Consider the following 57,671-nt stretch of genomic DNA (forward strand, 5'->3'; position numbering starts at 1 on the left):
GCCGGTCACTCTTCTTTGCCTCGGCAAAGAAGACTAACGAGAAGAAAGCCGACCCTGCCGGGGGCAGAGCAATCGCGGGTGCGCAGGGTGCTGGTTTCGTCGTATGGGCAGCGGTTCTGCTGGTATCTGCCGTTACCGGCTTGCAGGGCAGCGCAATGGCCTGACCCATGGGTTTCGTGGTGCGGCCCCTGATCGCTTTGCTCGGTGCCTCTTCCCACATCTGCCGTTCGCGGCGCGAAGGACCGCGATCCTGCCTGCATTGGTGGTTTCGTGGTTTTGTCTCTAGCGGTGGCCGCCCAGCCATTTGATGCCCTGCCTACCGGCGCGAGCGGCACCTTGCTACCAACGCCCTTGGTTTCGTGGTGGGCACCATGGCCCGGTTCGCGAGGGTCACGCTCGAACATCACCGCGCCTGCTCTCCGAGACAAAACCACGAAACCAGCCACACTCGAAACGGCGCAGCCACTCGCGCCGCGAACGGCAGATGTGGGAATGGTCACCGCATACGAGGTCAGGGGCCCCACCACGAAACCCATGGGGCAGGCCAATGCGATGTCCTGCAAGCCGGTTGGACACGCTAGGCAACACTCAGGGCCGTACGACGCAATCACCGAGGCCTACAAGCCCGATTGCTCTGCCCCCGGCAGGGTCGGCTTTCTTCTCGTTAGTCTTCTTTGCCGAGGCAAAGAAGAGTGACCGGCGTCCCCCGCAGGGGGATGTCGTACGCACTTGGGTGCAAGAGCCAACACCGCAAAAAGAAACCGCGAAGGAGCCAGCAAGCCCCCCCCAAAAAAAGCCGCCTTACGCCCCCAACTTCTTCTTCAACAACTCATTAACCTGCGCCGGATTCCCCTTCCCCTTGGTAGCCTTCATAGCCTGCCCCACCAGCGCATTAAACGCCTTCTCCTTGCCAGCCCGGAACTCGTCGACAGACTTCGCATTGGCCGCCAGCACATCATCGATGATCTTTTCCAACTCACCTGAGTCGGACATCTGCTTCAGCCCCTTGGCCGCGATGATGGCGTCGGCGTCACCGCCCTCGTCCCCCGCCCACATGGCCGGGAAGACATCCTTCTTGGCAGTGTTGTTCGACACCGTGCCATCGGCAATGCGCACCAGCAGCCTGGCCAACTGCGCCGGCTTGACCGGGGCCGCTTCCAGCGCAATGCCTTCGCGGTTGAGCAGCGACGACACATCGCCCATCAGCCAGTTGGCAGCGGGCTTGGCATTGGCCGCACCGGCTTCGGCGACCACGGCCTCGAAGTAGCTAGCCAGTGCCTTGGACGCGGTCAGCACGCTGGCGTCATAGGCGGACAAGCCATATTGCGACACCAGGCGCGCCTGCATGGCCACCGGCAGTTCTGGCAGCGCGGCCTTCACCCGCTCGATCCAGGCCGCGTCGATCTCCAGCGGCAGCAGGTCGGGGTCGGGGAAGTAGCGGTAATCGTGCGCATCTTCCTTGGTGCGCATCGCGCGCGTCTCGCCGGTGTCCGGATCGAACAGCACGGTGGCCTGCTGGATGGCGCGGCCGTCCTCGATCTCGGCGATCTGCCACTGGACTTCGTAGTCGATGGCCTGCTGCAGGAAGCGGAACGAATTCAGGTTCTTGATCTCGCGGCGCGTGCCCAGCGTGGGGCTGCCGTAGGGGCGCACCGACACGTTGGCGTCGCAGCGGAAGCTGCCTTCCTGCATATTGCCGTCGCAGATGCCCAGCCACATCACCAGCGCGTGCAGGGCCTTGGCGTAGGCCACGGCCTCGGCCGAGCTGCGCATGTCGGGCTCGGTAACGATCTCCAGCAGCGGCGTGCCGGCGCGGTTCAGGTCGATGCCGGTCATGCCGGCGAAATCCTCGTGCAGCGACTTGCCGGCGTCTTCCTCGAGGTGGGCGCGCGTGAGCTGCACGGTCTTCTCGTAGGTCTCGCCCTTCTTGCCTTCGACCTGGATGCTGATGCTGCCGCCCTGCACCACCGGGATCTCGTACTGGCTGATCTGGTAGCCCTTGGGCAGGTCGGGGTAGAAGTAGTTCTTGCGCGCGAAGATGCTGCGCGGCGCGATGGTGGCGCCGATCGCCAGCCCGAACTCGATGGCGCGCTCGACCGCGCCGCGGTTGAGCACCGGCAACACGCCGGGCAGCGCCAGGTCGACCGGCGAGGCCTGCGTGTTCGGCGCCGCGCCGAAGGCGGTGGAGGTACCGGAAAAAATCTTGGAGGCCGTCGACAACTGCGTGTGCGTCTCGAGGCCGATCACCACTTCCCATTGCATGGCGGTATTCCTGTTCGTGTGCTGTATGTGTTGCTACGTGTTTGCTACGTCTGCTACGTGTTCATCGGCATCGCGCGCGCATTTCGCATCCGACCGCGGCGCCATGCCGGTATTCATCTCACGGATTCGGGCTGGCCAGCCACGAATCCAGTTGCGCCAGCGCCGCGCCGCGCGCGACCGGGTCGCCGCCCTCGGTCACGCCCAGGCCGGGACGCGCGCCGTTGGGCACATCGCGCCGCACCCGCAGTTCGCTGGTGCCGTCAAAGCCGTGATACGCGCCAGGGTAGATCTCCAGCCGGAAGCGCGCATCGGGCTGGCGCGCCGTGACCGCCTCGCGCAACATGGCGCAGCGGGTGGCGGGGGTCCAGTCGTCGGCGCCGCCGGTCATCAGCAGCAAGGGCGTGCGCAGGCGGTATTCATGCCGTTGCACGGCGCGCTTGCAGCCAGGATAAAAGGCCACGGCGCGCTCGATTGCCGGCGCGCCCGCCGGCCAGTCGCGGCTGGCGTCGATGGTGCTGAGCACCGCCTGCGCGCCGTTGGACCAGCCCAGCAGCACAATGCGCGCCGTGTCGATGCCGGGCTGCCGCGCGAGCCAGCGCAGCGCCGCCAGGACATCGCCGCGCCGCGTTTCGTCGTCGATGTCGCGCCCGGCCAGCGCTTCGGTGCAGATGCCCTGCGGCTTGCCGCGCGGACCGAAGCTGTCGGGCAGCAACACGGCGTAGCCGCGCGCGGAGAGCCATTGCACGTATTCCCGGTAGCGCTCCTGCAGCGCCGCGGCATCCGCGCCGCCGTTCTGGTAGAGCCCGGCGCAGCCATGCAACGCAATGACCACCGGCAATGCCTGCGCCGACGCCAGCGCGCCGCGCTGCGGCAAGAACCAGTGGGCGCTGAGCGCATTGCCCTTGTCGGCATCGGGAAAATGCACCGTCCGCGCCGGCGGCATGGCGTGCATGCCGGCCTCCGGCACGAAGGCATGCGCGAGCGCGCCGTGGCTTGCCAGCACCAGGGCGCACGCGCCAAGGCAAAAATCCCGCAGGCGGGCGGCGAGTCCGGACAGGGCGCTGAGCGGGTGCATCGGATTCATCGGGTCTGTGCACAGCCGCCAGTGCCGGGTTCGAACATCACCGGCCAGGCTTCCTCGTAGATGCCCGGCGAGCACCGTGCCTCGCAATTGGCGTGGGCCAGCGTGACCCGGCGCGGATCCTGCCAGACCATCAGCTTGCAGGCGCTGCCGTCGTTGGCGCGCAACTCGATATGCGGCTTCTTCTGCGTCTGGCGGAATTCGGCCAGGTTGAAGCTGCACGAACCGCGCTTGCCCACCCACAGCTTCCACGACAACTGCTGCACGCTGTTGTCCGCCACGCGCAGCTGGGCATCCTCGCGGAAGCCGTCTTCCTCGGTGCGGCGGCAATCGCCGGCAAGGTCGATGTCGCGGCTGGCGATCGGGGTGGGCCCGCCGCCGAAGCGCGGCAGCGGGATGCAGGCCGCCAGTGCGGCGGCCAGCCCGATGCCGAGTGCGAGCCGGACCAGCCAGCGCCGCGCGATCATGCCTTGGCAGGCCGGCGCAGGTGCCAGTCCGTTGCCTGCTGGAAAGCGTGCGCCGTCTGCAGCAGTTCGGCTTCGCCGAAGTAGTTGCCGATCAGTTGCAGGCCAACCGGCATGCCGCCCTCGCCCAGCCCGCAGGGCACGCTCATGCCGGGCAGGCCGGCCAGGCTGGTCGACAGCGTGAAGATGTCGGCCAGGTACATCTGCACCGGGTCGGCGCTCTTCTCGCCCAGCTTCCAGGCTACCGTGGGCGCCACCGGACCCATGATCACGTCGCACTGGGTAAAGGCGCGCTGGAAATCGTCGGCGATGATGCGGCGGATCTTCTGCGCCTGCAGGTAGTAGGCGTCGTAGTAGCCATGCGACAGCACATAGGCGCCCACCATGATGCGGCGCTTGACCTCGGGGCCGAAGCCTTCGGCGCGGGTCTTCTTGTACATGTCCATCAGGTCGCGGTACTCGGCGGCGCGATGGCCGTAGCGCACGCCGTCGAAACGCGACAGGTTGGACGAGGCCTCGGCCGGCGCGATCACGTAGTACACGGGGATCGACAGCTCGGTCTTGGGCAGCGACACCTCGACCAGCGTGGCGCCCAGCTTCTCGTACTCGGCGAGCGCGGCGCGCACGGCCTGTTCCACGTCTGCCGACAGCCCCTTGCCGAAATACTCGGTGGGCAGGCCGATGCGCAGCCCGGACAGTGGCCTCTCAACGCTGGCGCCGGTGCGCGGCTTGCCCAGCAGGCGCGTGTAGTCCTCGTCGACACCACCCTGGGCGGGCGCGAGGCTGGTCGAGTCGCGCTCGTCGAAGCCGGCCATGGCGCCCAGCAGCATGGCGCAGTCCTCGGCGGTATGTGCCATCGGGCCGCCCTGGTCGAGCGAGGAGGCGAAAGCGATCATGCCGTAGCGCGACACGCGGCCATAGGTGGGCTTGATGCCGGTAATACCCGAGAACGAGGCCGGCTGGCGGATCGAGCCGCCGGTGTCGGTGCCGGTGGCGGCGGGCGCGAGCCCGGCTGCCACGGCGGCGGCCGAGCCGCCCGAGGAGCCGCCCGGCACGCGGCTGGCATCCCAGGGGTTCTTCACCGGGCCGAAGTGCGAGTTCTCGTTGGACGAGCCCATCGCGAACTCGTCCATATTGGTCTTGCCCAGCGTGACCATGCCGGCGGCGGCCAGGCGCTCGACCACGGAGGCGTCGAACGGGCTTTCATAGTCGGCGAGCATGCGCGAGCCCGCTGTTGCGCGCCAGCCACGCGTGACGAACACGTCCTTGTGGGCGATCGGCACGCCGGTCAGCAGGCCGGCTTCGCCGCGCGCGCGGCGCTCGTCGGCGGCGCGGGCCTGCGCCAGCGTGAGTTCGGGGTTGACGTCGACAAAGGCGTTGAGCGCGCTGGCCTGCTCGATGCGGGCCAGGTAATCGCGCGCCAGTTCTTCGGCGGAGACGGTGCGTGCCGCCAGCGCGTCGGAGAGCTCGCGCAGGGAGGTCACGGTAGATGCGGAAAAGGACATGTCGGTCGGTTTGGCTTGGCAGGTGATGGCTGCCGGCGCCGCCTGGCGGCGGCGCGGCGCAGCCGCTGGTTCGAGGGCCGGTGTTCGATGACCTTTATTCGATGACCTTGGGCACCAGGTAGAGGCCGCCTTCGGTGGCCGGCGCGGGACGCTGGTAGTCCTCGCGGCGGTTGGGCTCGGTCACGGCGTCGTCGCGCAACCGCTGCGACATCTCGCGCACCGCGGACAGCGGGTGGGCCAGCGGCACGATGCCGGTGGTATCGACCGCCTGCATCTGTTCGACCAGGGAGAAGAATTGATTGAGCTGCACAAGCGTCTGCCCGGCCTCGGCATCGTTGATTTCGATGCGGGCAAGGTGGGCGATGCGCTTGACGTCGGATAGGTCGAGAGCCATGGCTTGGGGTCGGTGCGAAAGGCGATGCGGGCGCGGCCGGGGCGGGCCGGCGAGTGCTGCCGGGAGCGCCCGGGAATCGTCAAAGTTACAGGTTTTTTCGGGGTAGAAGCCCCCGAAACAGGGGGAATTATAAGGTATCATTGCGCGTTGCCATCCTTTGGCAGCGCCTTCGTCACATTGGTGCACATTGGTGCAAAACCGCGTGCCGCGGAGCTTTGTGGGTCACCCTACGGTCCCCCGGACCCACGGATCGCAGCATTGGCCACATCGCCAGGCCACCAGCCGGCGGTGCGATGCCGAAGGCAGGCAAGGGATACAGACAGGTTCCTCCGATTAGACCGCCCCCGCCAGCAATTAAATTGTAATTGCGGTGCCGTTCCACCGAACTTTCGCGCGTGGTCTAATCAAAGGTACCCGTACAGGTCGTTTCCGCCACCCGGCGAGACGGCCTTGGTTGGCGGCCCCGGCCCTGACAGCACGCCCCCTGTGGCAGGCTGGCAACGGCGCCGGCCCCACCGAACGACCGGGGGCCTTAATACTACCCGTCGCTATGAATATCGTGGCTGGCCCCGCAGCGGCGCCGGCCACTTCGCATACTCGCGAACCACCAGAAAACAGGATTCCTGATGTTCGGATTTCTCCGCAGCTACTTTTCGAACGATCTCGCGATCGACCTCGGCACCGCCAACACCCTGATCTATATGCGCGACAAGGGCATCGTCCTTGACGAGCCGTCCGTCGTCGCGATTCGCCAGGAAGGCGGGCCCAACGCCAAGAAAACCATCCAGGCGGTCGGCAAGGAAGCCAAGCAGATGCTGGGCAAGGTGCCGGGCAACATCGAGGCCATCCGCCCGATGAAAGACGGCGTGATCGCCGACTTCACCGTCACCGAGCAGATGCTCAAGCAGTTCATCAAGATGGTGCACGACACCAAGCTGCTGCGTCCCTCGCCGCGCATCATCATCTGCGTGCCGTGCGGCTCGACCCAGGTCGAGCGCCGCGCCATCCGCGAATCGGCGCTGGGCGCCGGCGCCAGCCAGGTGTACCTGATCGAGGAGCCGATGTCGGCCGCGATCGGCGCCGGCCTGCCCGTGTCGGAGCCGTCCGGCTCGATGGTGGTGGATATCGGCGGCGGCACCACCGAGGTGGGCATCATCTCGCTGGGCGGCATGGTCTACAAGGGTTCGGTGCGCGTGGGCGGCGACAAGTTCGACGAAGCCATCGTCAACTACATCCGCCGCAACTACGGCATGCTGATCGGCGAGCAGACCGCCGAAGCCATCAAGAAGGCCATCGGTTCGGCCTTCCCCGGCTCCGAAGTCCGCGAAATGGAAGTCAAGGGCCGCAACCTGTCCGAAGGCATCCCGCGCGCCTTCACGGTGTCCTCCAACGAGATCCTGGAAGCCCTGACCGATCCGCTCAACCAGATCGTGTCGGCAGTCAAGATCGCGCTCGAACAGACCCCGCCGGAACTCGGCGCCGACATCGCCGAGCGCGGCATGATGCTGACCGGCGGCGGCGCGCTGCTGCGCGACCTGGATCGCCTGCTGGCCGAGGAAACCGGCCTGCCGGTGCTGGTTGCCGAAGACCCGCTGACCTGCGTGGTGCGCGGCTCCGGCATGGCGCTCGAACGCATGGACAAGCTGGGCAGCATCTTCTCTTACGAATAAAGAATCAGCAGAGGAATCGCTCGTGGCGCGACGCGGCCTGCCGGACTACCTGGTCGGGGCCGCGCCGTGCCGCGCCACCCTCCCGACCCGGCCCGAGCCCGTGCAACACACCGCGCCGCGACGCCCCAGCCACGCTGGCTGGCGCGCCGCGGCGCTGTCGTGCCTACGGGACCGGGAGACCTTTCTGCCAGCGCACGGGTAAATGGATTACACTCCGCCGCCGCTCTTCAAGCAGGGCACTTCCGCCGTCGCGCGCCTCGTCTTCTATGTGACGATCGCGCTGGCGCTGCTCATCGTCGATGCGCGCTTTGACGCCCTGCGCGTGGTGCGCCAGGTTGCCGCCACCGTGCTGATGCCGGTCGAGCGCACCGTGCTGGTGCCGCGCGATGCACTGCGCGCCACCTTCGACTACGCCCAGTCAGCGGCCGCCCTGGCCAGCGAGAACCGCGAACTCAGGCGCCGCATGGTGGCCGAGGCCGAGGGCTCGGTGCGCCAGTCCCAGCTCGAAGCCGAGAACAATCAGTTGCGCAAGCTGCTCGGCCTGGTGCAGCAGTCGGCCACGCCGGTGACGTCGGCCGAGATCCTGTACGACGCCCGCGACCCCTACAGCCAGCGCATCGTGATCGACCGCGGCAGCCAGCACGGCCTGCGCGCGGGCTATCCGGTGATCGACGAACGCGGCGTGATCGGCCAGGTGACGCGCGTGTCGCCGTTCCAGTCCGAAGTCACGCTCCTGACCGACAAGGAACAGGCCATTCCGGTGCAGGTCGTGCGCAACGGCCTGCGCAGCGTAGCCTTCGGCGGCGCCCGCGCCGGCCTGCTGGACCTGCGCTTCATGGCCGCCTCGGCCGACCTGCAGCAGGGCGACCTGCTGGTCACCTCGGGCCTGGACGGCACCTACCCGCCCGGCCTGCCGGTTGCCCGGATCGTGCAGATCGAGCGCAAGGCGGATACCGCCTTCTCGCGTGTGTACTGCGAGCCGGTGGCCGGGGTGCGCTCGCACCGCCAGCTGCTGGTGATCCGCTACGAAGCCCAGCTGCCGCCGCGCGAATCCATCGACGGCCCGCGCGACGCCAAGGAAGCCAGGATCGTCAGGGCCGACCGGCCGGGCGTGAAGGACGCCGAACGCGCCGACGCCAAGCCGGCGGCGAAGCCCGCCGCAAAGCCAGCCGACAAACCTGCCGACAAGGCGGCGGAAAAACCCGCGGACAAGCCCGCCGCCGCCAAGGAGGTCAAGCGTTGACCAATCCCCAATACCTGCTGCGCCCGGTCAACCCCGCGTTTATCGCGCTGAGTTTCGTACTGGCCTTCCTGTTCAACCTGATGCCCTGGGGCACCACGCTGTGGGTGCCCGACATGGTGGCGCTGGTGCTGGTGTTCTGGAACATCCACCAGCCGCGCAAGGTCGGCATGGGCGTGGCGTTCGCGCTCGGCCTGCTGATGGATGTGCACGATGCGCGCCTGCTGGGCGAGCACGCCATGGCCTACTCGCTGCTGGCGTACTTCGCCATCACCATCCATCGGCGCGTGCTGTGGTTCACCGTCTATACCCAGGCGCTGCACGTGCTGCCGCTGCTGTTCGTCGCCCACGCGGTGCCGGTGGTGATCCGCCTGGCCATGGGCGCGCCGCTGCCCGGCTGGCAGCTGCTGCTGGCGCCGGGCATCGAGGCGCTGCTGTGGCCGCTGGCCACCGGCATGCTGCTGGCGCCGCAGCGCCGCAGCGCGGACGTGGACGAAACCCGGCCGATCTGACGCTTTACCCCAACCGATGTCCCGCCGCGGCCCCCTGGGGTGCGCGGCAAACCGCAAGGCTGACGCAGTACCATGACCGAAATACGCAATGTCGAACAGGAGCTCGGCCGCTTCCGCATCCGCGTAGCGGCGGCGGGCCTGTTTGCCGTGATCTGCTTCGGCCTGCTGTTCACGCGCTTTCTCTGGCTGCAGTGGTACAAGCATGACCAGTACTCGGCCAAGGCCGAGGACAACCGCATCTCGGTGGCGCCGATCGAGCCCAACCGCGGCATCATCATGGACCGCAACGGCGTGGTGCTGGCGCGCAACTATTCCGCCTACACGCTGGAAATCACGCCGTCCAAGCTGTCCGACACGCTCGACAACACCATCGAGGAACTAGCCCAGCTGATCGACATCCAGCCGCGCGACCGCCGCCGCTTCAAGCGGCTGATGGAAGAATCCCGCAGCTTCGAGAGCCTGCCGATCCGCAGCCAGCTCACCGACGAGGAAGTGGCGCGTTTCTCCGCGCAGCGCTTCCGCTTTCCCGGCGTGGACGTGCGCGCGCGGCTGTTCCGCCAGTACCCGATGGGCGAGTCCGCCTCGCACGTGATCGGCTACCTCGGCCGCATCTCGCAGCGCGACCAGGAACGCATCGAGGCCATGGACGAGGCCAACAGCGCCGAAGGCGCCAAGTACGATCCGCGCAAGGACGCCGACAACTACAAGGGCTCCAACTACATCGGCAAGATCGGCATCGAGCAGAGCTACGAGACCGAACTGCACGGCCTGACCGGCTTCGAGGAAGTGGAAGTGAGCGCGGGCGGACGCCCCATCCGCACGCTGTCCACCTCCCCCGCCACGCCCGGCAACAACCTGATCCTGTCGCTCGACATCCGCCTGCAGCAGCTGGCCGAGGCGCTCTTTGGCGACAAGCGCGGCGCGCTGGTGGCGATCGAGCCGGCCACCGGCGACATCCTGGCCTTTGTTTCCAAGCCGACCTACGACCCCAACCTGTTCGTCGAAGGGATCGACACCAATACCTGGAACGAACTCAACGGCTCGCCCGACAAGCCGCTGCTGAACCGTCCGCTGCGCGGCACCTACCCGCCCGGCTCGACCTACAAGCCGTTCATGGCGCTGGCGGCGCTCACCACCGGCAAGCGCACCGCAGCCTGGGGCATGCACGATCCGGGCTCATTCACGCTGGGCAACCATACCTTCCGCGACGACAAGCCGGGCGGCCACGGCTGGGTGGACATGAACGCCTCCATCGTGCAGTCGTGCGATACCTATTACTACATGCTGGCGCGCGACATGGGCGTCAACGCCATTCATGACTTCATGAAGCCGCTGGGCTTCGGCCAGATCACCGGCATCGACATCGAAGGCGAGAGCCGCGGCATCCTGCCGTCGACCGAATGGAAGCAGCGCGCCTACCGCAAGCCCGAGCAGCGGAAGTGGTATGACGGCGAAACCATCTCCCTTGGCATCGGACAGGGCTACAACAGCTTCACCATCCTGCAGCTGGCCAACGCCACCGCCATCCTGGTCAACAACGGCTCCGCGATGAAGCCCCACCTGGTCAAGGCGGTGGAGGATTCCGTAACCCGCGACCGCGAGCTCACGGTGCCCAAGGAAAGCTACCGGCTGCCGTTCAAGCAGGCCGATATCGACGTGATCAAGCGCGCCATGGTCGGCGTGACGCACTCGGGCACGGCTGCGCGCGCCTTTGCCGGCGCAGCCTACGAGTCGGCCGGCAAGACCGGTACCGCCCAGACCTTCACCATGGGCAAGAACGAGAAGTACAACCACCACGCGCTGGACGAGCGCAAGCGCGACCATGCGCTCTATACGGCATTCGCCCCGGCGGACAACCCGAAGATCGCGCTGGCGATGATCGTGGAAAACGCCGGCTTCGGCGGCGCCGTGGCCGCGCCGATCGCGCGCAAGGTGATGGATTACTACCTGCTCGGCAAGTGGCCGGCAGAGCTGGAGAACATCGCCCCGCCCGCATCGGAGCGCGCCGGCGGCAAGCCGCCGGTGGATACGCCCAGCGTGTTCACCACCGGCCACACCGCCAGCATCGCCAGCGCCACGGTCATGGGCGCCAGCGAGGCCGCCGCCACCAGCGAAGGCGCCAGCGCGCCGGCCGCGCGCGTCGCAGCCCGTGCCGGTGCTGCCGCCACGGCCGCTTCCGCCGTGCAGGCGCCGGTGATCGACCCCGCCGCCATCGCGCCGGCCTCGGCGGTACAGACGCTGGACGAGCGCATGGCGCAGGCCCTTGGCCACAGCCGCCCGGCTCCGGCCCCCGCCCCTGCCGCGCAGGCCGTGGTGGGGCCGGCCAGTTCCAAACCCCGCGCCAAGCCGGCAACCGCGCCCGCCGCGGCCGGCGGCAACGCCAACGCTACACGCTGAAGGAGACGCGCCATGGATCGCCGCCGCGTCCTATCGTTCATCAAGACGGCCATCACCGGCTTCGACAAGCCGCTGGCGCTGATCGTCTTCCTGCTGTTCGCCACCGGCATCGTGGCGCTCTACTCCGCCGCCATCGACATGCCCGGGCGGGTCGAGGACCAGTTGCGCAACATCCTGCTGTCCTATGTGGTGATGTGGGCCATCGCTTACCTGCCGACCCAGACGCTGATGCGGGTGGCGGTGCCGCTCTACACGGTAGGCGTGGCCCTGCTGGTCGCGGTGGCCATGTTCGGCCTGATCCGCAAGGGTGCGCGCCGCTGGCTCTACGTCGGCATGGTGATCCAGCCCTCCGAGATCATGAAGATCGCCATGCCGCTGATGCTGGCGTGGTACTTCCAGAAACGGGAGGGCTCGGTCAGGTGGTTCGATTTCGTGCTGGCGCTGGTGCTGCTGCTCGTGCCCGTTGGCCTGATCGCCAAGCAGCCCGACCTCGGCACCGGCCTGCTGGTCATGGCCGCCGGCCTCTATGTGATCTATTTCGCCGGCCTGTCGTGGAAGATCATCCTGCCGCTGCTTGCCATCGTGGTGGTGGCCATCACCGCGCTGGTCACCTTCGAGCACGATATGTGCGCCCCCGGCGTGAACTGGCCGATCCTGCACGACTACCAGCAGCACCGCATCTGCACGCTGCTGGATCCCACCACCGACCCGCTCGGCAAGGGTTTCCACACCATCCAATCGATCATCGCCATCGGCTCCGGCGGCGTCTTCGGCAAGGGCTGGCTGAAGGGCACGCAGACGCACCTGGAGTTCATCCCGGAAAAGCACACCGACTTTATCTTCGCGGTCTTCTCGGAGGAATTCGGCCTGGTGGGCAATGCGGTGCTGCTGGTGCTGTACCTGCTGCTGATCTTCCGCGGGCTGTATATCGCGGCCAACGCGCCGACGCTGTTCTCGCGGCTGCTGGCGGGGGCGATCACGCTGATCTTCTTCACCTACGCGTTCGTCAACATGGGGATGGTGAGCGGCATCCTGCCCGTGGTGGGGGTGCCGTTGCCGTTGATGAGCTATGGCGGGACGGCGCTGGTGACGCTGGGCATGGGGATCGGGATACTGATGAGTATCTCGCGTCAGAAGCGGCTGATACAGACGTAGCCTGTCGCGCGATTTGGCCGCTGAAATGACACCGCGCTAGGGTATCCTCTTCCCTTTGGCACGTTCACATCCAAGGGCTCAAATGCGGCGCGTCGTATTCAATCAGAAGGGCGGTGTCGGTAAGTCGACCATCGTTTGCAACCTGGCCGCCATCAGTGCCAGCGAAGGCCTGCGCACCCTGGTCATCGACCTGGATGCGCAAGGCAACTCCAGCCAGTACCTGCTCGGCACGCAGGCCGCGGAAGCCACCCCGACCGTGGCAGACTTCTTCAACACCGCGCTGACGTACAGCTTCAAGCCGGTGGAAGTCACCTCGTTCATCCATGCCACGCCGTTCGAGAACCTCGATGTGATGCCCGCCCATCCCGAGCTCGACGCGCTGCACGGCAAGCTCGAATCCCGCTACAAGATCTACAAGCTGCGCGATGCGCTGATCGAGCTGGAAGCGGTGTACGACGCGATCTACATCGACACGCCGCCGGCTTTGAATTTCTACACCCGCTCCGCGTTGATCGCTGTCGAGCGCTGCCTGATTCCGTTCGACTGCGACGACTTCTCGCGCCGTGCGCTTTATACGCTGCTCGACAATGTGAAGGAGATCCAGCATGACCACAATGCGGATCTCGAAGTCGAGGGTATTGTGATCAACCAGTTCCAGCCGAGGGCCAGCCTGCCGTTGCAACTGGTTGAGGAGCTGGTTGGCGAGGGGTTGCCGGTGCTGAATTCACGGTTGTCGTCGTCCGTGAAGATCCGGGAGTCGCATCAGCATGCGATGCCGATGATTCATCTGGATCCGCGGCATAAGCTGGCGTTGGAGTATTTGGCTTTGCATCGGGAGTTGGTGGGATAGGGGTTTTTTGAGCGGTGTTGGCTCTTGCACCCAAGTGCGTACGACATCCCCCTGCGGGGGACGCCGGTCACTCTTCTTTGCCTCGGCAAAGAAGACTAACGAGAAGAAAGCCGACCCTGCCGGGGGCAGAGCAATAAGGCTCTCGAATATCGGGGGTTTCGTCGTACGGCCCAAAGTGCCGGCGGGCTTCTGCCGGTACCGGCTTGACTGACCACGAACCTGCCAGCATCCGGGATTGACGGTGAGGCCCCCGGTAGCGCACATCACTTGCTTCAAGCCGTCTGTCGCTCGCGGAGTGGCCGGCCACGAAGTTGCAGGCGCACCGGTTCCGTCGTGGGCGCGGTGGCACCGGGTTGATTTGCCCAAGACCTTGACCACCGCGCCCGCCCCACCACGAAACCATTGACGGGCGATGTGTCGTGATGGCCCGCGCCGGTAACGGCAGATTGGCGAATGGCCAAGGATTCTCCTACCGGGGGCCGCACCACGAATCCCGGAAACTTGCAGATTCGTGGCCCTTTAAACCGGTACCGGCAGATGCCCGCAGAACCGCTGGCCATACGACGAAACCAGCACCCTGCGCACTCGCGATTGCTCTGCCCCCGGCAGGGTCGGCTTTCTTCTCGTTAGTCTTCTTTGCCGAAGCAAAGAAGAGTGACCGGCGTCCCCCGCAGGGGGATGTCGTACGCTGTTGGGTGCAAGAGCCAACACCGCTCAAATCAAAGACCAAGCACCGACAAAAAAGCCAATGGTTTGCCCCTACCCCTACCCCTACACCCCCTTCATCAAAAAATCCCGACTAACCCCACCCCCCAACTCATGGATCCTGCGAAGAAAATCACTAAGCCACCCATGAATCCCAACAGAAAAAATATCCTCGATCCGAGTGAATTTAAGCTCGGCATGCAGCTTCCCCGCCCGCCTCTCCGTCTCCACTGACTGCGCATTCCTGACCTGCGCCAGCAACGAAACCACCTCCCGCAAACTCGCCGCCAGCGACCGCGGCATATCCGGATGCACGATCAGCAACTCCGCCACGCGTTCCGGCGTAACCACCGATCGATAAACCTTGCGATACATCTCCAGCCCCGACACCGAACGCAATACGGCAGCCCACTGATAGAAGTCGTCCTGCTGCTGCCCCAGGTCGGTAGCCTGGAACTTGACATCGAGAATGCGGGCCGTGTTATCCGCCCGTTCCAGGAACGTCCCCAGGCGCATGAAGCAATAGGCTTCGTCCTTGAGCATGGTCCCGGCTTCCACGCCGCGCGTAAGGTGAGAGCGGAACTTCACCCACTCGAAGAACTGCGCCGGGTCGTGCCGCAGGATCCCGTCGGCAACCATCTGCTGCACATCGAGCCAGGTGGTGTTGATGGTCTCCCAAAGCGGCGTGGTAAGCGCGCCGCGCACCGCACGGGCGTTTTCGCGGGCGGCGCGCAGGCACGACATGATCGACGCGGGATGGCTCAGGTCCCGCACCATGAAGTCGATCACCTCCCCGTGCGCCACCGCGCCGTGATGCGCGGCAAATACCGGCGTGAGTTCGGTCACATCGAGCATCGCCAGCCAGCCTTGCCGGGCCACGTCGGGCGACTGCGGCAGCATTGAGGCCTGGTAGTTGACGTCGAGCATGCGTGCGGTGTTCTCCGCACGCTCGGTGTAGCGGGCCATCCAGAACAGGTGGTCGGCGGTGCGGCTTAGCATGATGATTCCCCCTTTTCTCGGCAAACCCAGGCTACCGACAAGCAATTGGCTTGCCAGCCGCTGACCGCTGCGGCGTCGCTACACGAGCGGCAACACGCTGACCTCCACTTCGACATCGTGCGCGCCGCCGCCGAAGATGACACCGCGCAGCAGCGAGACATCGCTGTAGTCGCGCCCGAATGCCAGCGTGACGTGGCCGGTGTCGGCCAGCACATCGTTGGTGGGATCGAGGTCGACCCAGCCGGCCAGCGGGCAGTAGACCGACAGCCACGCGTGCGAGGCGTCGGCGCCGATCAGCCTGGGCTGGCCGGGCGGCGGTTCGGTGCGCAAGTAGCCGCTGACATAGCGCGCGGCGAGGCCAAGCGAGCGCAGGCAGCCGATCATCACCTGGGCGAAATCCTGGCACACGCCGCTGCGCAGGCCGAAGGCCTGCAGCGCCGGCGTATCGACCTCGGTGGCGGTGGCGTGGTATTCGAAGTCGGCATGGATGCGGTGCATCAGGTCGATGGCGCCCGCCACCACTGTCGTGCCGGGCGCGAAGCTGGCCAGCGCGTAGGCCTTGAGGTCCGGATGCAGCGCTATGTTGGGCGAGGCGAAGCAGAACTCGCTCTGCGGCATGAAGGGCTGGCCGGCGCGAAAGCGCAGCGCTGCCACGGCGGCTTCCCACGGCATGCTGGCGGCGGGATCGAGCGCCTCCCAGCGCGGCGTCAGGCTGACCGTGCTCTCGCAGGCGAGCTGCATGAAGTCGTGCGGCACGTCGATGGTGAAGTACAGCACGTTGTTGCCGAAGGCATCGGTGTCGGCACGCTGATGCGACGGCGCCGGCTCGATCAGCGTGCTGTGCGAGAGCACCGCCTGCCACGGGCAAGTGACCGGGAACACCACGGCGCGCTGCTGGGCGTTTTCCACCGGCGCGGTGTAGTCGTAGATGGTCTTGTGGTGGACGGTTAGCACGGATGCGGCGCGCGGCGCGGGTGTCGCGGGCGCGACGGCGGCGGCGGCGGTCGTCTCGTTCATCGCCGCGGTCATGGCTGCACCCCGGCCCAGGCACCCGTCCCGGCCATGCCGGCATGGCTGAAGTAGCGCGCACTGATTTCGTCGGACAATTGCACCATCATGCTCGTCAGTTGCCCGCACAATTGCACCAGATTGGTGTATTGCCCGTCGGCATCACGCTCGCATAGCGCCTCCCAGCCAGGCAGCGTCTCCACCGTGGGCAGGAACTGCGGCAGCGGCAAACGCCCGGTGCCTGCCGGACTGGCCGGGGGCGTGACCTGGCCGAGCTTGACGCGCAGCCGCGCCAGCACGCCATAGAGCCCGCGCGGATTGGTGGGCTCGATCACGATCTGGTCGACCAGCGCCGGCACATCGGAGCGGCCGGGATAGAGCGCGCGGAAGGTCAGCGTGCTGTCGAACAGGTGCAGCACCAGGTCGAAGCAGGTCCGGTGCAGCAGCGCGCCGTTGTGCGCGAACACCTGCAGGAAGGTCGACAGCGTGGCCACGCGTTCGATATGGCGGCCGATGAACAGCAGGCGCCAGGCTTCATCCCGGGTCATGCGGTCGCCCTGGGCGCCGCTGATGGCGGCGAGCTGCATGCCCAGGTGATCCAGCGCCGCCAGCACGCGCGGCCGGTCGTAGTAGCCGGCGTCGCTGCCCGCCGCGCCCGGGCTGCCGCCACAAGCGGCCGCCATCGCGTCGCCGAAATCGTTGCGCGCGGCCAGGATGGTGCGCCAGTGATCGTTGGACAGCCGGTTGCGGATCTCGGTGGCGGCATGCACATGACTGGCCAGGTTCTGGCCCACGCTGGTCCAGCCGGCGTCTTCCGCCAGCGCGGATACCAGGCTGCGCTCGAACACGCGCAGCGAGGCCCGCGGCTGCGGGGCGCCGGTCGGCAGCAGGCCGCAGGCCTGCACCAGTTCGCCGATCACGTCGAGCGCGCTGTCGTCGCGGTCGTCGCTGCTCTCGATCGAGCCCAGCACTAGCCGGCACAGGCGCACATTGTTCTCCGCACGCTCGGCATAGCGGCCGGCCCAGAACAGGTTCTCGGCGGCGCGGCTCGATACCGCCAGCGGCTTGGGGGCTGGCCCCAGGCCCGTGCTGCCCATCGGGAACGGCGGCGGCATCGGCACCGGCTGTGCCGGCTGGCTCGACAGCACCCAGGTATCGACGCTGGACCCGCCGAGCTGCATCGAAACCGCCGGCTGCCCTTCTCCCGCGAGCCGGGTAAAGCCGCCCGGCATCACCTGCCAGCCGCCGCGCCCGTCGGCGATGGCGTAGACCCGCAGCATGGCCATGCGCGAGCCGATATGCGGGCCTTCCCAGCGCGGCGCGTGCGACAGCGGCAGATCGGCCTGGATGGTGAACAGATCGGGCACCTGCTCGATGCGCTCGCGCCAGTCGGCCAGCCGCTGCAGGCCGCGCTCCATGCCCAGCCGTGGCCCTTCCCACGGCTGCGCCATGCCGCGCGGATAGGTCGGCATCAGGAAGGCTTCGCTGAATTGCGCGAGCGCTTCCGCGCGCGCGGTGGCCTCGCCGCACCACCAGCTCGGCACGCCGGGCAGCAGCAACGGCTCGCCCAGCAGTTCGCGGGCGATGGCGGGCAGGAAACCGTGGATGGCCGGCGTTTCCAGGAAGCCCGAGCCGGGCGCGTTGGAGACCAGCACATTGCCCGCGCGCATCGCCTGCAGCAAGCCGGGCACGCCAAGCGTGGAGTCCTGCCGCAGCTCGACCGGATCGCAATAGGCATCGTCCAGGCGGCGCAGCACCACGTCGACGCGTTCCAGCCCGGCCAGGGTCTTCAGGTAGACCACGTCGTTGCGCACGGTCAGGTCCTTGCCCTCGACCAGCGTGATGCCGAGGTAGCGGGCCAGGAAGGTGTGCTCGAAATAGGTTTCGTTATAGGGGCCCGGGGTGAGCAGCACGATGTGCTTGCTGACCGCCGCCGCCATGCCGGCAGCGGATTCGGGCGCGGGTGGCTGCGCCGCGGGCTGCTGCGCCAGCGTGGCCACCAGTTGCGTGAACGCGGCGGGCAGGCGCCGCACGCGCAGCTCGCGGAACGCATCGGTGAACAGGCTGGAGATGATCAGCCGGTTTTCCAGCGCGTAGCCCATGCCCGAAGGCGTTTCCGTGCGGTGGGCCATGACGGTCCAGCCGCCCGCCACGGTATGCGCCAGGTCCACCGCGACGATATGCAGGAAATTGCCGCCCGGCGGCTGGTAGCCCTTGAGCGGGCGCAGGTAGCCGGGATGGCCGAAGACCAGGCCGGCCGGCAGCAAGCCCTTGGACAGCAGGGTCTGCGGCCCGTAGATGTCGGCCACCACGGCGTTGGCCAGCTCGGCCCGCTGGATCACGCCGCGCTCGATCCGCTCCCAGTCGTCCTCGGGGACCAGGAAGGGCAGCAGGTCCAGCGCCCAGGCGCGTGCGCCAGCCTTGTCGGCGTTGTCCGCGTACACGTTGTAGGTCACGCCGTTGTCGCGGATCTGGCGCGCCATGGCGGCGGCCTGCTGGTCGAGGCCGTCGATGCCTTCCTCGCCCAGCACCTGGAAGAAGCTCGCCCACGGCGCGCGCAGCCCGTCGCCGCACGCGCCCAGTTCGTCAAGGTGGCCGGGCGGCACCGGCCGCGCGCGGTGCATCACCGCGTCTGCCGCGGGGGTGGATTCATCGAAAGGCAGTGATGGCTGTTGAGGCACGGGGGCGCGGCTTGGGGGCGAGCCGGATCAGCGTTGCCGCAAATCCAGCGTGAACGGAAACTCGAGGCCGCGGCGGGGTTCCTCCACGCGCATCACGCCCGGTGTGTGTCCGAGTGTGAAGAAGCGTGTCAGGCGCCGGCTTTCGGCCTCGTAGGCATTGACCGGGAAGGTCTCGTAGCTGCGCCCGCCCGGATGCGAAACATGATACTGGCATCCGCCGATGCTGCGTCCCATCCAGGTGTCCACCACGTCGAAAGTCAGCGGCGCGTGCGACGCGATGGTGGGATGGAGCGCGGACGGCGGCGCCCAGGCCCGGTACCGCACCCCCGCCACGAACTCGCCCACGCGCCCGGTGGGCTGCAGCGGCACCGCGCGGCCGTTGACCGTAACCACGTGGCGGCTGTCGTTCAGGCCCAGCACGCGCACTTCGATGCGTTCCAGCGAGGAATCCACATAGCGCACGGTGCCGCCGGCGCTGCCCTCCTCGCCCATCACGTGCCACGGCTCCAGCGCGGCGCGCAGCGTCAGCGCCAGCCCGCCCGCCGCCAGTTCGCCCACGCGCGGGAAGCGGAACTCGAAATGCGGGGCGAACCAGGCGTTGTCGAAGGCGAAGCCCGCCTCGCGCATCTCGGCGAGCACGTCGTCGAAATCCATCTGCACGAAGGTGCCCAGCAGGAAGCGGTCGTGCAACTCGGTGCCCCAGCGCGTGAGCCGCGCGCGATACGGCTCGCGCCAGAAGCGTGCCACCAGCGCGCGCAGCAGCAGTTGCTGCACCAGGCTCATGCGCCCGTGCGGCGGCATCTCGAACGCGCGCAGCTCCAGCAGGCCGAGCCGGCCGGTAGGGCCGTCGGGCGAGTAGAGCTTGTCGATGCAGAACTCGCTGCGGTGGGTGTTGCCGGTGACATCGATCAGGATATTGCGCAACGCGCGGTCGACCAGCCACGGCGGCACGTGCGCGCCATTGGCGCCCGCCGCCCCTTGCGTGCCGCTCAGGCGGTCGAGCTGGTGCTGCAGTTCGGCAAAGGCGATCTCGAGTTCGTACAGCTGGTCGTTGCGTGCCTCGTCCACACGCGGCGCCTGGCTGGTGGGGCCGATGAACATGCCCGAGAACAGGTAGGACAGCGAGGGATGGTTGTGCCAGTACGCGATCAGGCTGGACAGCACATCGGGGCGGCGCAGGAAGGGACTGTCGGCCGGCGTGGCGCCGCCCAGCACGAAGTGGTTGCCGCCGCCGGTCCCGGTGTGGCGGCCGTCGAGCATGAACTTCTCGGTGCTGAGGTAGGTTTCGTGGGCGGCCTGGTAGAGAAACTCGGTATGGTCGACCAGTTCGTCCCAGTTGGCCGCGGGATGGATATTGACCTCGATCACGCCGGGATCGGGCGTGACCTGCAGCACCTTCAGGCGCACGTCGCGCGGGGGCGGGTAGCCTTCGAGCACGATCTTCACGCCCAGCCCGGCGGCGGTGGCTTCCACCGCCGCCAGCAGTTCCAGGTAATCCTCCAGCACGGTCAGCGGCGGCATGAAAACATAGAGCATGCCGCGCTTGTCGCCAGCAGCCTTGCTCTCGGCCTTGGGGCCCGCGGCGCGGCTGGGGTGGCGCACCTCCACGCAGAGCGCGGTGCGGGTGATCCAGCCCGCGGATTCGCCGCGTCCGGGCACGCGCGCCAGGTCGGCCGCCTGGCCGCCGGGCGTGCCGGCACCGACGGCAATGCCCGCGGCCCTGCCGGCACCGGCAACTGCGCTCCTTGCCATCGCGGAGCCGGGTGCCGGGAAAGCCGCGGTGCTGGCGCGAATCCCGTGACCCTGGCCAGTCTCGGCGCCCGAGCCGGCAAGGCCCGGCAACTGCGTGCGCAGCTGTGCGCCGGTGGGTAGCGGCGAGCGTACCGCGAACGGGTCCTGGTCGAACTGCCAGGGGTAGTCCGCCTCGCTGACCCAGGGCAGGGCATCGAGCGGCAGGCGATAGCCCATCGGCGAATCGCCGGGCAGCAGGTACATGCGGTCGTCGCGGAAGAACCACGGTCCGCTGATCCAGCGCTGGCCGGACAAGGCAGGGCCATCCTCCTCGCCGGTGCGGCGCAGCGGCAGCACGTAGCCGGTCGGCCGCGACAGCCCGCCATCGAACACGCGGCGCAGGCGCATGCGCTCCATCTCGTCGTCCAGCCGCGCGTCCATGGGGTCGACGTTGACCGGCAGCCGGCGCTCGCGCCAGAGGTAATACCAGGTGTCTTCATAGCCGGGCTGCACAAAGTCCGGATTGAGGCCGAGCCGGCCGGCCAGGCTGTCGAGGAAACGCTGCGCGTCGGCCTCCGTGTAGTCGCCCGGCTCGCGCTCGTCGGCGAACAGCGACGGATCCTGCCAGCAAGGCTGGCCATCGGCGCGCCAGCAGATCGACAAGGCCCAGCGCGGCAGTTGCTCGCCGGGGTACCACTTGCCCTGGCCGAAGTGCAGGAAACCACCCTCGCCGTATCGGCCGCGCAGTTTATGCACCAGTTCGGTGGCATAGGCGCGCTTGGTGGGACCGAGCGCGTCCGTGTTCCACTCCGCGCCGTCGCGGTCCCTGACCGCGACAAAGGTAGGCTCGCCACCCATGGTCAGGCGCACGTCCTGCGCGTTGAGCAAGCGATCGACCTCGGCGCCGGTGGCGGCCACGGCCTGCCACTGCTCCTCGGTATAGGGCTTGGTCACCCGCGGCGATTCATAGATGCGGGTGATCGACATCTCGTGGTGAAAGCTCACCTCGCTCTCGTCCACCGCGCCGCTGACCGGCGCCGCGCTGCTGGGCTCGGGCGTGCACGCCACCGGGATATGGCCCTCGCCGGCCAGCAGGCCGGAGGTGGGATCCAGGCCGACCCAGCCCGCGCCGGGCAGGTACACCTCGCACCAGGCGTGCAGGTCGGTGAAGTCCACCTCGGTGCCGCTGGGGCCGTCGATGGATTTCACGTCGGGCGCCAGTTGCAGCAGGTAGCCGGATACGAAGCGCGCCGCCAGACCCAGGTGGCGCAGCGTCTGCACCAGCAGCCAGCCCGAATCGCGGCAGGAGCCCGCGCCGGATTCCAGCGTCTGCTCCGGCGTCTGCACGCCGGGCTCCATGCGGATCAGGTAGCGGATGTCCTCCTGCAGGCGCTGGTTCAGGCCCACCAGGAAATCGATGGTGACCTGCGGCGTGCGCGGGATGCTCTCCACGAAGGCGGCAAAGCGCGGCGTCGGCTCGCCCTTGACCATATAGGGCGCCAGTTCGTGCGCCAGGCCCGCCTCGTAACTGAAGGGGAAACGCTCGGCGTAGGGTTCCAGGAAGAAGTCGAACGGGTTGTAGACTGCCATCTCGACCACCAGGTCGACGGTGATCTTGAACCCGGTCGTGGGCTCGGGAATCACCAGCCGGGCCAGATAGTTGGCGAACGGGTCCTGCTGCCAGTTGATGAAATGCTGCTCGGGCTCGATACGCAGCGAATACGAAAGAATGGGGGTGCGGCAGTGTGGGGCGGGCCGGAGCCGTACCACTTGCGGCGAGAGTTTCACCGGCCGGTCATACCGGTAGTGGGTGACGTGGTTCAGTGCGACGTGCGTTGCCACTCGGGCCTCCCATTGCGCAGGTTTTGTGTTGTGCTTACAAGCAAGAGTTGTACCGCCCCGGGCTCGACGAGGCGCGGCTTCCTCCTTGATTACGCTCTGCTCCGGCCGGCGTCAGCCTGGCCGCGGCTACTCCACCTGATATGGCACCATGGCAATGCGACCGGGGCATTACATGGCACCGGCTCCTTTGGGATTGGCTTTCGCCTTGTCTTTCAGCCCCTGCTCCAGCAGCGAGCGCAGCTTGGCCAGCGCGCCGGGGTCTCCGTGCGAGGCGGAGCGGGCGTACCAGATCTTGGCCTGCTCGATGTCTTTTTCCACCACGCCGGGCTCGCCACGCTCGTAATAGCTGCCGACGATGTATTGCGCGCCGCCGTCGCCGGCGCTGGCGGCGCGGCTGTACCACTGGAATGCCTTGCCGTAGTCGCGCGCCACGCCGCGCCCGGTAAAGTAGTTCGTCGCCAGCTCGACCTGGGCCTGCACATGGCCGCCTTCCGCCGCGCGGCGGTACCACTCGTTGGCGGATTCCAGCGAGCGCGGCACCAGTTCGCCGTGCTCGTACAGCTCGCCAAAAGTGAACTGGGCGTGGGTCATGTCGTTGTCGGCGGCGCGGCGCAGCCAGACCAGCGCCTCCTGCGGGCGCACCGGCGTGCCCTCGCCGCGCAGCATCATCATCGCGTAATTGAACTGGGCCAGCCGGTTGCCCTGCTCGGCCGCCTTGGCAAAGTCGCGCAAGGCCGCATCGAAGGCGCCTGCGTCGTAGGCGGCCACCGCCTGGCGCGTCAGCGCTTGCGCCGGTGCGGGAGGCTGGGGCGCGGCAAGGGCAAGCGGGGCAGCGAGCAGGCAGGCGGGCACCAGCGCCGCGGCGGTGGCGGCGCGCAGCCGGGGCGAAAAGAGACGAACAAGCGGCATGGCAGGCTCCAGGCAGTGCACGCGCTGACTCCAAGTCTACAAGTGTAGGAGCAGGAAGTCGCAGGGTGCAGTCGGAAGCCAGCGGCCGGACCTTACGGCTGGCGCCACCAATCCTGGGGCAACTGCGCAGGCGCGGGTACGGTATCGGGCAGCGCTTGCGCCTGCGCCAGCAAGGTTTCGGCCTCGGCTTGCAGGCGGGACAGGCAACGCCCCAGCACCCGCGCCTCCTCCGGAGCCAGGCAGGCGGCCAGGCGCGCGTTGAAGGCCTGCGCCTGCGCAAAGGCCTGCCGGTAGACCGCCTCGCCCTCCTCGCTCAGCACGAACGCCGCCGCCCGCCGGTCCGTCTCGCGCGTGGCGCGCAGCACCAGACCACGCGCCATCAAGGCATGCACGGCGCGGCTGGCCAGCACCTTGTCCAGCCCGGCGCTTTGCGCCAGCTCCGTCAGGCGCGTGCCCGGCTGCTCGCCGAGGAAGGACAGCATGCGCCACTCGCGCCGGCTCACCCCGACCGCGACGCGCAGGTGATGCCCGCTGGCTTGCAGGGCGACACGGCTCAGGTGATAGAGGCGGTAGTTCAGGAAGTCGGCCAGCCGGGCGGGATGCTGCAGCGTCTCGCCGGCATCCCGTTCCCGTTCGTCCGCCAGCTCCCCGGCGTTCCCGCTGCCCTGCCTGCCCGTTTCGTCAGCGCTCATGCCGCATCCGCAAATTTAGTTGATTTTGTCAATTATATGGGTGGGTGTTAGCGTCTGTGCCGCTGCACAAGAACTGGCGAGCCGCATGGACAACGCAGCCGCCGGGGTACGGCCGGGCACCCGGCGACAAGGAACGAAACGCGCGGATCGATCCGCGAAACCCTTCTTTGGCTCACCACGACCGTATCGATAAATTGGCCGGCTTCCCGCCGATGCCGAACCAACAGGAGAATCCGTGAAACCCGCCAAACTGCTGCGCGCGCTAGTTCCCACCCTCGCCACCATGACCGTGCTGGCCGCCACCTGCCTGCCCAGCGCACCGGCCAGCGCCCAGAACGACCGTCCTCTGCGCATCCTCGTGGGCTACCCCGCCGGCGGCACCGCCGACCTGGCCGCGCGCCTGATCGGCGACAAGCTGCGCGACGAGCTCAGGCAGACCGTGGTCATCGAGAACAAGCCCGGCGCCGGCGGCCGCCTGGTGATGGACTACGCCCGCACGCTGCCCGCCGACGGCAACACGCTGGTAATCGCCAACTCGGCGGTAATGACCATCGCCCCGCTGGTCTACCGCAAGCTCAATTACGACATCCAGCGCGACTTCACCCCGGTGGCGCAGGCCGCCAACTTCCAGCTGGCGCTGGCCGCCGGCCCCGGCACGACGGCGAAGACGCTGAAGGAGTACATCGACTGGCTCAAGGCCAATCCTGCGAAGAACAACTCGTACGCGTCGCCGGCGCTTGGCAGCATCCCGCACTTCTTTGGCTTGCTGGTCGGCAGGCAGGTGGGCGTCGAGATGCTGCATGTGCCGTTCAATGGCTCGGCACCGCTGATGAATGCGCTGGTGGGCGGGCAGGTGCCGGCGTCGGTCGATACGCTGGCCGACCTGACCGAGATGCACCGGGCCGGAAAGATTCGCGTGCTGGCGAGTTCGGGAACGCAGCGGTCGGTGGCGCTGCCGGATGTGCCCACGTTTACCGAGCTTGGCTATAAGGATATCGAGGGCGTAGGCAGGTACGGCTTCCTGGCGCCGGCTGGCTTGCCGAAGGCGGCCATCGACCGGCTGAACGCGGCGATTGTGCACGCGGTGCAGTCAGGAGACCTGAAGGAGCGCTTCCTGAAGCTGGGACTGGAGCCGCTGACCGGGAGCGCGGAGCAGTTCGGGAAGGTGCTGGCGGCGGACGCAGGGCGCTGGGGGCCGGTGGTCAAGGCATCCGGTTATACGGGAGACTGAAAATCCCCCCAGAAAATATCGCCATGATTATTCATCAGATCAATATCATCTTCTTGACTGATGTAGTCATCGTCGAATCCCATTCTGTTATTTGTTGAGTTGATGGAATCCGGGTCGGGCGGCAATCGTCCGACCCCAGGCAGATCGTCAGGAAAGCCATGTCCACGAGAAACACCCTCTTCATCATGTGCGACCAGTTGCGTCAGGACCACCTGACCTGCTACGGCCACCCCACCCTGCGCACCAGGAACATCGACGCCCTCGCCGCGCGCGGCGTGCGCTTCACCAAGGCCTTCGTCACCTCCGGCGTGTGCGGCCCGAGCCGCATGAGCTTCTACACCGGCCGCTACCCCAGCAGCCACGGCGCCACCTGGAATCGCGTGCCGCTGTCGGTCGGCGAAGTGACGCTGGGCGAGTACCTGAAGGACAGTCACCGCTCACTGGCGCTCGCCGGCAAGACCCACGTCATGCCCGACAACGCCAACATGAAACGCCTGCACCTCGACGGCGGCAGCGAGCTGGAAACGCTGCTGCGCAGCGGGCATTTTGTCGAAGTCGACCGTCATGACGGCCATCATGCCGAGCCCCGCGGCGCCTATGCCGACTGGCTGCGCCAGCAGGGCTACGACAGCGCCGATCCCTGGACCGATTACGTGATCAGCGCGGAGAACGCGCAGGGCGAGATCGTGTCGGGCTGGCAGATGCGCAATGCAGGCCTGCCGGCGCGCGTGGCGGAGCCGCATTCGGAGACGGCCTATACGGTAGGCCAGGCCATGCAGTACATCGCCACGCGTGGCGACGATCCGTGGGTACTGCATCTCTCGCTGGTCAAGCCGCACTGGCCCTATATGGCACCGGCGCCTTACCACGCGGCTTACTCGCTGGACGACTGCCTGCCGCTCAAGCGCCACGACGCGGAGCTGGAGGACCCGCACCCGGTGCTGGACGCATACCGCACGCAGGAGGAATGCGCCAACTTCATGCGCAGCGAAGTCTCGGACACGGTTCGCCCCGCCTATCAGGGGCTGGTGCAGCAGATCGACGACCGGCTTGGCGAGCTGTGGGAGCAGCTCGAACGCCTGGGCCGCTGGGAAGATACGCTGATCGTCTTCACCGCCGATCACGGCGACTTCCTCGGCGATCACTGGCTCGGCGAGAAGGAGCAGTTCTACGACACCGTGCAGAATATCCCGCTGATCGTCTACGACCCATCGCCCGACGCCGATGCCACGCGCGGCAGCGTCGATGCGCGCATGGTCTCCGCCGTGGACGTGGTGCCGACCGTGCTGGACGCCCTGGGCCTGCCGCCGGCCGACCATCGCGTCGAAGGCCGCTCGCTGCTGGATCTCACGCGCGCGCGCAGCGCCGGTCCGTGGCGCGATTTCGTGGTGTCGGAGCTGGACTACGCCTATCGCGGCGCGCGCGTGGCGCTGGGCCGGCACCCGGGCGAATGCCGAGCCTGGATGGTCCGCAACGCCCGCTGGAAGTATGTTCACTGGCAGGGCTTCCGCCCGCAGCTGTTCGACCTGGAGCGCGACCCCGATGAGTTCTTCGACCTGGGCGGGGATGCCGGCCATGAGCCGATCCGCTCGGCCATGCGGGGGCATCTGCTGGAATGGTTCTGCACGCTGAAGCCACGCACCACGGTCAGCAGTGCGGAAGTGGCGGCGAAGACCAATGTGTATAAGCAGGCGGGCGTGTTCTTTGGCGTGTGGTGAGCGGTCAGTTGTGAGCGGGCCTCGCAGCGGGGGCAGGGTCGATTAGGCAGAGATGCAGCCCAGGGGTTAAGATTCCACCCATTCTTACCGTAATATCGCAGGAGCAGGCTGAAACCTGCCCTGGCCACGATCATTTAAGGTAACCGCTGCAAGGTATTGGGATGGGCAATGTCATCTTGCTCGAGGATGAGATCGAGCTACGCGAGGAACTGGCGGCTTTCCTGCAAAAGCGCGGCTGGATGGTAAGCCAGGCAGGCAGCCTGGCGGAATTCCTGCCGCTGGCCGCGCAGGCGGAAATTGCCGTCATCGATGTCATGCTGCCCGACGGAACCGGTTTTGATGCGGCAAGCCGGCTAAGACAGGAACGGCCCGGCTGCGGCATCGTCATGCTCACGGCCCGCGGCGAATCGCAGGACAAGATCCACGGCCTGAACGGCGGGGCGGACCACTATCTGGTCAAGCCCGTCAAACTGCTGGAATTCGACGCCATCCTTCGCGCCCTGAGCCGCCGGGTGATTGCCAACTGGCGGCTCGACCGCCAGGCCTGCACGCTGGTCGCGCCGGCCGGAGACCGCCTGGCCGTCTCCTCCAATGAGAGCAAATTGCTCGAGATGCTGGCACGCAACCCGGCCCAGCCCGTCAATCGCCGCCAGATCGCCGAAGGCTTCGGCTTCGACTGGCTAAGCTACGACGAACGCCGGCTGGAAACCATGGTCAGCCGTCTCCGGCAGCGCTGGCGGAGCGAATCGGGAACTGAGTTGCCGCTCAGGACCGCCCACCGGAAAGGCTACACGTTCACCGCGCCCATCTCGCTGGCCTGATTGCCGGCCTGCAGGCCCGGCTGCGCCGACGGCAGGAAAATCCTCGCGCGACAGCCCTGCCCCGGCATGCTTTCCAAAGCCAATGTGCCGCCCTGCATTTCCACCATGCGCCGGGCCAGCGACAAGCCTAGCCCGGTCCCGGGCTTCTGCCCGGCATTCTGGCCGCGATAAAAGCGATCGAATATGCGCGGCAGGTCCGCCGGATCGATGCCCGGCCCGTTGTCCCGCACCTCCAGCTCCACGCCTGCGGCCACCAACCTGCCGCCCAGGACCACCCGGCTGCCCACGGGTGTGTACTTCACCGCATTGTCGGCCAGCGTGCGCAACGCCAGCCGCAACAGGCTGGCATCGCACAGGAAGGCCTCCGGCAAGCGGCTCCCGTCAACCTCCAGCTGGTGCCCCTCCGAAAGCAAACGGGCTGCCGCCGCGGCATCCTCCAGCAAGTCCGGCAGACTGGTGCGCGAAGGCCGGGAGCCATGCCGCAGCAGCTCGAAGCCATCCTCATGCAACGAGTCATTCAGCAGCATGGTCAGGCGCTGCGTGGCACGCAGGATCTTCTGGTACCGGGCCGAGGTCCGCGGATCATCGTGGGCATCGTCCAGGTCCAGGTTCTGGGCCGTCGCATCGATCACGGCCAGCGGCGTGCGCAGTTCATGCGACACCGTGGACAGGAACTGCCGCTGCTCTTCCTGCGCCCGGCGCTCCAGCGACAGGGACGCCTCCACCTGCGCCATGGCATCTCTGAGCGCCTGCGTGCGCAGGGCAACCTTGAGTTCCAGATCGCGCTCGGCCTGATGGGCCACGCGCAAGGCTTCGGCCTGCGCGGCTTCTTTTTCGGCCCGCATATCCGTGTATCGCCAGCTGATGGCCGAATTCATGATAAGCAGGAAAGCCACCATGCCCAGGTAGTTGGCGTTGTCGACGAACGAGCCGGGATCGATCCAGCCGACATTGCGCGCCAGGCGCAACACGGTGCCGCCCAGCAGGAGAACCAGGACAAACACCAGCACCCGCGCGGCCTTCTGGCCGCGCCAGGCCATCACCGTGGCAACGATCAGCTGTATCACCATGATGGCGATACCCCACAGCAGGGCCAGTGGACGTATCCACCAGACATTGTCCAGGAGCAGCCAGGATGCCGAAACCAGGGCCACACCCCAGGTCAGCAGGGAGAAGCCGACCGCCCAACGCCGCCAGGGCGCCTCGAACAGGCCGTGATAGTGCGCCGTGAACATGACGCCAAGTGGCGTCACGGAAAACCAGCTCAGCACGTAAAGGGTTTCGCTCGCAAGCGGCCATTCGCGCAGCAGATACTGATAGGTGAAACCTTCGGCGCCCAGCGAAATAAACAGATTGGCCAGCACGGTAAGACTGAACAGCCCGAAGGAAATATTGCGGGTCACCCAATAGAACCAGACGCTGGTGATCAGCAAGACCAGGTGCGCCGCGTAGAACAAGCCAAACAGAAGCAGTTCGGTGCCGATAAAGGAAATGAACGCTTCTGGCGACCACACCACCAGGGGAAAGCTCAGTGTGCTGGTACTGCGCACGCGCAGATACAGGGTGACCGGCTGGTCCGCCGGCAGGTCGAGCCGGAACACCGGGCTGCGGTAATTCACGTCACGCCCCGCGACCGGCTGCCTGTCGCCAGCCACCCGCTGCTCGTACCCGCCCCCACGCTGCGGCAGGAACAGGGTGACGTCGTCCAGCAGCGCCGAGCGCAACTGCAGCAGCCATATCGGTGCGGCTTGCGCCGGCCGCGTCAGGGTGATGCGCAGCCAGACGGTCCCCTTCACGTAACCAAGGGCGGGAGGCGAGTCCTGGGGCTGGAAGGCGGCCGCGGTCTCGGGCCGGGATAGCTGCGCCACGGTCAGCGCATCCTGCGGATCGCGCAGCAGTTCCCAATGCTGGCCAAGGGAGACCTCCCCCGACTGCGGCAAACGCACTTCCGCCCATGCCGCGGACTGGCCCACCCAGCACAAGAGAACAATCAGGAAGAGCCGAACCATTGCCCCCTCAGCTGGCGTTTGGCGGAAAGGGCATGACTATATCCCACCGCCGACCGGGCTTTTTCGCTTCCCCGGGCCATGTCAGCTTTTGTCAGTTTTTTCAGTGATTTCAAACCTGTTGCGTACGGCCGCCCTGTCACCCCACGAACCGGTACCCCACCCCCACCTCCGTCATCAGATGCGAAGGCTGCGCGGGATCGGTTTCCAGCTTGTGCCGCAGGTGCCCCATGTACACCCGCAAGTAATGGCTGCTCTCGGAATGCGCGGGCCCCCACACTTCACGCAGCAGCTCGCGATGCGTCATCACCTTGCCGCGATGCGCGATCAGTACGGCCAGCAGGCGGTATTCGATCGGCGTGAGATGCACGTCGTCGCCGGCGCGCGTGACTACCCGGTTGGCCAGGTCGATCCGCACTTCGCCAAAGGTAACCAGCGGCGTGCCTTGCGGATTGATCTTGGCATGCCGGCGCAGCAGCACGCGCACGCGCGCGATCAGCTCGCCCACGCCGAAGGGCTTGGTCAGGTAGTCGTCGGCGCCGGCATCGAGCGCGGCGATCTTGTCGGCTTCGCCGGTGCGCGCCGACAGCACCAGCACCGGTACTTCGGTCCAGGTGCGCATCTCGCGGATCAGCGTCATGCCGTCGCCGTCGGGCAGGCCCAGGTCGAGGATCACCACGTCGGGCTGGCGCGTGCCGGCATCGATCAGGCCGCGCTTGAGCGTCTCGGCCTCATGCACGGTGCAGCCCTCCGCCTGCAATGCCTCGCGCACGAAACGCCGGATATGCGGCTCGTCTTCGACCAGCAATACCGTGGGCGAAAATTCAAACGTCATTTCGGTTGGATTCCTTGTTTGCTGCTTCGTGCGCGAGCTCGGGCGGCTCCGGCTCGATCGCCGGCGGATTGCCGCGCGGCAGCGCCACCACGAATCGCGCGCCGGTACCCTGCGTGCCACCGGCACGCGCCACGCCGGCGCTTTCCACCCAGATGCGCCCGCCGTGCGCCTGCACGATGGCTTCGCAAACGGCGAGCCCCAGGCCCACGCCGGCGGTGGCCGACTCGCGCTCGCCGCGCGTGAATTTCTGGAAGATCGACAGCTCCTGTCCGCGCGGCACGCCGGGGCCGTCGTCCTCCACCACGAGCCGCACCTCCGCGTCAGCCACCTCGCCGGCAATGCGGATGCCGGTGCCCGGCGGCGTGTACTTGGCGGCATTCTCCAGCAGGTTGCACAGCACCCGCTCCATCAGCACCGCGTCGCACTCCACCAGCGGCAACGCCGACAGATCGGCCACCGACACGCGGTGCCGCGAGAGCGCGTCGCGCATGCCGGCCAGCGCCGCGCCCACCAGCTCTTCAAGCGATTGCCACTCCTTCTGCATGCGTACATCGCGGCTTTGCAGGCGCGCCATGTCGAGCAGGTTGACCACCATGGTACGCATGCGCAGGGCCTGCTCGCGCATCGCGTCCACGGTTTCGGACAGCGGCGGAGGCAGCGGCGGTTCGGTGCGCTGCATGGTTTCGGCCATGCCGATCAGGCTGGTCAGCGGCGTGCGCAGATCGTGCGAGACGGCGGCCAGCAGCGAGCTGCGCAGCCGCTCCGACTCCATCGACACCAGCGCCTGCTGCGCCACCTCCACATAATGCAGGCGCTCGATGGCGATCGCGATCAGCGTGGCGAACACATCGATCTGCCGGCGCCGCTCGGGCCGCGCGAAGGCGCGCCACTCCTGCGGCTCCACCGCCAGCACGCCGCGCGTCTGCATCGGCGCCTTGAGCGGCAGGTAGAGTACGGTGCTGCCCGGCAGCGTGTGGGTGCCGGTGCCTGCGGGCTGGCCATGATCGAATACCCATTGCGCCAGCACCGGGTCGATGGCGTCGCTGCCGCGCTGCGCGGGATCGATTACCGGCGGCATCAGCCGCCCCTTGGGCGACACCAGGAAGAACGCCGAACGCGCCCCCAGCGCGGCGTGCAGGAAGCGGCCGCTGATCTCGATGATCTGCTCTGGCATCAGCGCGGCGGACAACTCGCGCGCCAGCTCATAGAGGGTGCGGGCATCGGTCTCGCGCTCAACCGAAACCTGGGCCTGCTCACGCAGCCCGGCTGTCAGCTGGCCGATCACCAGGCCCACCGCCAGCATCACCACGAACGTCACCAGGTATTGCACGTCGCTGACCGCGAAGGACATGCGCGGCGGCACGAAGAAGAAATCGAAAGCCGCCACCGATAGCACCGAGGCCAGCGCGGCAGGGCCGCGGCCGTGGCGCAGCGCCACGCCGACCACCGCCGCGAGGAACAACATCGCGATATTGACCAGGTCGAACCAAGGCCGCGTCAGCGCCGACAACAAGCTGGCGCCGCCGCACCACGCAACCGCCCACAGGTAGTCGATGCGGCGCGCCACCGCGCTGCTGTCGTCATTGCGCGCCGGATCCTCGCGCACGTCGGCGCGCCCGGACACCGGTTGCGCACGGCCGCGCGTGTCGGCGCCCATGGCATCGGCGGCGACACGGATCACATCGATCTCCGGGCAGCCGAGCGCCAGCGAATCGGCAAAGCTATGGCGCCCGAACAGCCAGGCGCGCGCGCCCAGGAACGGCGACAGGCCCAGTGCCAGCAGCTCCCGCGCGCGCGCCAGCGGGCTGCCGCCACTATGGTGCCAGGTTCCTGGCGCACGCCCGACCACTACCTTGGTGAGATTGTGGCGCCGCACATAGCCCGCCACCGCCTGCACGATATCGCTGCCGGCCAGGGTCTCGGTGCGCGCGCCGAGCTCTTCGGCCAGCCGCATCGCCTCCTCGATGTTCGCGCGCTCCTGTTCGGCGAACCGCGCCAGCCGCGGCGTGGCCACCGTCACCACATGCCAGTCGCAATCGAGCTGCCCGGCCAGCCGGCGCGCGCTCTTGACCACCTGCGCCGCATCGTCGCCCGTGCCGATGCAGGCCAGCACCGCTTCGCGCGTGCGCCACACCGGGCGGATCGATTCGGCGTGCCGGTAGGCGCGCACATCGTCGTCGACGCGGTCGGCGGTGCGGCGCAGCGCCAGTTCGCGCAGCGCGATCAGGTTGCCCTTGCGGAAGAAGTTGCTGGCCGCGGTCCGTGCCTGTTCCGGCAGGTAGACCTTGCCGTCGCGCAGCCGCCGCAGCAGTTCGTCGGCGGGCAGGTCCACCAGGATGACTTCGTCGGCGTCGTCGAACACCGTGTCGGGCACGGTCTCCCACACGCGGATGCCGGTGATGCCGCCCACCGCCTCGTTGAGGCTGTCCAGATGCTGGACATTGACGGTGGTCCAGACATCGATGCCGGCCGACAGCAGTTCCTCGATGTCCTGCCAGCGCTTGGGGTGACGGCTGCCGGGCGCGTTGGAATGCGCCAGCTCGTCGACCAGGATCAGCGCCGGGCGCCGGGCCAGGGCGCCGTCCAGGTCGAACTCGTGCAGCACGTGGTCGTCGAGCTTGTGATGCGGCATGGCCTTCATCGGCAGCCGCTCCAGCCCCACGATCAGCACCTCGGTCTCGGCGCGACCGTGGGTTTCCACCACGCCGATCACCACGTCGCTGCCTTGCTCGCGCAGCGCCCGCGCGGCGGTCAGCATGGCGAAGGTCTTGCCGACGCCGGCGGAAGCGCCGAAATACACACGCAGCTTGCCGCGTGCGGCGCGCTCGCCCTCCTCCTGCATGCGTTGCAGCAAGGCATCGGGATCGGGCCGGCCGGGGGCGTCGCGCGTGGCGGTGTCAGGCATGGTGGGGGTCATTGCCCGGGAGAGGGATGGATACAAACGATTGTGCCACGCCTGGTGCGCAAGAACCGTTTGCCATGCCGACGGCTGTCACTCGCTCTCCCCTCCTGGAGAGGGGCGCAAACCAGCGGGCATTGCCAGCGCGCCAATGGCCCCCCAACCTCACCGCTTCTCGCCATCCAGCGCGAGATTCAGCTTCAGCACATTCACCACCGGATCGCCCATCACCGCCAGCAGCGGCCCGTCCGTGTTCGCCGCAATCAGCGCCTGCACGCGCTCCAGGGGCAGGCCGCGCAGCCGGGCCACGCGTGGCGCCTGATACTGCGCCGCGGCCGGGCTGATGTGCGGATCGAGCCCGCTGCCTGAAGCGGTCACCAGATCCACCGGTACCGGCGCCTGGTTGCCGGGATCGGCCTCGCGCAGCGCTTCGATGCGGCCACGCGCCGCATCGGTCAGCGCAGGATTGCTCGGGCCGAGGTTGGAGCCGGCGGATGCTGCCGCGTTATACGGCATGGGCGCGGTAGCCGACAAGCGGCCCCAGAAGTACCTGGGGTCAGAGAACGGCTGGCCGATCAGTTCCGAACCAACGGCCTTGCCGTCCTTGACGATCAGCGAGCCTGCCGCCTCATGCGGAAACACCGCACTCGAAATGCCGGTGATCACGCCGGGATACAACAGCCCGGTGACGGCCGACAGCACGACAAACACCGTCAGCAAGGGCCGCAGCAGGCCACCCTGGATGGGCGCAACAGGCTGCGCGGTCTGGACTTTCGTATTCATTGATTGCTCCGTTAACATGCCACGCGTTCGACGCGCTCAGACCCAGCCGAACAGCGCCAGGATCATGTCGATCACCTTGATGCCGACGAACGGAACCAGGATGCCGCCCAGCCCATACACCAGCAGGTTGCGCCGCAGCAGCACGGCGGCGCCGAGCGGGCGGTACACCACGCCGCGCAAGGCCAGCGGAATCAGCACCACGATGATCAGCGCGTTGAAGATCACCGCCGACAAGATGGCCGAGGCCGGCGTCGACAAACCCATCACGTTGAGCTGGTTGAGCTGCGGATACGTGGTGGCGAAGGCGGCCGGGATAATGGCGAAATACTTCGCCACGTCGTTGGCCACGCTGAAGGTGGTCAGCGAGCCGCGCGTCATCAGCATCTGCTTGCCGATCTCGACGATCTCGATCAGCTTGGTCGGATTGCTGTCGAGGTCGACCATATTGCCGGCTTCCTTGGCCGCCTGCGTGCCGCTGTTCATCGCCACGGCCACATCGGCCTGCGCCAGCGCGGGGGCGTCGTTGGTGCCGTCGCCGGTCATCGCCACCAGGCGGCCTTCGGCCTGGTAGTCGCGGATCAGCTTGAGCTTGGCTTCGGGCGTGGCTTCGGCAAGGAAGTCATCGACGCCGGCCTCGGCGGCGATCGACGCCGCGGTCAGGCGGTTGTCGCCGGTGATCATCACGGTCTTGATGCCCATCTTGCGCAGCTCGCCGAAGCGCTCGCGGATGCCGGCCTTGACGATGTCCTTGAGCTCGACCACGCCGAGCACGCGCACGTTCTCGCCATCGGCGCTGGATTCCGCCACCACCAGCGGCGTACTGCCGGCGCGCGCCACATCATCCACGGCCTGCATCACCGCGTCGGGGAACTTGCCGGCGCGCTCGGTCACATACTTGCGCACGGCATCGGCGGCGCCCTTGCGCACGCTGCGGCCGCCGGCATCCACGCCGCTCATGCGGGTCTGCGCGGTGAACGGCACGAAGATCGGGCGCAGCGCGCTGATATCGGGCGTAGCCGCGCCGGCCTGCTGGCGCGCCAGCGTCACGATGCTGCGGCCTTCCGGCGTTTCGTCGGCCAGCGACGACAGCCAGGCGGCTTCGGCCAGTTGCTGCGCCGACACGCCGGGCGCGGCGATAAAGCGCGAGGCCTGGCGGTTGCCGTGCGTGATGGTGCCGGTCTTGTCGAGCAGCAGCACGTCCACGTCGCCCGCGGCTTCCACCGCGCGGCCCGAGGTGGCGATCACATTGGCTTCCATCATGCGGCTCATGCCCGCCACGCCGATGGCCGACAGCAGGCCACCGATGGTGGTCGGGATCAGGCACACCAACAGCGCGATCAGCACGGTGATGGTGACCGGCATGCCGGCCTTGGCCACGAGTACGCTGAACACCGAGAACGGCTGCAGCGTGGCGGTGGCCAGCAGCAGCACGATGGTCAGCCCGACCAGCAGGATGGTCAGCGCCAGTTCGTTGGGCGTCTTCTGGCGCTTGGCGCCTTCGACCATGGTGATCATGCGGTCGATAAAGCTCTCGCCCGGATTGGTGGTGATGCGCACCACGATCCAGTCGGACAGCACGCGCGTGCCGCCCGTGACTGAAGAGAAATCTCCGCCCGACTCGCGGATCACCGGCGCCGATTCGCCGGTGATGGCGCTCTCGTCCACCGAGGCCACGCCTTCGATCACATCGCCGTCGCCAGGCACCATGTCGCCGGCCTCGACCAGCACCACGTCGCCACGGCGCAGCGCGGCGGCGCCGCGCGGCTCCGTGGCGCCGGCGGCGCGGTAGTCGCGCCGGCCTTCCTTGATCAGCTTGGCGGTGACCGTGGTCTTGAGCCCGCGCAGCGCCTCGGCCTGCTGCTTGCTGCGCCCTTCGGCCAGCGCTTCGGCAAAGTTGGCGAACAGCACGGTGAACCACAGCCACACCGATACCGCAAGGATGAAGCCGGCGCTCTCGCCGCCCGCCGTAGCTGGCGCGAACAAGGCACGGAAAAACAGGATAGTGGTCAGGATGCTGCCCGCGTAGACCACGAACATCACCGGGTTGCGCAACTGGTCGCGCGGCGAGAGCTTCTTCACCGAGTCGAGCAGGGCCGGCTTGACCAGCTCGGGCGCGAACATGCCGCCGCGCGCCGGACGATGATGGCCGCCGCCCTTGCCGGATCCGTGGGCCGGCGTGGCCACGCTGGTCGCCGGCGTCGTGTTTGCCGGTGCCGCGCCGGCAGTCTTGCCGCGCGTCACCATGGATTCTTGTTGCATGCGTTTCTCCGCAATACGCTGATACGCTTTTCTTGAGGGCCGGCGCCGCCTGCGCGGACGGCAGCCCTCATTGCTTGCTGGTTTGCTGCCTCGCCATGCCGCGCGGGTCGCCGCGCGGCAGGCGCTCCGTCACTTGCCCGCCGCCGTCACCGCGGGGGGCTGCAATTGCTCCGCCACCGGACCCAGCGCGAGCGCCGGGATATAGGTCAGCGCGCCCACCATCAGCACCGAGCCAACCAGCAGCACCACAAACAGGGGACCGTGCGTGGGCATGGTGCCGCCGGTGACCGGAAGCCGGCGCTTGGCCGCCAGCGAACCCGCCATGGCGAGAATCGGCACGATGATCCAGAAGCGCCCGAACCACATCGCCGCGGCCAGCGCCACGTTGTAGAAGGGGGTGTTGGCCGATAAGCCGCCAAAGGCGCTGCCGTTGTTGTTGGCGGCCGACGAGAACGCATAGAGGATTTCCGAGAAGCCGTGCGTGCCAGGGTTGAACACACCGGCGCGGCCCGGCTCCACCATCACCGCCACCGCCGTGCCCAGGAGCACCAGCAAGGGCGTGACGAGGATCGCCACGGCAGTCATCTTCATCTCGTAGGTCTCGATCTTCTTGCCCAGGTACTCCGGCGTGCGGCCGATCATCAATCCTGCGATGAACACCGCCAGCACCGCGTACACCAGCATGCCGTACAGGCCCGAGCCGACGCCGCCGAACACCACCTCGCCAAGCTGCATCAGCAGCATCGGCACCAGGCCGCCGATGGCGGTGAAGGAGTCATGCATGGCGTTGACCGCGCCGCACGATGCCGCCGTGGTGATGGTGGCGAACAACGCGGTGGCGGCAATGCCGAAGCGCGTTTCCTTGCCTTCCATATTGCCGCCGGCCTGCAACGCGCTGGCCGCGTGGTCGATCGGCAATCCCGCCAGCGCGGCGTTGGCCATCTGCTCGGAGAGCGCCGCCACGCACGCCATGACGATAAAGATCACCGCCATCGAGGCCAGGATCGCAACGCCCTGGCGGCGGTCCTTGACCATCTCGCCGAAGGTGAAGCACAAGGCCGCCGGAATCAGGAAGATGGCCAGCATCTGGATCAGGTTGGCGAGCTCCGTCGGGTTCTCGTAGGGATGGGCCGAGTTGGCGTTGAAGAAGCCGCCGCCATTGGTGCCGAGCATCTTGATGGCTTCCTGCGAAGCCACCGGGCCCATTGCCAGCGTCTGCTTGTCGGTCTTCATGGCCTCCGTCACGGGCGCGCCCTTGGCGTCGAGCACGGGCTGGCCGGCTGCGTCCACCTTGGGCTGGCTGTACTCGACCGGCGTCACCAGCGTGACTTCCTTATAGCTGTCGAAATTCTGGATCACGCCCTGGCTGACCAGCGCCAGCGCGATGGCGGCGGAGATCGGCACCAGCACGTAGAGCGTGCAGCGCGTCATGTCCACCCAGAAGTTGCCGATGGTGGTTGCACTCTGCCGCGCGAAGCCGCGGATCAGCGCGAATACCACGGCGATGCCGGTGGCCGCCGAGAAGAAGTTCTGCACTGTGAGCGCCAGCATCTGCGTCAGGTAGCTCATGGTGGATTCGCCCGCATAGCCCTGCCAGTTCGTGTTGGAGACGAAGCTGACGGCTGTGTTGAAGGCGGAGTCCGGCGTGACGGCGCCAAAGCCTTGCGGGTTGAGCGGCAGCCAGACCTGCACGCGCTGCAGCACGTAGACGGCCACCACGCCCAGCATATTGAAGGCGATGACCGCGACGGCGTACTGCTTCCAGCCCATCTCGGCATTGGCGCGCACGCCGGCCACGCGGTACAGCACGCGCTCCAGCGGTCGGCCCCAGGCTGTGGCGAGGTAGCGCTCGTCCTCCATCGCGCGGCGGATATAGCGCCCCACGAAGGGCGCGAGCGCCAGCAGGATAGCCAGGTAGAGGACCAGAAGTCCCAGGAATTCGGTTGACATCAGAATTTCTCCGGCCGGAACAGGGCGATCAGGAGGTAGATAAAAACAGCGACGGCGAGCACGCCGCCCAGCAGGTCAGCCCAGTCCATCACAGCCTCCTGTCGGTGGCGCTGTCCTTGCGGCGCACTTCGGCACCCTCCGCGCCCGGCCCCTCGGCCGCGCCGGGCGGTTTGCTTCCCAGCGCGGCGCATAAGGCCAGCAGTGCGCCAGTCAGCGCACCGAACAGCAACAAACCAATGAAATAGATCCCGTCCATGGCAACACACCGTGAGTGATTCACAGATGGCAGATTAGGGATGGCGCGGTAAAAACGGGGTAGAGAGGGGAGGCGGGGGTGTAAAGAAGATATAAAGATCGCGTAAAGACGGCGCGCAAGTGCGCTGCAGCCTCCTCCGCGGCCGTGGCGCGGCGTGCCGGGGCGAAAAAAAGGCCCCGCAGGCCTTTTGGCCTTGCGGGGCTATGCAGGACGCCGAAGCCGGCTGTGGCGCCGGCCGCGTCAGGAGCGCCTGATTCCTGGAATCAGTTGTAGGTGTAGACCACCGACTTGTTGCTGTTGTCCAGCATCCGGTACCCGAACAGCAGGCCGCGCGTGGTATTGGCCGAGAAGGCCGGCACCGCCGCATTGACCACGATCGAGGTCGCGCCCTTGGGCGCTGGCATGGATGTGCTCCAGGTGCCGTTGCTGTCGACCGAGACGGCAACGCTGCCGATCTGCTGGGCGGAGACATTCTGCACCCAGTCCGCCGTCAGCGACGTCTGCGCGCCAGCCAGGCTGGCGTTGGACGGGTCCAGCGCGGCCAGCGACTGACTGCCCAGCGTGTTCCACGGCAGGTTCACCCCTTGGGTGGCCGGCACGAGGTCGCTCAGCAGGGTCTTGTTGTAGCTGTAGGTCGGCGTGGTGTTGGTGCCATGGAACAGCTCGATGCGGTACTTCGCACCCTTGACCACCTTGGAGGCATCGGCGTTGTCCGCTGCTTGCGCCCACGCCAGGCCGGCGGGATTGCCCGCCAGCGTGCTGGCCGCGCTGCCGCTGAGGCCCGCAGTCCGCGAGAACCAGAAGTTCGGGCAGTTGTACGACGGCGAGGGCGGGCTGAACTCGTTGCCGCACTGGGCGGTGACGGGCACCGTACCGGTCTTGTTGCTCACGTCCATGTAGGTCTGGCCTACTTCGGCCGGGACCGGCGCAATATAGACAATGCCATTGCTCGGCAAGCCGGGCCCGGTCACGCGCGCATAGCTCAGGGGGGCGTTGTTGACGACGCTGCCCGGGCCCGTGGCGTTGATCATGAACTGGATGCCGCTCTGGAAGTGGCTGTAGTTATTGTTGTTCTTGCTGAAGCCGGGGTTGAGCTGTTCGACACGCCGGATCTGGAGCTTGACGGTCACATCGACGGGCTGCTGGTTGCCGACCAGCCACCAGTTCGAGGGATGCGCGCTGGTCGCGCCGTTGGCGATATTGCGTGCCGTCGTGATGATGTTGCCGGGGTTGCCGCCGGCGTCCAGGTACCGGATGTTGAAGATGGCTTCGTCACGCCCCGAGGCCGTCGACGCGGCGGGATAGAACGCCATGATTTCCGGCACGCTGAACTGTGCGCCCGTCATGGTATCGCTGGTCAGGATGCCGTAGAGCAATTGCCCGAAGTAGAAGCCGTTTTGCAGGAAATCGATACCGGCTGCGTTGCTGCTGTCGGCAGCGATGTTCTGGCATGCGGACGCCACCCCGTCGACCTCCGGGCCGCCCTGCGACGCGCTCAGGTTGGCATTGGAGGACGTCACGCGCTGCGCGACGGGCAGCGCGAAGCAGGCCGAGAGCCCCTTGGCGACGGCCTGTGCGGCCTGCGGCAGGGCCGCGACGGCGGCGGGCGGCGCGGCGAGCGTGCCGCCGGTGCTGGTGGCGGTAGCAATGGCTATGGGCGTCGGGTTGTCGACGGTGGTCAGCGCCAGCTTGCCGGTGGCCGGGTCCGTGACCACCTTGACGATGTCGAGCACCTGGTCGGCGGTATTGCCCACGCCGGCCGCCGTGGCAGCGGTAATGGCGGTCGAGAACGGATCGTAGCTGGCGGGCGCTCCGATGGCGGCGAGCACGCTGGCGAGCTGCGCGACCACATTGGCGGTGACCTTTTGCAAGGCGGCGGCGTCCACCGTCTTGCCACTGACGACAGTCAGCGGATTGCCGTCGGCGGCGAGTTGCGCCACGATGGCCGTGGTCAACGGCGTGGCGTTGAGCGTCAGCTTGGCGCCGGCGGCCGGCGTGACGGTGCTCACACTGACCAGCGGGGCGGTGTTGCCGGTGGGGTCCGTGACGACCACGAAGAACGGCGCCACCACGCCCGTCTTCAGGGTGCAGGTGTAGGTGCCCAGCGCGCTGGTGGTGACCGCGGCTTCCTGGCAGGGCGAGGCGCCCGCGCTGTCGGTAATGGCCACCTTGGCGTTGGCGAGGGCGGCGCCGGTGGCGGCCGTGCCAGTCACCGCGGACGCGGCCACGGCCACGACCGGCTTGTCGCTGGTGGAACCGCTGCTGGCGCTATCGCTGCTTCCGCCGCCGCAGGCGGCCAGCGCCAGCAGCGCCGCGCCGCTCAGCGCGACCCCGAATGTCTGAAATTGAAGCTTCATTGGATTTCTCCCCCCCGAGAATGGATGCTGCACTTCTTGTGTTCTAGTGACCTTGTTTGCCGCGCCATGGCGCGTCCGGTGGCGCGACCCACGCCAACCCGGCCCACGCACGGGCGCGGACCGGGGGCCAGACTATCCAGCGCGCCGGAAGGAGGGAATCCCATAAACATGGCATGGCGTGCCGCCAAAGCATCGGGAAGCGGGAGGGGGAAGCGAGGAAGGCGGTGTGACCGGAGTCGCGGCGGCCCCCGTGGGCTGCCGGCCGGCGTGGTGCCGGCGGCCGGGCGGCCGCGCCACGCGCCTCAGATCCAGCCCGACTTGTGCAGCTTGCGCCAGAGGCCGCCGCAGGCCAGCACCGTCACACCGACCACCACCGGATACGCATAGTGGAACTGCAGCTCAGGCATGAAGCTGAAGTTCATGCCGTACAGGCTGAACACCACCGTGGGAATGGCCAGGATGGCGCCCCAGCCGGCAAGGCGCTTGACCACCTCGTTCTGGCCCACGGTGACCAGCGCCAGATTCACCTGCACCGCGGTGGTCAGCATCTCGCGCACCACGTCGAGGGTGCGCACCAGGCGGCTGGCATGGTCCGCGATATCGCGGAAGTACGCGCGCAGTTCCTTGGGCACCAGCTCCTCGTGCAAGCGGATCAGTTGCCCGCAGATTTCCTCGATCGGGTAAACCGCATTGCGCAGGCGCAGCACCTGGCGCTTGATGTGGTACAGGCGTTCGATCGCGGCGCGGTCGAACTCGTCGCGGAAAATGCCTTCCTCAAGCCGCTCGAAGGCGTCCTCGAGCCGGGTGACGATGGGCATGTAGTGATCGACCACGAAATCCATCAGTGCGTAGAGCACATAGCCCGGGCCGTTGGCCAGCGCGCGCGGATCGCTCTCGCAGCGCTCGCGCACCGGCGCGTAGCTGCTGCTCACGCCGTGGCGGACCGATATCACATAGTTGGGACCGACGAACAGGTGGGTCTCGCCCACCACCACTTCCTCGTCCACCAGCTGGGCGGTGTTGAGCACGATGAAGATGGAGTCGCCGTAGGTTTCCAGCTTGGGCCGCTGGTGCGCGTCCAGGGCATCCTCCACCGCCAGGTCGTGCAGGCCGAACTCCTGCTGCACCTTGCGCAGCAGCGCCAGGTCCGGTTCGTGCAGTCCCAGCCACACAAAGGTGCCGGGCACGGCGAGTGACTCGCTGATTTCGTCCACGGCCACGTCGCCCACCCGCTTGCCGCCCCGGTAGGCCACACTATTGACGATCGCGCCCATGAGCACTCCGTTGTTCAGATGGCGCAATCGTAACAAGAGCGACGGCGGAACGGCGCGCCGGTGTGCCGCCGCCTGCGCGCGGCGCCGAAGACAATGCATCCGCCCGGGAAAACGGGCCATCAACGCGCCGCATCCGGCACTGGCCTGCCTGCATCGGTCATTTGTTACAGTTCTGCACCCAGACGAAGTTAGAATGTCCCATTTCCACGGTCACCGACTATGTCCCAGAAGAAATCGCCACGCTTCGAGCTGCGCAGTGGCAATGTCGACGCCCTCCTACTCGCTCTCAAGACCGCTGACATCGCAGCGCTGCGGGACGATCTTCTGTCCCGCTTCGAATCGACCCCCGATTTCTTCTCCAATGATGTGGTCGCCCTGGACCTGCGCCGCCTGGAAGGCGACGACAGGGTCGCACTGGACACCGTGATCGAAACCCTGGCCCTGCTCAAGGCCCGCGCCATCGGCGTGGTTGCGCGCGAGGCGCAGCGCGGCTGGGCCGAGTCGTTCGGCCTGCCCCTGCTGGACAGCCAGAGCCGGCGCGGCGGACGCGACGAAGCGCCGCAGGCCGTAGCGGCACCGGCCGGGATCGAAGCCCAGGCCGAGGCACAGGCCGAAGCGAAGGCGCATGCCGAAGCCAAAGCCGCGGCAGCGGAGGTGGAAGCCGCGGCCGCCGCCGCGCTGGCCGAAGCCGCTTCGCGCGGCATGGCCACCATGTTGATCGACAAGCCGCTGCGCTCCGGCCAGCAGATCTACGCCGCCGGCGACGTCGTGATACTCGACCTGGTCAGCTACGGCGCCGAGGTGATCGCCGAAGGCAATATCCATATTTATGCCCCGCTGCGCGGCCGCGCGCTGGCGGGCGTCAAGGGCAACGCGCAGGCGCGCATCTTCTGCACCTGCCTGGAGCCCGAACTGCTGTCGATCGCCGGCATCTACCGCACCGCCGAACTGCCGTTGCCCGCCGATGTGCTGGGCAAATCGGCCCAGGTGCGGCTGGCCGGCGAGAAACTGATACTAGAACCGCTCCGGATGAAGTAACACCCGCCGCAGAGCCCAAACCACAGCAGCGCAAGCTTCAACCATTACTGGATCCAAGAGCCATGGCAAAAATCATCGTTGTGACCTCCGGCAAGGGAGGCGTAGGCAAGACCACCACCAGCGCCAGCTTTTCCGCCGGCCTGGCCTTGCGTGGCCACAAGACTGCCGTGATCGACTTCGACGTCGGCCTGCGCAACCTCGACCTGATCATGGGTTGCGAGCGCCGCGTCGTGTATGACCTGGTCAACGTGGTGCAAGGCGAGGCCAACCTGAACCAGGCCCTCATCAAGGACAAGAAGTGCGAGAACCTGTTCATCCTGCCGGCCTCGCAGACCCGCGACAAGGACGCGCTGACCAAGGAAGGCGTGGAGAAGGTCATCAATGGCCTGGTCGAGATGGGCTTCGAGTACATCGTCTGCGACTCGCCGGCAGGCATTGAATCCGGCGCCTTGCTGGCGATGTATTTCGCCGACGAGGCACTGGTCGTGACCAACCCCGAGGTGTCCTCGGTGCGCGACTCGGACCGCATCCTCGGCATCCTCTCGTCCAAGACCAAGCGGGCCGTGGACGGTGGCGATCCGGTCAAGGAACACCTGCTGATCACCCGCTACAACCCCAAGCGCGTGCATGGCGGCGAAATGCTGTCGCTGACCGACATCCAGGAAATCCTGCGCATCAAGCTGATCGGCGTGGTGCCGGAATCCGAGGCGGTGCTGCACGCATCCAACCAGGGCACGCCCGCCATCCACCTGGAAGGCTCCGACGTAGCCGATGCCTATGGCGACGTGGTGGACCGCTTCCTGGGCAAGGACAAGCCGATGCGCTTCACCGACTACCAGAAGCCGGGGCTGCTTTCGCGCATCTTCGGCAACAAGTAAGGAGGGTCCACCATCATGTCGATTCTGTCCTTCCTGCTCGGCGAGAAGAAAAAGTCCGCCTCGGTTGCCAAGGAGCGGCTGCAGATCATCCTCGCCCATGAACGCACCGGCCATTCCGCGCCGGCCGACTATCTCCCCGCCCTGCAGCGTGAACTGGTCGCGGTGATTTCCAAGTACGTGAAGATCAGCGACCAGGATCTGCGCGTGAGCCTGGAGCGCCAGGACAACCTCGAGGTGCTCGAGGTCAAGATCGAGATCCCGCAGGGTTAAGCCGCGCCCCCTCGCCCGAAGTCCGGGCGGCGGGCCGTCATGCCGCAGCTCCCTGGCCATACCGTGGCCAGCCACACGCCTGCGCGCCACCGGTGCGCCCCACGACCGCGGGGAAAGCGAGATGACGCCGACGCCATCTCGCTATGCACCATTTAATGGTTCTGTCGCGGCGTCGCAACGCTTTTGCACCAATTGCCGGCAAAGGGCCCGTCAACAGTGTGCATTAGTGTCTAAATCTTTTCTGTTTTGTTAAATTTCCGCGAGCGTTTACACGAAACGTAAACCTCGTTCGCCGCCGTGATCCGGCCGCAGACAAATACAGAACAGAAAAGGAGCCACATGAAGAGATCAGCCCTCACCCTTGCCATTGGTACGCTGCTGGCCGGCAGCGCCTACGCTCAATCGTCGGTGACCCTGTACGGCATCGTCGACCAGAGCCTGCGCTACACCAACAACTCGAACGCCAACAACGACAGCCTGTACCAGTTGACCAACGGCGCGATCACCAACAGCCGCTGGGGCATCAAGGGCAGCGAAGCCCTGGGCAACAACCTGAAGGCAATCTTCCAGTTGGAAAACGGCTTCGATCCGGATACCGGCAGGGCAAACCAGGGTGGCCGTCTGTTCGGCCGTCAGGCATATGTGGGTCTGTCCGGCGACTTCGGTACCGTGAAGCTGGGCCGCCAGTACACCGAGGGCTTTACTTTCTTCGGCGACTTCGATCCGCTGACCATCGGTAACTACACCGCCAACGCCTGGCCGTTCTTCCTGACGAACTTCCGCAATGACAACGTAGTCAGCTACGACGGCAAGTTCGGCGGCCTGAACGTGGGCGGCAGCTATGGCTTCGGCGAAAAGGCCGGCTCCTTCACCTCGTCGCAATACTATGGCTTCCGCGCTGCATACACCGTTGGCCCGTTCGGCTTCGGTGGCGTATACCAACTCACCCGCGACACGGCTGGCAACAAGCAGCAAATGTGGGGCGCGGCAGGTAAGTACAGCATCGGCCCGGCAAAGATCTTCCTGGGCTACATCGGCGGCCTGGACCGCACCGGCAGCGTCGACGCCAGCCTGAACGGCGACGCACTGGCAGCCGGTACCGCCAATCCGGTCCCGACCGGCAACTTCGCGGCAAACCCGCGCAAGGACATGACCGGCTACCTGGGCCTGACCTACCAGGTCACCCCGGCGCTGGCCCTGACCGGCGTGTTCTACGGCGACCACGTCCAGAACACGAACGGCGTGTCCAACAACCAGGGCAACCGCTACACCGGCGTGCTGCTGGCCGAGTACTCGCTGTCCAAGCGCACCCAGGTCTACGGCACCGTGGACTACAACAAGCTGACTGGCGGCACGAAGACCGAACTGCCGGGCAAGAACAACCAGACCGGTGTGGCCGCAGGTATCCGCCACATTTTCTGATTGTCCTTTCAGGCTTGACCTCTGCTCGCGCGGGGGTGACGCCAAACGACAAAAAAGCACCTTCGGGTGCTTTTTTGTTTTTCATGACAGCACGGGCAGGCGCAGCTGCCAGGTGACCGGCCGGCCGGCATGGTCGTCCGCATCCGCGCTGCCGCCGATGTCGAGTGTGCCGCCATGGCGCAACAGCACGCGGCGGCAGAACTGCGTCGCAACCGGCTCCGCCGCCTGCGCGGACTCGGCTCCGGGCACGAAGGCGACGGACAAGCGGCAGATGCGTCCGTCGACTTGCTGGCGCACCAGCGGCCGCGTGTCCCCGGCGGCGTCCAGTGCCAGGGCCAGCAGCACGCGCAGGGCTTCGGACAGCATCGCCGTGTCACCCCGTATCCAGACCCTGGCCCCCGCCAGATGGAGTTCGGTGCCGGGCCTGGCCGCCTGCCACAGCGCGTCGGCGGCCTCGCGCAGCAGCGCGGTCAGGTCAAGCACCTCCATGCGATAACCGTGGACCAGCTCGCGCAACAGCCGCGCAATGCCGTCGGTGAGACGCAGCGAAGCCTGCGCATGGCCTGCCGCCTGCGCCGCGAACACATCGTGCGCAAGCGCCTCGGGTGCGACCAGTTGCAGCTCGGCCAGTGCCAGGATGGCACTCTGCGGCGCGCGCAAGTCGTGCGACAGGGCGCGCAGGCCGGTTTGCCAGGACGCCTGCGCCTCGCTGTCATACGCCGCCACATCGATGGCGCCGGCGCTGGCCGGCAGGAGGCGCATGACGGCGGCGCATGCGTCGGCCTCCCGCTCCTCCCGCCCCGCCCCCATGTCGACAGCGAGACGCCCGATACATTGCTCCGCCGCGCGCAGGCACGCCGCCAGCCGCGCAAGCACGTTACCAAGCCACGCCCTCATCGCTCGCCTCCGGTCAGTTCGAGCCGGTAGCCGAGCGTGTAGACGGGCTGCAGCCGCAGCCCGTGCTCGGGATGCAGGGCAAGCTTGCTGCGCACCCGCGATATATGCGTATCGATGGTGCGCGACAGCTGCGAAAGCTCGCGCCCCCACACGGCCGCCACGATATGGTCCCGCGACACGATGCGTCCTTCGTTGCGGAACAGCAGCACGGCCAGGTCGAATTCCTTGGGGGTCAGCCTGAGCGGCCGGGCCCGGTGGGCCACCGTGCGCGCGGCGCAGTCGATGACATAGTCGGCCAGCTTGACGTGCTCGCCGCCCGCGGCCGGGTCCGGGTAGGCGCGCCGCAGCAGGGACTGCGTGCGCGCCAGCAGCTCGCCGCGCCGCACCGGCTTGAGCATGTAGTCGTCGGCGCCCGCGGCGAGGCCTTCGATGACGTCTTCCTCGGCATTGCGGCAGGTCAGGAACATCACGGGCACGCGCCGGTCCAGGTTGGTGCGCACCCACATCAGCACCTCCTTGCCGGAAAGATCCGGCATCTGCCAGTCGAGCAGCAGCAGGTCGAAGTTTTCTTCGCGCAGGTGCAGCAGCAGTTCGCGGCTGCGCCTGAAGGTCATGCAGACATGCCCGGCCTCGCCGAGTATCTGCCGGATCAGGGCCGCCTCGGCCGGTTCGTCTTCGAGAGAAGCGATCTTCATTCCCATGCTTGGTTGGCCGGTACGGCTTGGTGGCCCGCCGGTCTCGCTGTGATTGGCGCCGCTGGCGCCAGTGGGGCCCGACGCTGCGGGGCTATCCGCTATTAAAAACCGCGCGAAGACGCTTTCGGATGGGAATTTTCTCAAATTTCGCTAGCGATGCCTTTTTGCTTTCCGCTGCGCGCGGCACAAAGCTAAGATGCTCTGGCAGTGCCGCGCCATCCCGGCGCCGCCATGCGCAGCGCGGCGACCAGACCCGGGAGGCAGGCGCGCCGAAGCCCGCGCGCGAGGAGAGACTTCATGCGAATCGCTGTACTGGAGGACAACCCGGCCCGTGCCATGCTGCTGGAGCAGGCACTCAGCCTCAGCGGCCACGACTCGGTGCGCTTTCGCGAAGGCGGCGCGCTGATGCAGGCCCTGCGCAACGAGCCTTACGAGCTGCTGCTAATGGCCTGGGAGATTCCCGGCATCCCGGCACCGGACATATTGCAGTGGATACGCCGCACCCTCGGCGACGAACTGCCGGTCATGCTGCTGAGCCAGAGCGGCGACGACGACCACATCGCCAAGTGCTTCGCGCATGGCGCGGATGCCTTCCAGGCTGCCCCGATCCGCCACGCCGAACTGGCTGCGCGGGTGGAGGCGCTGCTGCGGCGCATGGCGCCGGTGGCGCAGGCCTGCGGCGAACTCACGCTTGGTGCCTACCGCTTTGTCCTCGGCGAGCGGCGCGCCTATGTCAACGACCACCCGGTCAAGCTGGCGCCCAAGGAGTACGAACTGGCCGTGCTGCTGTTCCGACATGCCGGCCAGTTGCTGCTGCGCCAGACCATCGAGGAAGAAATCTGGCAGCGCGACGTGCCGCCGGCATCGCGCACGGTGGACAGCCATCTCTCGCGCGTGCGCACCAAGCTCGCGCTGGGTCCGCGCAACGGCGTGCTGCTGTCCTCGGTATACGCGAGCGGTTGCCGGCTCGATCTGCTCGACCAGCCGGACCGGCCATCAGGGCCCCCGCACGGCGCCGGCAACGGCGGCAGTTGCCGCCAGTGGCCAGCCAGCCGGCGGCTCAGTCCGCCTTGATGCCCGCGTCTTTCACGATGCGGGCGTTGTCGTCATACTCCGCGCGGATCGCCGCGGCGAACTGCGCGGCGGTGCCGCCGGTGGGCACCTCGCCACCCTTGAGCAGGCGCTCGCGCACCTCGGGCTCGGCCAGGGCCTTGTTCAGTTCGGCATTCAGCTTCGTGACGATGGCCGCCGGCGTGCGCGCCGGCGCGAAGATGCCGAAAGTGGAAGTCAGGTTGGCCTTGGGGTATCCCAGCTCGGCGAAGGTCGGCACATTGGGGAGCGACTCGATGCGCCTGGGCGCCCCCACCGCGAGCGCGCGCAGCCGTCCGGCCTGCATGTGCTGCGTCAGCATGGGACTGGCATTCGTGCTCATCACCTCGAACTGGCCGCCAAGCGCGTCGTTCATCTGTTGCCCGGCGCCTTTGTAGGGAATCAGCGTCAGGTCGGCCCCGGACTTCGCCTTGACCTGCTCCAGCATGACATGGCCGACCGTGCCCAGGCCCGACGTGGCCCAGCGCACCGAGCCGGGCCGGGCCTTGGCCTGTGCGAGCAGGTCCTGGAACGATTTGCCACCGAAGCTTGACGTGGCGATCACCAGCACCGGCGAGTACATCACGCTCATGACCGGCGCGATATCGCGCTGCGGATCGTAGTTGACGTGTCCGACGTGCGGGTTGAGCGTGAGCGGGCTGGTCGAGGAGAAGCCCAGCGTATAGCCGTCCGGCGCGGCCTTGGCCACGGCGTCCATGCCGATGCTGCCACCCGCGCCCGCCTTGTTTTCCACCACCACCGAGGCGCCGGTCTGGGCCGACAGGCGCTCGCCGAGCGCGCGCGCCACGGCATCGCTGATGCCGCCGGTCGGATAGGCGACGATCAGGCGGATCGGGCGCGCGGGATACGCGTCGGCGGCAGTGGCGGCGAGCGGGCTGGCCAGGGCGGCGGCAGCCACCGGCACAGCAGCCAGCAAGGGAATTCGGCGGGAAGCGGACATGAATGGGGGAACGGCGAAGACGACGGTTGGAGACGGGACCGGCCGCGCTAGCGCCGCTGGGCGGCCCGGGACGGGTGCCGGCCTCAATGCAGGAACGGGCGCTATTTTATCCGATCGGCCACGCCTCCCGGCGCCGCCGGGCCGCGGGGAGCCAGCGGACACTCAGGTACCCACGATACGAACAGTTCATTGGCACGGTCGTACAGCCGCCATACGGTGCCGCACTCGCGGCAAGTGAAGGTGAGCATGCTGAACGGCACGCCGGCCGCACTCTGGCTCACCAGCGGGGCGGTGTGCTTGAGCGCCAGGCGCGCATGCGGCTCACGCCGGCGGGAATCCGCCGCGAGCGCGAGGCAGTGGTCACAGGCAGGCCGGGCGGGCCGCGGCGCGTTGGGGGGAGGCACGGCAGACGTCATGCCCGCCATGATGCCGTAAAAACGGCGCGCCTTTCACCCCTGTCGGTGCGGCAACGGCAATCGCGCGCCATCGGCTGCCTGCGGCCCCTGCCCAGGCTGCACCGCAGCCACCGGCGCGCGCTGGCCCAGCCACACGCTTGCCAGCACTAGCAAAGCCCCCGCCATTTGTGCCGTGCTCAGGGTCTGGCCGAGCACCAGGAAACCCAGCACCGTGGCGCTCACCGGGCTCAGCAAGCCCAGCGCGGACACCGCCGCGGTCGGCAGGCGGCCGATGCCGCGAAACCAGAATGCGTAGCTGACGCCGGCGCCGGCCACGCACAGCCACGTGTAGCCAAGTACATTGGGCAGCGTCAGGCGCGCCGGCAGGGTTTCGAAGGCCAGCGCGAACGGCAGCAGGAACAGGGCGCCGGCGGTGAGCTGCCAGGCCGTGAGCACCAGCGGCGAGACCGGCGGGCGCCAGCGCTTGGCCAGCACCGTGCCCAAGGCCATCGATACCGCGCCGGCCGCGGCGGCGGCCACGCCCACGGCATCCAGCCGCGCGGCAGGCCCCAGCACCAGCAAAGCCACGCCGCCGATGCCCCCAAGGCCGGCCAGCCAGGCGGCAAGATGCGGCCGCGCGCCCAGCAGCAGCCAGGCCAGCAAGACCACCAGCAACGGCTGGATGGCCCCCACGGTGGCCGCGACCCCGCCCGGCAGGCGGTAAGCGGCAATAAACAGCATGGCCTGGAACAAGCCGATATTCAGCACGCCCAGCAACGCCGCCTTCCACCACCAACTGCCGCGCGGCAGTTGCCGGCCCCAGGCCAGCATCGCCAGCCCGGCGGGCAGCGCGCGGATCACGCCGGACAGCAGCGGCTGGCCCGGCGGCAGCCACTGGCTGGTGATCAGGTAGGTGCTGCCCCAGATCAGCGGGGCGGAGGCGGTCAGCAGGATATCCGCCGCGCGTACCTGCGCCTGCGGGACCGGAGCAACCTGCCGGGATGACAGCGGGAGGGCGGACTGGGCGTCGGGCTTCATGTCGTCATGCCTTTATTTTTCTTCATGAAAAGAATCTTGATATCAAGATTTAAAATCCACTTTACGAAGTGAAAGGCTTGATGTCAAGATTCTTGTCACTCAGTCAAATCGCAGCGTACATCATGGCCACCCGCGGCAAACCCAAGGCACACGGCGCAACGGCGCCCACCGACGAAGCCGGCGGCGGCGCGTCTCCCCAAGCCAGCCAGCCGGCCCAACCTGCCGAAGCGCAAGGCGATCGCGTCGACCGCATCCTGGCCCAGTGGGCGCGCGAGCGCCCGGACCTCGATGCCGCGCCGATGGGCATCATCGGCCGCGTCTGGCGCCTGGCGCGCCACACCGATCGCGCGGTGGAGGCGGCGTTGGCGCCGGCCGGCCTGAATAGCTGGGAGTTCGACGTGCTGGCCACGCTGCGCCGCTCGGGGCCGCCCTATGCGCTGTCGCCGGGTGCGCTGATCGATTCGCTGATGATTACCTCGGGCACCATGACCAACCGGCTCGACCATCTCGAACGCGCCGGGCTGGTGCGCCGCTGCCCCAATCCGGATGACCGGCGCGGGCTGCTGATCGAGCTGACGCAGCCCGGCCGCGACCGCGTCGACCACGCGCTGGAGGTGCACGTGGCCAATGAGCATCGCCTGCTGGAGCCGCTGACGGCCGCTGAGCGCAAGCAGCTGGCAGGACTGCTGCGGCGCTGGCTGCAGGGTTTCGAGCCGGCTGACGAATAACGCTGTCCCATACACCGGCGCGGCTTCGGGGCTCCCGGCCCCCGGCCTGTTACCCCTTCGACCGCGCCGATTACGCCCCCCACCGCATCCCGGAGACTATCGCATGCTTTTGAACCTTCGCCCGCGCGCCAGCGCCCTTTCCCGCCGCCCGTCACTGAAGGCCGCCGCCACGCTTGTCGCTTTGCTCTGCGCCGCCGCGGCGCAGGCGGCGCCGGTGGAGCCCGCCTACCAGCTCTCCCAGCAGGAAAAGCCCGCGCTCATCGCCACCCTCAAGGACCTGGTGTCGATTGAATCGGGCAGCAAGGACATCGAAGGGCTGGACCGCATCGCCGCGCTGATCCGCGACCGGCTGGCCGCCATGGGCGGCGACGCGAAGCTGATCGAGCCCACCGAGGTCTACCGCATGGAAGACACGCCCAGGCAGGTCGGCAAGATGGTGATGGCGCAGTTCAAGGGCACGGGCAAGCGCAACATCATGCTGATCGCCCATATGGACACGGTCTACCTGCGCGGCATGCTGGCGCAGCAGCCGTTCCGCATCGACGGCGAACGCGCCTACGGCCTGGGCATCGCCGACGACAAGAACGGCGTGGCGGTGATCCTGCACACGGTAGCCATCCTGCAGAAGATGGGCTTCAAGGACTACGGGACGCTGACCGTGCTGATCAACGGAGACGAGGAGATCAGCTCGCCCGGCGCGCGCGCCATGCTGAGCAAGATGGGCAGCCAGCAGGACGCGGTGTTCTCCTGCGAAGCCACGCGCGTGACCGGCGACCGCCTGTCGCTCGCCACCAGCGGCATCGGTGCGATCTCGCTGACCGTGCATGGCAAGGCCTCGCACGCGGGCAGCTCGCCCGAACAGGGCCGCAACGCGCTGTATGAACTCTCGCACCAGATCCTGCAGATGCGCGACCTGTCCAACCCGGACAGCGGGCTCAAGGTGAACTGGACGATCTCGTCGGCCGGCACCAACCGCAACGTGATCCCGGCTACCGCCACGGCACAGGCCGATGTGCGCGTGCTGCGCACCGCCGACTACGACAACCTGGAGCGCACGCTGCAGGAGCGCGTGAAGAAGCAGCTGATCCCGGACACCAGGGTGGAAGGGAAGTTCGAGCGCCGCCGCCCGCCGCTGGAAGCCACCGATGCCGCGCGCAAGCTCGCCGCGCACGCGCAAGGCGTATATGCCGAGATCGGCGAGAAGCTGGCCGTGTACGACACCGCCGAAGGCGGCGGCACCGATGCGGCCTTTGCCGCGGCCGCCACCAAGGCGCCGGTGATCGAGCGCTTCGGCCTGCGCGGCTTTGGCGCGCACTCCAACGACGCCGAGTATGTCGACCTCAACTCGGTCACGCCGCGCCTGTACCTGCTCACGCGCATGATCATGGACGTGTCGCAGGACAAGACTGGCCGCTGATCTGCTCGCGGCCGGCGGCAGGCATCCGGCAGGACACGCCTGATGCGCTGACATGGCAGCCCCACAGGTGCTCCGGGCACCGCGTGGGGTTGCTGCAATGTGGCGCACAAGCACCGCGAGGGTGCATGGAATTGAACACCGGTACGCCCGCGTGCCACCGCACGCGGGCTCAGGCCAGCTTTTTGCGCCCGCCGAGGTCGGGCAGGAAGATGGCCAGCAGCCCAAGCAGCGGCAGGAACGCGCACAACGCGTAGACCGACTGGATGCCATGCGTGTCCGCCAGCTTGCCCAGCACCGCGGCGCCGATGCCGCCCATGCCGAAGGCAAAGCCGAAGAACAGGCCCGACACCATGCCCACCTTGCCAGGGATCAGTTCCTGCGCGAACACCAGGATGGCCGAGAAGGCGGACGCCAGGATAAAGCCGATGATGAACGACAGCACGCCGGTCCAGAACAGGTTGGCGTGCGGCAGCATCAGCGTGAACGGCGCCACGCCCAGGATCGACGCCCAGATCACGCGCTTGCGGCCGATGCGGTCGCCGATGGGACCACCCAGGATGGTGCCGGCCGCCACCGCGAACAGGAACACGAACAGGTAGAGCTGCGAACTCTGCCGTGTCAGGCCGAAACGCTCCATCAGGTAGAAGGTGTAATAGGTGTTCAGGCTCGCCATGTAGAAATACTTGGAGAACACCAGCGCCATCAACACCAGCATGGCGCGCACCACGGTGCTGCGCGGCAGCGGTGCGTGCGCGGCGACCGCCTTGCGCTTGCGCGTGGTATGCGCCAGCTCGCGGCCGTACCAGATACCGATCTGCCACAGCACGGCGATGGCCAGCAAGGCCGCGAGCGAGAACCAGGCCACGCTGCTCTGCTGGTGCACGATCCATGCCGCCAGCAGCGGCCCCGTGGCGCTACCCGCGTTGCCGCCGACCTGGAAGATCGACTGCGCCAGCCCGTGCTGGCCGCCCGAAGCCATGCGCGCCACGCGCGACGACTCCGGATGGAAGATCGACGAACCGGTGCCCACCAGCGCGGCCGCCACCAGCAGCACGCCATAGGTCGGCGCCACCGACAGCAGCAGCAGGCCGCACAGCGTGAAGCCCATGCCGATCGACAGCGACTGCGGCTTGGGATGCTTGTCGGTGTACAGCCCCACCACCGGCTGCAGCAGCGAAGCCGTGATCTGGTAGGTCAGCGTAAGCAGCCCGATCTGGGTGAAGCTGAGATTGAAGCCGCCCTTGAGCATCGGGTAGATGGCCAGGATCAGCGACTGGATCATGTCGTTGAGGAAATGCGAAAAACTGATCGCCCCCAGCACGCGGAAACCGGTCCGCTCGGCGGCGGCCTGCGTAGTGTGAAGACTCGGGGCCGGGCCCTGCGGCGAGGCGTTCGCGCCGCCTGGCGCGGTATCGATGCGGCTGCTCATGATGGAAACGGGGGCTGAGAGAAAACAAGAGGGGAATCCTGGCGCCCATCGTAAATGGCGCAATTCCGCCTGTCCTGCGAGAATAGGGCCGCAACCTTGGAGAAAAGGACATGCCCCGTCCCGTGACTCGCCGCAACGCCGGTGTGGATGCTGCGCCGTCCGCGCCACACGGCGCCATCGCCCCGCCCTCGGCCGCGCGCTATCCCGCCGATATTCCCGGCACCGACCGCGCCGACAGCTACGCGGCGGTGCCCGCCTATCTCAGCTACGACCGCAGCCTGATGCCGGTCACCGCCATGGCAGCCGACTACGTGTCGGGCCATGTCACCAAGCCGCACCAGCATCCGAACGCCCAGTTGATCCACGCCGTGCATGGCGTGATGGTGGTAGCCACCGCAGAAGGCCAATGGATCGTCCCGCCCACGCGCGGCATGTGGATGCCCGGCGGCACCGTGCACTGGATCCGCATGGTTGGCCACGTGCGCATGCGCACCGCCTATATCCGCCCGGACGCCGCCGCCAACCTGCCTACGCGCTGCACCGTGCTCGGCATCACGCCGCTGCTGCGCGAACTCATCCTCGCCGCGATCGACATTCCCACGCCTTACGCCGCCGAATCGCGCGACGGACGGTTGATGCGGTTGCTGCTGGATGAAGTGATGCTGGTGCCAACGCTGCCCTTGCACTTGCCACGTCCCGCCGATGCCGGGTTGCGGCAGATCTGCGATGCGATTGTCGGTGCGCCGGATACGGCGCTGACGCTGGCTGAATGGGGGGAGCGGCTGGGCGTGGATCCCAAGACGATCCAGCGGCGGTTTGCGCGGGAGACCGGGATGACGTTTGGGCAGTGGAGGCAGCAGGCGAGGTTGCTGGCGGGGTTGGAGGGGCTGGCCGCCGGGGCTAAGGTGGTGGATGTGGCGCTGGATCTTGGGTATGAGAGTCCTAGTGCGTTTTCTACTATGTTCAGGAGGCAGTTTGGGGTGCCGCCTAGTGGGTTTTTTCGGTGAGGTTTTTGGGCGTTGAAAGGCTTACAACGTTGGTGTGCGGGGGGTGGGGGGTTATTTTTGGGCGGTGTTGGTTGTTGCACCCAACAGCGTACGACATCCCCCTGCGGGGGACGCCGGTCACTTTTCTTTGCGTTCGGCAAAGAAAACTAACGAAAAGAAAGCCGACCCTGCCGGGRGCAGARCAATCAGGCTATTGCRCGTTGGTGGTTTCGTCGTCAGGCACAAGGTCTTGGCTGGCSTGCCTTACCGRCTCGAAGGGCAGCGCAATAGCATTACCCAGTGSTTTCGTGGTGCGGCCCCTGATAGTGGGCACCCTGCCCATTCGGCCATCTGCCGTTCGCGATGCAACGGGCCACGAATCTTCGGGATTTGCCGGTTTCGTGGTTTTGTCTCTGACGGCGAATACCCTGCAAATTTACACCCTGCCGTACCGGCGCTAGCCGTGACTGCATACGGCCGTCTTCGTTACGTGGTGGGCGCCGTGGCCCGGTCAGCGAACACGGAGGGATCTGACGATGGTGTTGTGCGCGGTTCTCGACCAATCCGTGAACGAAGCCGCATGGGGGCTGAGCACGGGCCACCGCGCCCACCACGAAACCCATCAATGCAAAGTTGCGCGGCGCCCACCCCCCAAGAACGGCAGGGACCGAACAATCACCGCGCTTGCCGTCAGAGACAAAACCACGAAACCAGTAGGACTCGAAGAATCGTGGCCCGTTGCATCGCGAACGGCAGATGGCCGAATGGGCACGGCGCCCGCCACTAGGGGCCGCACCACGAAACCCGTGTGGTACGCAGGGGAGCAGCTGTTGAAGCCGGTAGGGCATGCCAGCCGAAGCCACCACCCGCACGACGCAATCACTGCCACCAAATAGCCTGATTGCTCTGCTCCCGGCAGGGTCGGCTTTCTTTTCGTTAGTTTTCTTTGCCGAACGCAAAGAAAAGTGACCGGCGTCCCCCGCAGGGGGATGTCGTACGCTGTTGGGTCCAACAACCAACACCGCCCAAAAACAACCCCATCACCCCCCGCGCACGAACGTCCCTATAGCCCCCCTACCCCTCCAAATACCTCTCCACCAACCTAGCCCAATAAGCCGCCCCCACCGTCAAATTCTCATCATTAAAATCATACCCAGCGTTATGCAGCAACGGCTGCCCCGCCCCATTCCCCATCCTGACAAAGCACCCAGGCCGCTGCTGCAGGAAGTAAGCAAAATCCTCACTCCCCGCGATCAGCGGAAAATTCGCCACTACCCTCTCCGGCCCCACCAGTTCCTCGGCCACCTGCCGGGCAAACTCCGTCTCACGCTCGCTATTGATCAGCACCGGATAACCGCGGATGTAATCGATCTCCACACTAGCCCCATAGCCTTCCACATGTGAAGTCACCAACTGCCGGATACGGTTCTCCAGCGTGCGCCGCACATCGGGACTAAACGACCGCACGCTCAGTTCCAGCTTCGCGCTTTCGGGAATCACATTAGGCGCATGCCCCGCATGCAACGTACCGATCGTCACTACCGCGGTCTCGTTCGGGTCGATATTGCGCGACACGATGCTCTGCAGCGCCATCACCAGGCTGCCCGCCACCAGGATCGGGTCGATCGACTGGTGCGGCCGTGCCGCGTGGCCGCCCTTGCCGCGGATGGTGATGGCCACCGTATCGCAAGCCGCCATGAACGGGCCCGCGCGGAACATGAACATGCCGGCTTCCACGCCAGGATGGTTGTGCAGCCCGAAAATCGCATCGCACGGGAAGCGTTCGAACAAGCCGTCGGCCAGCATGCGTTCGGCGCCGCCGCCGGCGCCGATCTCTTCGGCGGGCTGGAAGATCAGGTGGACGGTGCCGTTGAAATGGCGCGTGCGCGCCAGTTGCCGCGCGGCGCCGAGCAGCACGGTGGTGTGGCCGTCGTGGCCGCAG

At 67.1% G+C, this 57,671-nt stretch carries 45 protein-coding genes (1 of these 45 running past the window's edge); 17 read left to right on the forward strand and 28 right to left on the reverse strand.

Features of this window, described 5'->3' with window-relative positions; translation table 11 throughout:
* Window positions 1-801 precede the first annotated feature (801 nt).
* The 5 genes from gatB to gatC form a co-directional block, all read right to left on the reverse strand.
* Window positions 802-2,262, reverse strand: a complete 1,461-nt coding sequence (gene gatB / locus AC1DS6_RS32655; RefSeq protein WP_441636962.1) for an Asp-tRNA(Asn)/Glu-tRNA(Gln) amidotransferase subunit GatB — start codon at window positions 2,260-2,262, stop codon at window positions 802-804.
* 118 nt (window positions 2,263-2,380) lie between these two features.
* Window positions 2,381-3,337, reverse strand: coding sequence for a dienelactone hydrolase family protein (locus AC1DS6_RS32660; protein ID WP_477103969.1), 957 nt, complete (start codon window positions 3,335-3,337; stop codon window positions 2,381-2,383).
* Window positions 3,338-3,342: 5 nt separating this feature from the next.
* The gene (locus AC1DS6_RS32665) at window positions 3,343-3,810 is read right to left on the reverse strand and encodes a hypothetical protein (RefSeq protein WP_441636964.1); all 468 of its coding nucleotides are present in this window, start codon (window positions 3,808-3,810) and stop codon (window positions 3,343-3,345) included.
* Window positions 3,807-5,312 carry an Asp-tRNA(Asn)/Glu-tRNA(Gln) amidotransferase subunit GatA gene (gatA, locus tag AC1DS6_RS32670; RefSeq protein WP_441636966.1) on the reverse strand — a complete coding sequence of 502 codons (1,506 nt, stop codon included), beginning with the start codon at window positions 5,310-5,312 and terminating at the stop codon, window positions 3,807-3,809. The genes AC1DS6_RS32665 and gatA overlap by 4 nt, the downstream gene beginning before the upstream one ends.
* A 94-nt stretch (window positions 5,313-5,406) precedes the next feature.
* Window positions 5,407-5,706, reverse strand: a complete 300-nt coding sequence (gatC, locus tag AC1DS6_RS32675; RefSeq protein ID WP_441636968.1) for an Asp-tRNA(Asn)/Glu-tRNA(Gln) amidotransferase subunit GatC — start codon at window positions 5,704-5,706, stop codon at window positions 5,407-5,409.
* Between the two features lie 626 nt (window positions 5,707-6,332).
* Here gatC and AC1DS6_RS32680 point away from each other — a divergent pair.
* From AC1DS6_RS32680 to AC1DS6_RS32705, 6 genes are all read left to right on the forward strand, one after another.
* Entirely contained in the window at window positions 6,333-7,376 is a 1,044-nt protein-coding gene (locus AC1DS6_RS32680; protein WP_035859663.1) for a rod shape-determining protein, read from the forward strand.
* Between the two features lie 202 nt (window positions 7,377-7,578).
* Window positions 7,579-8,619 carry a rod shape-determining protein MreC gene (gene mreC / locus AC1DS6_RS32685; protein ID WP_045238331.1) on the forward strand — a complete coding sequence of 347 codons (1,041 nt, stop codon included), beginning with the start codon at window positions 7,579-7,581 and terminating at the stop codon, window positions 8,617-8,619.
* Window positions 8,616-9,128, forward strand: a complete 513-nt coding sequence (gene mreD, locus AC1DS6_RS32690) for a rod shape-determining protein MreD (protein ID WP_035859668.1) — start codon at window positions 8,616-8,618, stop codon at window positions 9,126-9,128. The genes mreC and mreD overlap by 4 nt, the downstream gene beginning before the upstream one ends.
* A gap of 72 nt (window positions 9,129-9,200) precedes the next feature.
* Window positions 9,201-11,525 (forward strand): penicillin-binding protein 2, encoded by a 2,325-nt coding sequence (gene mrdA / locus AC1DS6_RS32695; RefSeq protein ID WP_477103967.1) that lies wholly within the window; start codon window positions 9,201-9,203, stop codon window positions 11,523-11,525.
* 12 nt (window positions 11,526-11,537) lie between these two features.
* The gene (gene rodA, locus AC1DS6_RS32700) at window positions 11,538-12,680 is read left to right on the forward strand and encodes a rod shape-determining protein RodA (protein ID WP_441631045.1); all 1,143 of its coding nucleotides are present in this window, start codon (window positions 11,538-11,540) and stop codon (window positions 12,678-12,680) included.
* 82 nt (window positions 12,681-12,762) lie between these two features.
* A complete protein-coding gene (locus tag AC1DS6_RS32705) occupies window positions 12,763-13,530 on the forward strand; it encodes a ParA family protein (protein WP_035859677.1) in 768 nt (255 codons plus the stop codon).
* A 771-nt stretch (window positions 13,531-14,301) separates the two neighbouring features.
* Here the strand turns inward: AC1DS6_RS32705 and AC1DS6_RS32710 are convergent.
* From AC1DS6_RS32710 to AC1DS6_RS32735, 6 genes are all read right to left on the reverse strand, one after another.
* On the reverse strand, window positions 14,302-15,234 hold the full coding sequence (locus AC1DS6_RS32710) for an alpha-E domain-containing protein (RefSeq protein WP_441631042.1): 933 nt from the start codon (window positions 15,232-15,234) through the stop codon (window positions 14,302-14,304).
* Window positions 15,235-15,312: 78 nt separating this feature from the next.
* Window positions 15,313-16,251 carry a transglutaminase family protein gene (locus AC1DS6_RS32715; protein WP_441631040.1) on the reverse strand — a complete coding sequence of 313 codons (939 nt, stop codon included), beginning with the start codon at window positions 16,249-16,251 and terminating at the stop codon, window positions 15,313-15,315.
* Window positions 16,252-16,259: 8 nt separating this feature from the next.
* Window positions 16,260-18,923, reverse strand: a complete 2,664-nt coding sequence (locus AC1DS6_RS32720) for a circularly permuted type 2 ATP-grasp protein (RefSeq protein WP_441631038.1) — start codon at window positions 18,921-18,923, stop codon at window positions 16,260-16,262.
* Window positions 18,924-18,950: 27 nt separating this feature from the next.
* A complete protein-coding gene (locus AC1DS6_RS32725) occupies window positions 18,951-22,496 on the reverse strand; it encodes a transglutaminase family protein (protein WP_441631036.1) in 3,546 nt (1,181 codons plus the stop codon).
* 168 nt (window positions 22,497-22,664) lie between these two features.
* The gene (locus AC1DS6_RS32730; protein ID WP_441631034.1) at window positions 22,665-23,405 is read right to left on the reverse strand and encodes a tetratricopeptide repeat protein; all 741 of its coding nucleotides are present in this window, start codon (window positions 23,403-23,405) and stop codon (window positions 22,665-22,667) included.
* A gap of 92 nt (window positions 23,406-23,497) precedes the next feature.
* Entirely contained in the window at window positions 23,498-24,097 is a 600-nt protein-coding gene (locus AC1DS6_RS32735) for a MarR family winged helix-turn-helix transcriptional regulator (protein WP_441631032.1), read from the reverse strand.
* 283 nt (window positions 24,098-24,380) lie between these two features.
* Between AC1DS6_RS32735 and AC1DS6_RS32740 the strand changes: the two genes are divergently transcribed.
* The 3 genes from AC1DS6_RS32740 to AC1DS6_RS32750 all read left to right on the forward strand — a co-directional run bounded on the left by AC1DS6_RS32740 (window position 24,381) and on the right by AC1DS6_RS32750 (window position 27,867).
* Window positions 24,381-25,328: a tripartite tricarboxylate transporter substrate-binding protein gene (locus tag AC1DS6_RS32740; RefSeq protein ID WP_051648081.1), complete on the forward strand. Its 948-nt coding sequence runs from the start codon at window positions 24,381-24,383 to the stop codon at window positions 25,326-25,328.
* A gap of 158 nt (window positions 25,329-25,486) precedes the next feature.
* Window positions 25,487-27,046 carry a sulfatase-like hydrolase/transferase gene (locus AC1DS6_RS32745; RefSeq protein WP_441631030.1) on the forward strand — a complete coding sequence of 520 codons (1,560 nt, stop codon included), beginning with the start codon at window positions 25,487-25,489 and terminating at the stop codon, window positions 27,044-27,046.
* A gap of 161 nt (window positions 27,047-27,207) precedes the next feature.
* Entirely contained in the window at window positions 27,208-27,867 is a 660-nt protein-coding gene (locus AC1DS6_RS32750) for a response regulator transcription factor (protein ID WP_441631028.1), read from the forward strand.
* On the opposite strand, the gene AC1DS6_RS32755 is transcribed toward AC1DS6_RS32750, so the two are convergent.
* From AC1DS6_RS32755 to AC1DS6_RS32800, 10 genes are all read right to left on the reverse strand, one after another.
* Window positions 27,834-29,876: a sensor histidine kinase gene (locus AC1DS6_RS32755; protein WP_441631026.1), complete on the reverse strand. Its 2,043-nt coding sequence runs from the start codon at window positions 29,874-29,876 to the stop codon at window positions 27,834-27,836. The two genes, AC1DS6_RS32750 and AC1DS6_RS32755, sit on opposite strands and share 34 nt — an antisense overlap.
* Before the next feature lie 136 nt (window positions 29,877-30,012).
* On the reverse strand, window positions 30,013-30,708 hold the full coding sequence (gene kdpE / locus AC1DS6_RS32760; protein ID WP_441631024.1) for a two-component system response regulator KdpE: 696 nt from the start codon (window positions 30,706-30,708) through the stop codon (window positions 30,013-30,015).
* Window positions 30,698-33,613 carry a DUF4118 domain-containing protein gene (locus AC1DS6_RS32765; protein ID WP_441631022.1) on the reverse strand — a complete coding sequence of 972 codons (2,916 nt, stop codon included), beginning with the start codon at window positions 33,611-33,613 and terminating at the stop codon, window positions 30,698-30,700. Before AC1DS6_RS32765 ends, kdpE begins: the two co-directional genes overlap by 11 nt.
* A gap of 159 nt (window positions 33,614-33,772) precedes the next feature.
* Entirely contained in the window at window positions 33,773-34,390 is a 618-nt protein-coding gene (kdpC, locus tag AC1DS6_RS32770) for a potassium-transporting ATPase subunit KdpC (protein ID WP_441631020.1), read from the reverse strand.
* Window positions 34,391-34,426: 36 nt separating this feature from the next.
* The gene (gene kdpB / locus AC1DS6_RS32775) at window positions 34,427-36,649 is read right to left on the reverse strand and encodes a potassium-transporting ATPase subunit KdpB (protein ID WP_441631018.1); all 2,223 of its coding nucleotides are present in this window, start codon (window positions 36,647-36,649) and stop codon (window positions 34,427-34,429) included.
* Window positions 36,650-36,778: 129 nt separating this feature from the next.
* Window positions 36,779-38,599 (reverse strand): potassium-transporting ATPase subunit KdpA, encoded by a 1,821-nt coding sequence (gene kdpA, locus AC1DS6_RS32780; protein ID WP_441631016.1) that lies wholly within the window; start codon window positions 38,597-38,599, stop codon window positions 36,779-36,781.
* Window positions 38,599-38,688, reverse strand: coding sequence for a K(+)-transporting ATPase subunit F (gene kdpF / locus AC1DS6_RS32785; protein ID WP_006164365.1), 90 nt, complete (start codon window positions 38,686-38,688; stop codon window positions 38,599-38,601). Before kdpF ends, kdpA begins: the two co-directional genes overlap by 1 nt.
* A complete protein-coding gene (locus tag AC1DS6_RS32790; protein ID WP_200876704.1) occupies window positions 38,688-38,855 on the reverse strand; it encodes a hypothetical protein in 168 nt (55 codons plus the stop codon). Before AC1DS6_RS32790 ends, kdpF begins: the two co-directional genes overlap by 1 nt.
* Window positions 38,856-39,118: 263 nt before the next feature.
* On the reverse strand, window positions 39,119-41,212 hold the full coding sequence (locus tag AC1DS6_RS32795; RefSeq protein WP_477103968.1) for a hypothetical protein: 2,094 nt from the start codon (window positions 41,210-41,212) through the stop codon (window positions 39,119-39,121).
* Between the two features lie 302 nt (window positions 41,213-41,514).
* Entirely contained in the window at window positions 41,515-42,486 is a 972-nt protein-coding gene (locus AC1DS6_RS32800; RefSeq protein WP_441631012.1) for a magnesium and cobalt transport protein CorA, read from the reverse strand.
* Between the two features lie 219 nt (window positions 42,487-42,705).
* Between AC1DS6_RS32800 and minC the strand changes: the two genes are divergently transcribed.
* The 4 genes from minC to AC1DS6_RS32820 all read left to right on the forward strand — a co-directional run bounded on the left by minC (window position 42,706) and on the right by AC1DS6_RS32820 (window position 46,094).
* The gene (gene minC, locus AC1DS6_RS32805; RefSeq protein WP_441631010.1) at window positions 42,706-43,524 is read left to right on the forward strand and encodes a septum site-determining protein MinC; all 819 of its coding nucleotides are present in this window, start codon (window positions 42,706-42,708) and stop codon (window positions 43,522-43,524) included.
* 62 nt (window positions 43,525-43,586) lie between these two features.
* Entirely contained in the window at window positions 43,587-44,402 is an 816-nt protein-coding gene (minD, locus tag AC1DS6_RS32810; RefSeq protein WP_441631008.1) for a septum site-determining protein MinD, read from the forward strand.
* 15 nt (window positions 44,403-44,417) lie between these two features.
* The gene (minE, locus tag AC1DS6_RS32815; protein WP_006164360.1) at window positions 44,418-44,672 is read left to right on the forward strand and encodes a cell division topological specificity factor MinE; all 255 of its coding nucleotides are present in this window, start codon (window positions 44,418-44,420) and stop codon (window positions 44,670-44,672) included.
* A 339-nt stretch (window positions 44,673-45,011) separates the two neighbouring features.
* The gene (locus tag AC1DS6_RS32820) at window positions 45,012-46,094 is read left to right on the forward strand and encodes a porin (RefSeq protein ID WP_441631006.1); all 1,083 of its coding nucleotides are present in this window, start codon (window positions 45,012-45,014) and stop codon (window positions 46,092-46,094) included.
* 81 nt (window positions 46,095-46,175) lie between these two features.
* Here the strand turns inward: AC1DS6_RS32820 and AC1DS6_RS32825 are convergent, their stop codons facing one another.
* Together AC1DS6_RS32825 and AC1DS6_RS32830 are read right to left on the reverse strand one after the other, a co-directional pair.
* Window positions 46,176-46,991, reverse strand: coding sequence for a histidine kinase (locus tag AC1DS6_RS32825; RefSeq protein ID WP_441631004.1), 816 nt, complete (start codon window positions 46,989-46,991; stop codon window positions 46,176-46,178).
* Window positions 46,988-47,686 carry a response regulator transcription factor gene (locus tag AC1DS6_RS32830; protein ID WP_441631002.1) on the reverse strand — a complete coding sequence of 233 codons (699 nt, stop codon included), beginning with the start codon at window positions 47,684-47,686 and terminating at the stop codon, window positions 46,988-46,990. The genes AC1DS6_RS32825 and AC1DS6_RS32830 overlap by 4 nt, the downstream gene beginning before the upstream one ends.
* Before the next feature lie 297 nt (window positions 47,687-47,983).
* Here AC1DS6_RS32830 and AC1DS6_RS32835 point away from each other — a divergent pair, with 297 nt between their 5' ends.
* Window positions 47,984-48,760 carry a response regulator transcription factor gene (locus AC1DS6_RS32835; RefSeq protein WP_441631000.1) on the forward strand — a complete coding sequence of 259 codons (777 nt, stop codon included), beginning with the start codon at window positions 47,984-47,986 and terminating at the stop codon, window positions 48,758-48,760.
* Here AC1DS6_RS32835 and AC1DS6_RS32840 read toward each other — a convergent pair.
* The 3 genes from AC1DS6_RS32840 to AC1DS6_RS32850 form a co-directional block, all read right to left on the reverse strand.
* The gene (locus tag AC1DS6_RS32840) at window positions 48,747-49,736 is read right to left on the reverse strand and encodes a Bug family tripartite tricarboxylate transporter substrate binding protein (RefSeq protein ID WP_441630998.1); all 990 of its coding nucleotides are present in this window, start codon (window positions 49,734-49,736) and stop codon (window positions 48,747-48,749) included. The genes AC1DS6_RS32835 and AC1DS6_RS32840 overlap by 14 nt on opposite strands.
* A gap of 101 nt (window positions 49,737-49,837) precedes the next feature.
* Window positions 49,838-50,161: a hypothetical protein gene (locus AC1DS6_RS32845; RefSeq protein WP_441630996.1), complete on the reverse strand. Its 324-nt coding sequence runs from the start codon at window positions 50,159-50,161 to the stop codon at window positions 49,838-49,840.
* A 24-nt stretch (window positions 50,162-50,185) separates the two neighbouring features.
* Window positions 50,186-51,169 carry an EamA family transporter gene (locus AC1DS6_RS32850; RefSeq protein WP_441630994.1) on the reverse strand — a complete coding sequence of 328 codons (984 nt, stop codon included), beginning with the start codon at window positions 51,167-51,169 and terminating at the stop codon, window positions 50,186-50,188.
* Window positions 51,170-51,291: 122 nt separating this feature from the next.
* On the opposite strand from AC1DS6_RS32850, the gene AC1DS6_RS32855 reads away from it, so the two are divergent.
* Window positions 51,292-51,897 carry a MarR family winged helix-turn-helix transcriptional regulator gene (locus AC1DS6_RS32855; protein ID WP_441630992.1) on the forward strand — a complete coding sequence of 202 codons (606 nt, stop codon included), beginning with the start codon at window positions 51,292-51,294 and terminating at the stop codon, window positions 51,895-51,897.
* 103 nt (window positions 51,898-52,000) lie between these two features.
* Window positions 52,001-53,314, forward strand: coding sequence for a M20/M25/M40 family metallo-hydrolase (locus AC1DS6_RS32860; protein ID WP_441630990.1), 1,314 nt, complete (start codon window positions 52,001-52,003; stop codon window positions 53,312-53,314).
* Window positions 53,315-53,483: 169 nt separating this feature from the next.
* On the opposite strand, the gene AC1DS6_RS32865 is transcribed toward AC1DS6_RS32860, so the two are convergent.
* Window positions 53,484-54,743 carry an MFS transporter gene (locus tag AC1DS6_RS32865; protein WP_441630988.1) on the reverse strand — a complete coding sequence of 420 codons (1,260 nt, stop codon included), beginning with the start codon at window positions 54,741-54,743 and terminating at the stop codon, window positions 53,484-53,486.
* 110 nt (window positions 54,744-54,853) lie between these two features.
* On the opposite strand from AC1DS6_RS32865, the gene AC1DS6_RS32870 reads away from it, so the two are divergent.
* Window positions 54,854-55,750, forward strand: a complete 897-nt coding sequence (locus tag AC1DS6_RS32870; RefSeq protein WP_441630986.1) for an AraC family transcriptional regulator — start codon at window positions 54,854-54,856, stop codon at window positions 55,748-55,750.
* A 1,053-nt stretch (window positions 55,751-56,803) separates the two neighbouring features.
* On the opposite strand, the gene AC1DS6_RS32875 is transcribed toward AC1DS6_RS32870, so the two are convergent.
* On the reverse strand, window positions 56,804-57,671 hold the 3' portion of the coding sequence (locus AC1DS6_RS32875; RefSeq protein ID WP_441630984.1) for a M20 aminoacylase family protein. 401 nt of this gene lie beyond the right edge of the window; only the last 868 of its 1,269 coding nucleotides appear in the window; its start codon lies beyond the right edge, outside the window — the gene reads right to left on this strand; it ends in the stop codon at window positions 56,804-56,806.

The sequence above is a fragment of the Cupriavidus sp. 05L310 genome (assembly GCF_056398185.1).

Coding starts and splice junctions, on each gene's coding strand:
- AC1DS6_RS32870 (WP_441630986.1), top strand. CDS start 54,854: ATGCCCCGTCCCGTGACTCGCCGCAACGCCGGTGTGGATGCTGCGCCG.
- AC1DS6_RS32745 (WP_441631030.1), top strand. CDS start 25,487: ATGTCCACGAGAAACACCCTCTTCATCATGTGCGACCAGTTGCGTCAG.
- AC1DS6_RS32845 (WP_441630996.1), bottom strand. CDS start 50,161: ATGGCGGGCATGACGTCTGCCGTGCCTCCCCCCAACGCGCCGCGGCCC.
- AC1DS6_RS32860 (WP_441630990.1), top strand. CDS start 52,001: ATGCTTTTGAACCTTCGCCCGCGCGCCAGCGCCCTTTCCCGCCGCCCG.
- AC1DS6_RS32665 (WP_441636964.1), bottom strand. CDS start 3,810: ATGATCGCGCGGCGCTGGCTGGTCCGGCTCGCACTCGGCATCGGGCTG.
- AC1DS6_RS32735 (WP_441631032.1), bottom strand. CDS start 24,097: ATGAGCGCTGACGAAACGGGCAGGCAGGGCAGCGGGAACGCCGGGGAG.
- AC1DS6_RS32795 (WP_477103968.1), bottom strand. CDS start 41,212: ATGAAGCTTCAATTTCAGACATTCGGGGTCGCGCTGAGCGGCGCGGCG.
- kdpE (WP_441631024.1), bottom strand. CDS start 30,708: ATGACGTTTGAATTTTCGCCCACGGTATTGCTGGTCGAAGACGAGCCG.
- AC1DS6_RS32730 (WP_441631034.1), bottom strand. CDS start 23,405: ATGCCGCTTGTTCGTCTCTTTTCGCCCCGGCTGCGCGCCGCCACCGCC.
- AC1DS6_RS32765 (WP_441631022.1), bottom strand. CDS start 33,613: ATGCCTGACACCGCCACGCGCGACGCCCCCGGCCGGCCCGATCCCGAT.
- gatC (WP_441636968.1), bottom strand. CDS start 5,706: ATGGCTCTCGACCTATCCGACGTCAAGCGCATCGCCCACCTTGCCCGC.
- gatA (WP_441636966.1), bottom strand. CDS start 5,312: ATGTCCTTTTCCGCATCTACCGTGACCTCCCTGCGCGAGCTCTCCGAC.
- AC1DS6_RS32740 (WP_051648081.1), top strand. CDS start 24,381: ATGACCGTGCTGGCCGCCACCTGCCTGCCCAGCGCACCGGCCAGCGCC.
- AC1DS6_RS32825 (WP_441631004.1), bottom strand. CDS start 46,991: ATGAGGGCGTGGCTTGGTAACGTGCTTGCGCGGCTGGCGGCGTGCCTG.
- AC1DS6_RS32680 (WP_035859663.1), top strand. CDS start 6,333: ATGTTCGGATTTCTCCGCAGCTACTTTTCGAACGATCTCGCGATCGAC.
- kdpB (WP_441631018.1), bottom strand. CDS start 36,649: ATGCAACAAGAATCCATGGTGACGCGCGGCAAGACTGCCGGCGCGGCA.
- AC1DS6_RS32850 (WP_441630994.1), bottom strand. CDS start 51,169: ATGAAGCCCGACGCCCAGTCCGCCCTCCCGCTGTCATCCCGGCAGGTT.
- kdpC (WP_441631020.1), bottom strand. CDS start 34,390: ATGAATACGAAAGTCCAGACCGCGCAGCCTGTTGCGCCCATCCAGGGT.
- AC1DS6_RS32710 (WP_441631042.1), bottom strand. CDS start 15,234: ATGCTAAGCCGCACCGCCGACCACCTGTTCTGGATGGCCCGCTACACC.
- AC1DS6_RS32855 (WP_441630992.1), top strand. CDS start 51,292: ATGGCCACCCGCGGCAAACCCAAGGCACACGGCGCAACGGCGCCCACC.
- kdpF (WP_006164365.1), bottom strand. CDS start 38,688: ATGGACTGGGCTGACCTGCTGGGCGGCGTGCTCGCCGTCGCTGTTTTT.
- rodA (WP_441631045.1), top strand. CDS start 11,538: ATGGATCGCCGCCGCGTCCTATCGTTCATCAAGACGGCCATCACCGGC.
- AC1DS6_RS32705 (WP_035859677.1), top strand. CDS start 12,763: ATGCGGCGCGTCGTATTCAATCAGAAGGGCGGTGTCGGTAAGTCGACC.
- AC1DS6_RS32790 (WP_200876704.1), bottom strand. CDS start 38,855: ATGGACGGGATCTATTTCATTGGTTTGTTGCTGTTCGGTGCGCTGACT.
- minE (WP_006164360.1), top strand. CDS start 44,418: ATGTCGATTCTGTCCTTCCTGCTCGGCGAGAAGAAAAAGTCCGCCTCG.
- kdpA (WP_441631016.1), bottom strand. CDS start 38,599: ATGTCAACCGAATTCCTGGGACTTCTGGTCCTCTACCTGGCTATCCTG.
- mreC (WP_045238331.1), top strand. CDS start 7,579: ATGGATTACACTCCGCCGCCGCTCTTCAAGCAGGGCACTTCCGCCGTC.
- AC1DS6_RS32820 (WP_441631006.1), top strand. CDS start 45,012: ATGAAGAGATCAGCCCTCACCCTTGCCATTGGTACGCTGCTGGCCGGC.
- AC1DS6_RS32835 (WP_441631000.1), top strand. CDS start 47,984: ATGCGAATCGCTGTACTGGAGGACAACCCGGCCCGTGCCATGCTGCTG.
- AC1DS6_RS32830 (WP_441631002.1), bottom strand. CDS start 47,686: ATGAAGATCGCTTCTCTCGAAGACGAACCGGCCGAGGCGGCCCTGATC.
- mrdA (WP_477103967.1), top strand. CDS start 9,201: ATGACCGAAATACGCAATGTCGAACAGGAGCTCGGCCGCTTCCGCATC.
- AC1DS6_RS32750 (WP_441631028.1), top strand. CDS start 27,208: ATGGGCAATGTCATCTTGCTCGAGGATGAGATCGAGCTACGCGAGGAA.
- minD (WP_441631008.1), top strand. CDS start 43,587: ATGGCAAAAATCATCGTTGTGACCTCCGGCAAGGGAGGCGTAGGCAAG.
- gatB (WP_441636962.1), bottom strand. CDS start 2,262: ATGCAATGGGAAGTGGTGATCGGCCTCGAGACGCACACGCAGTTGTCG.
- AC1DS6_RS32865 (WP_441630988.1), bottom strand. CDS start 54,743: ATGAGCAGCCGCATCGATACCGCGCCAGGCGGCGCGAACGCCTCGCCG.
- AC1DS6_RS32715 (WP_441631040.1), bottom strand. CDS start 16,251: ATGAACGAGACGACCGCCGCCGCCGCCGTCGCGCCCGCGACACCCGCG.
- AC1DS6_RS32660 (WP_477103969.1), bottom strand. CDS start 3,337: ATGCACCCGCTCAGCGCCCTGTCCGGACTCGCCGCCCGCCTGCGGGAT.
- AC1DS6_RS32755 (WP_441631026.1), bottom strand. CDS start 29,876: ATGGTTCGGCTCTTCCTGATTGTTCTCTTGTGCTGGGTGGGCCAGTCC.
- AC1DS6_RS32840 (WP_441630998.1), bottom strand. CDS start 49,736: ATGTCCGCTTCCCGCCGAATTCCCTTGCTGGCTGCTGTGCCGGTGGCT.
- AC1DS6_RS32800 (WP_441631012.1), bottom strand. CDS start 42,486: ATGGGCGCGATCGTCAATAGTGTGGCCTACCGGGGCGGCAAGCGGGTG.
- minC (WP_441631010.1), top strand. CDS start 42,706: ATGTCCCAGAAGAAATCGCCACGCTTCGAGCTGCGCAGTGGCAATGTC.